At 71.1% G+C, this 55,722-nt stretch carries 53 protein-coding genes, 1 tRNA gene, 2 pseudogenes and 1 riboswitch (1 of these 57 only partly in view); of the genes and pseudogenes, 22 read left to right on the top strand and 34 right to left on the bottom strand.

Annotation, left to right across the window (positions count from 1 at the left end; translation table 11 throughout):
• Positions 1–1,481, bottom strand: partial view of a urocanate hydratase gene (hutU, locus tag AB0F56_RS29535; protein ID WP_362014905.1) — the 5' portion only. It extends 193 nt beyond the left edge of the window; only the first 1,481 of its 1,674 coding nucleotides appear in the window; it begins with the start codon at positions 1,479–1,481; its stop codon lies beyond the left edge, outside the window.
• A 104-nt stretch (positions 1,482–1,585) separates the two neighbouring features.
• Here hutU and AB0F56_RS29530 point away from each other — a divergent pair, with 104 nt between their 5' ends.
• The 7 genes and pseudogenes from AB0F56_RS29530 to AB0F56_RS29500 all read left to right on the top strand — a co-directional run bounded on the left by AB0F56_RS29530 (position 1,586) and on the right by AB0F56_RS29500 (position 5,804).
• Positions 1,586–2,923, top strand: coding sequence for a diaminopimelate decarboxylase (locus AB0F56_RS29530; RefSeq protein ID WP_362014902.1), 1,338 nt, complete (start codon positions 1,586–1,588; stop codon positions 2,921–2,923).
• 80 nt (positions 2,924–3,003) lie between these two features.
• Positions 3,004–3,468, top strand: coding sequence for an SRPBCC family protein (locus tag AB0F56_RS29525; RefSeq protein WP_362014899.1), 465 nt, complete (start codon positions 3,004–3,006; stop codon positions 3,466–3,468).
• A 177-nt stretch (positions 3,469–3,645) separates the two neighbouring features.
• A pseudogene (locus AB0F56_RS29520) lies at positions 3,646–3,834 on the top strand (hypothetical protein); the annotation flags it as partial.
• Between the two features lie 183 nt (positions 3,835–4,017).
• Positions 4,018–4,197, top strand: a pseudogene (locus AB0F56_RS29515) (hypothetical protein); the annotation flags it as partial.
• Positions 4,194–4,952: a transcriptional regulator gene (locus AB0F56_RS29510; RefSeq protein WP_362014896.1), complete on the top strand. Its 759-nt coding sequence runs from the start codon at positions 4,194–4,196 to the stop codon at positions 4,950–4,952. The pseudogene AB0F56_RS29515 and the gene AB0F56_RS29510, both read left to right, overlap by 4 nt.
• 41 nt (positions 4,953–4,993) lie before the next feature.
• Positions 4,994–5,398, top strand: a complete 405-nt coding sequence (locus tag AB0F56_RS29505; protein WP_362014893.1) for a roadblock/LC7 domain-containing protein — start codon at positions 4,994–4,996, stop codon at positions 5,396–5,398.
• 34 nt (positions 5,399–5,432) lie between these two features.
• Positions 5,433–5,804 (top strand): hypothetical protein, encoded by a 372-nt coding sequence (locus tag AB0F56_RS29500; RefSeq protein WP_362014891.1) that lies wholly within the window; start codon positions 5,433–5,435, stop codon positions 5,802–5,804.
• A 26-nt stretch (positions 5,805–5,830) separates the two neighbouring features.
• On the opposite strand, the gene AB0F56_RS29495 is transcribed toward AB0F56_RS29500, so the two are convergent.
• A complete protein-coding gene (locus AB0F56_RS29495; protein ID WP_362014888.1) occupies positions 5,831–6,673 on the bottom strand; it encodes a MurR/RpiR family transcriptional regulator in 843 nt (280 codons plus the stop codon).
• Between the two features lie 133 nt (positions 6,674–6,806).
• Between AB0F56_RS29495 and AB0F56_RS29490 the strand changes: the two genes are divergently transcribed.
• The gene (locus AB0F56_RS29490; RefSeq protein ID WP_362014885.1) at positions 6,807–7,208 is read left to right on the top strand and encodes a hypothetical protein; all 402 of its coding nucleotides are present in this window, start codon (positions 6,807–6,809) and stop codon (positions 7,206–7,208) included.
• Positions 7,209–7,482: 274 nt separating this feature from the next.
• Here AB0F56_RS29490 and AB0F56_RS29485 read toward each other — a convergent pair whose 3' ends face one another.
• Positions 7,483–8,883 (bottom strand): cystathionine beta-synthase, encoded by a 1,401-nt coding sequence (locus tag AB0F56_RS29485; RefSeq protein ID WP_362014883.1) that lies wholly within the window; start codon positions 8,881–8,883, stop codon positions 7,483–7,485.
• Between the two features lie 119 nt (positions 8,884–9,002).
• Between AB0F56_RS29485 and AB0F56_RS29480 the strand changes: the two genes are divergently transcribed.
• From AB0F56_RS29480 to AB0F56_RS29470, 3 genes are all read left to right on the top strand, one after another.
• Positions 9,003–10,004 (top strand): SGNH/GDSL hydrolase family protein, encoded by a 1,002-nt coding sequence (locus AB0F56_RS29480; protein ID WP_362015053.1) that lies wholly within the window; start codon positions 9,003–9,005, stop codon positions 10,002–10,004.
• A gap of 180 nt (positions 10,005–10,184) precedes the next feature.
• Positions 10,185–11,405, top strand: coding sequence for an acetyl-CoA C-acetyltransferase (locus tag AB0F56_RS29475; RefSeq protein ID WP_362014880.1), 1,221 nt, complete (start codon positions 10,185–10,187; stop codon positions 11,403–11,405).
• A 258-nt stretch (positions 11,406–11,663) separates the two neighbouring features.
• The gene (locus AB0F56_RS29470) at positions 11,664–12,515 is read left to right on the top strand and encodes a hypothetical protein (RefSeq protein ID WP_362015050.1); all 852 of its coding nucleotides are present in this window, start codon (positions 11,664–11,666) and stop codon (positions 12,513–12,515) included.
• 106 nt (positions 12,516–12,621) lie between these two features.
• Here AB0F56_RS29470 and AB0F56_RS29465 read toward each other — a convergent pair whose 3' ends face one another.
• Positions 12,622–12,951, bottom strand: a complete 330-nt coding sequence (locus tag AB0F56_RS29465; RefSeq protein ID WP_362014877.1) for a hypothetical protein — start codon at positions 12,949–12,951, stop codon at positions 12,622–12,624.
• A 100-nt stretch (positions 12,952–13,051) separates the two neighbouring features.
• Between AB0F56_RS29465 and AB0F56_RS29460 the strand changes: the two genes are divergently transcribed.
• Positions 13,052–13,282 carry a DUF4287 domain-containing protein gene (locus tag AB0F56_RS29460; RefSeq protein ID WP_355114563.1) on the top strand — a complete coding sequence of 77 codons (231 nt, stop codon included), beginning with the start codon at positions 13,052–13,054 and terminating at the stop codon, positions 13,280–13,282.
• 62 nt (positions 13,283–13,344) lie between these two features.
• Complete coding sequence (locus tag AB0F56_RS29455) at positions 13,345–13,920, top strand: TetR/AcrR family transcriptional regulator (protein ID WP_362014874.1); 576 nt, start codon at positions 13,345–13,347, stop codon at positions 13,918–13,920.
• 60 nt (positions 13,921–13,980) lie between these two features.
• On the opposite strand, the gene AB0F56_RS29450 is transcribed toward AB0F56_RS29455, so the two are convergent.
• Both AB0F56_RS29450 and AB0F56_RS29445 read right to left on the bottom strand, forming a co-directional pair.
• Complete coding sequence (locus AB0F56_RS29450; protein WP_362014871.1) at positions 13,981–14,844, bottom strand: Bax inhibitor-1/YccA family protein; 864 nt, start codon at positions 14,842–14,844, stop codon at positions 13,981–13,983.
• Between the two features lie 404 nt (positions 14,845–15,248).
• A tRNA-Leu gene (locus AB0F56_RS29445) sits at positions 15,249–15,333 on the bottom strand.
• 412 nt (positions 15,334–15,745) lie between these two features.
• Here AB0F56_RS29445 and AB0F56_RS29440 point away from each other — a divergent pair.
• Both AB0F56_RS29440 and AB0F56_RS29435 read left to right on the top strand, forming a co-directional pair.
• Positions 15,746–16,516: an ABC transporter ATP-binding protein gene (locus AB0F56_RS29440; protein ID WP_362014868.1), complete on the top strand. Its 771-nt coding sequence runs from the start codon at positions 15,746–15,748 to the stop codon at positions 16,514–16,516.
• A 96-nt stretch (positions 16,517–16,612) separates the two neighbouring features.
• On the top strand, positions 16,613–19,144 hold the full coding sequence (locus tag AB0F56_RS29435; RefSeq protein WP_362014865.1) for an FtsX-like permease family protein: 2,532 nt from the start codon (positions 16,613–16,615) through the stop codon (positions 19,142–19,144).
• A gap of 70 nt (positions 19,145–19,214) precedes the next feature.
• On the opposite strand, the gene AB0F56_RS29430 is transcribed toward AB0F56_RS29435, so the two are convergent.
• From AB0F56_RS29430 to AB0F56_RS29390, 9 genes are all read right to left on the bottom strand, one after another.
• Positions 19,215–20,513 (bottom strand): cyclopropane-fatty-acyl-phospholipid synthase family protein, encoded by a 1,299-nt coding sequence (locus AB0F56_RS29430; protein WP_362014863.1) that lies wholly within the window; start codon positions 20,511–20,513, stop codon positions 19,215–19,217.
• Between the two features lie 206 nt (positions 20,514–20,719).
• Positions 20,720–22,108, bottom strand: a complete 1,389-nt coding sequence (locus tag AB0F56_RS29425) for an NAD(P)/FAD-dependent oxidoreductase (RefSeq protein ID WP_362014861.1) — start codon at positions 22,106–22,108, stop codon at positions 20,720–20,722.
• 369 nt (positions 22,109–22,477) lie between these two features.
• Positions 22,478–23,392 carry a Ppx/GppA phosphatase family protein gene (locus AB0F56_RS29420; RefSeq protein ID WP_362014859.1) on the bottom strand — a complete coding sequence of 305 codons (915 nt, stop codon included), beginning with the start codon at positions 23,390–23,392 and terminating at the stop codon, positions 22,478–22,480.
• On the bottom strand, positions 23,389–23,928 hold the full coding sequence (locus AB0F56_RS29415) for a DUF501 domain-containing protein (protein ID WP_362014857.1): 540 nt from the start codon (positions 23,926–23,928) through the stop codon (positions 23,389–23,391). Before AB0F56_RS29415 ends, AB0F56_RS29420 begins: the two co-directional genes overlap by 4 nt.
• Before the next feature lie 145 nt (positions 23,929–24,073).
• On the bottom strand, positions 24,074–24,538 hold the full coding sequence (locus AB0F56_RS29410) for a septum formation initiator family protein (RefSeq protein ID WP_362014855.1): 465 nt from the start codon (positions 24,536–24,538) through the stop codon (positions 24,074–24,076).
• Between the two features lie 97 nt (positions 24,539–24,635).
• Positions 24,636–25,922, bottom strand: coding sequence for a phosphopyruvate hydratase (eno, locus tag AB0F56_RS29405; RefSeq protein ID WP_362014853.1), 1,287 nt, complete (start codon positions 25,920–25,922; stop codon positions 24,636–24,638).
• A gap of 335 nt (positions 25,923–26,257) precedes the next feature.
• The gene (locus AB0F56_RS29400) at positions 26,258–26,947 is read right to left on the bottom strand and encodes a transglycosylase family protein (RefSeq protein WP_362014851.1); all 690 of its coding nucleotides are present in this window, start codon (positions 26,945–26,947) and stop codon (positions 26,258–26,260) included.
• A gap of 3 nt (positions 26,948–26,950) precedes the next feature.
• Positions 26,951–27,127, bottom strand: a riboswitch (cyclic di-AMP (ydaO/yuaA leader).
• A gap of 265 nt (positions 27,128–27,392) precedes the next feature.
• Positions 27,393–28,334 carry a transglycosylase family protein gene (locus AB0F56_RS29395; RefSeq protein WP_362014849.1) on the bottom strand — a complete coding sequence of 314 codons (942 nt, stop codon included), beginning with the start codon at positions 28,332–28,334 and terminating at the stop codon, positions 27,393–27,395.
• A 180-nt stretch (positions 28,335–28,514) separates the two neighbouring features.
• Positions 28,515–29,780, bottom strand: a complete 1,266-nt coding sequence (locus AB0F56_RS29390; protein ID WP_362014847.1) for a cytochrome P450 — start codon at positions 29,778–29,780, stop codon at positions 28,515–28,517.
• Between the two features lie 98 nt (positions 29,781–29,878).
• Here AB0F56_RS29390 and AB0F56_RS29385 point away from each other — a divergent pair, with 98 nt between their 5' ends.
• Entirely contained in the window at positions 29,879–31,078 is a 1,200-nt protein-coding gene (locus tag AB0F56_RS29385) for a globin domain-containing protein (RefSeq protein WP_362014845.1), read from the top strand.
• Positions 31,079–31,100: 22 nt separating this feature from the next.
• Here AB0F56_RS29385 and AB0F56_RS29380 read toward each other — a convergent pair whose 3' ends face one another.
• The 3 genes from AB0F56_RS29380 to AB0F56_RS29370 form a co-directional block, all read right to left on the bottom strand.
• The gene (locus tag AB0F56_RS29380; RefSeq protein ID WP_362014843.1) at positions 31,101–32,084 is read right to left on the bottom strand and encodes a nucleoside triphosphate pyrophosphohydrolase; all 984 of its coding nucleotides are present in this window, start codon (positions 32,082–32,084) and stop codon (positions 31,101–31,103) included.
• Positions 32,085–32,104: 20 nt separating this feature from the next.
• Positions 32,105–32,749: a SurA N-terminal domain-containing protein gene (locus AB0F56_RS29375; RefSeq protein WP_362015047.1), complete on the bottom strand. Its 645-nt coding sequence runs from the start codon at positions 32,747–32,749 to the stop codon at positions 32,105–32,107.
• Between the two features lie 104 nt (positions 32,750–32,853).
• Positions 32,854–33,864 (bottom strand): glycosyltransferase family 2 protein, encoded by a 1,011-nt coding sequence (locus tag AB0F56_RS29370; RefSeq protein ID WP_362014841.1) that lies wholly within the window; start codon positions 33,862–33,864, stop codon positions 32,854–32,856.
• Positions 33,865–33,989: 125 nt separating this feature from the next.
• Between AB0F56_RS29370 and AB0F56_RS29365 the strand changes: the two genes are divergently transcribed.
• Positions 33,990–36,464, top strand: coding sequence for a YfhO family protein (locus AB0F56_RS29365; RefSeq protein WP_362014839.1), 2,475 nt, complete (start codon positions 33,990–33,992; stop codon positions 36,462–36,464).
• A 98-nt stretch (positions 36,465–36,562) separates the two neighbouring features.
• Here the strand turns inward: AB0F56_RS29365 and AB0F56_RS29360 are convergent, their stop codons facing one another.
• From AB0F56_RS29360 to AB0F56_RS29340, 5 genes are all read right to left on the bottom strand, one after another.
• Positions 36,563–37,555 (bottom strand): DMT family transporter, encoded by a 993-nt coding sequence (locus tag AB0F56_RS29360; protein WP_362014837.1) that lies wholly within the window; start codon positions 37,553–37,555, stop codon positions 36,563–36,565.
• Complete coding sequence (locus AB0F56_RS29355; protein ID WP_362014835.1) at positions 37,533–38,558, bottom strand: TauD/TfdA family dioxygenase; 1,026 nt, start codon at positions 38,556–38,558, stop codon at positions 37,533–37,535. The genes AB0F56_RS29360 and AB0F56_RS29355 overlap by 23 nt, the downstream gene beginning before the upstream one ends.
• The gene (locus AB0F56_RS29350; RefSeq protein ID WP_362014833.1) at positions 38,555–39,295 is read right to left on the bottom strand and encodes an SDR family NAD(P)-dependent oxidoreductase; all 741 of its coding nucleotides are present in this window, start codon (positions 39,293–39,295) and stop codon (positions 38,555–38,557) included. Before AB0F56_RS29350 ends, AB0F56_RS29355 begins: the two co-directional genes overlap by 4 nt.
• A 23-nt stretch (positions 39,296–39,318) precedes the next feature.
• A complete protein-coding gene (locus AB0F56_RS29345; RefSeq protein WP_362014831.1) occupies positions 39,319–40,320 on the bottom strand; it encodes a 2OG-Fe(II) oxygenase family protein in 1,002 nt (333 codons plus the stop codon).
• A 249-nt stretch (positions 40,321–40,569) separates the two neighbouring features.
• Positions 40,570–41,076 carry a GNAT family N-acetyltransferase gene (locus AB0F56_RS29340; protein ID WP_362015044.1) on the bottom strand — a complete coding sequence of 169 codons (507 nt, stop codon included), beginning with the start codon at positions 41,074–41,076 and terminating at the stop codon, positions 40,570–40,572.
• Positions 41,077–41,194: 118 nt separating this feature from the next.
• Here AB0F56_RS29340 and AB0F56_RS29335 point away from each other — a divergent pair, with 118 nt between their 5' ends.
• On the top strand, positions 41,195–42,394 hold the full coding sequence (locus AB0F56_RS29335) for an acyltransferase (protein ID WP_362014829.1): 1,200 nt from the start codon (positions 41,195–41,197) through the stop codon (positions 42,392–42,394).
• Positions 42,395–42,414: 20 nt separating this feature from the next.
• Here the strand turns inward: AB0F56_RS29335 and AB0F56_RS29330 are convergent, their stop codons facing one another.
• The gene (locus AB0F56_RS29330; protein WP_362014827.1) at positions 42,415–42,786 is read right to left on the bottom strand and encodes a hypothetical protein; all 372 of its coding nucleotides are present in this window, start codon (positions 42,784–42,786) and stop codon (positions 42,415–42,417) included.
• Positions 42,787–42,929: 143 nt separating this feature from the next.
• On the opposite strand from AB0F56_RS29330, the gene AB0F56_RS29325 reads away from it, so the two are divergent.
• A complete protein-coding gene (locus AB0F56_RS29325; protein ID WP_362014825.1) occupies positions 42,930–43,772 on the top strand; it encodes a helix-turn-helix transcriptional regulator in 843 nt (280 codons plus the stop codon).
• Complete coding sequence (locus AB0F56_RS29320) at positions 43,754–43,951, top strand: DUF397 domain-containing protein (RefSeq protein ID WP_362014823.1); 198 nt, start codon at positions 43,754–43,756, stop codon at positions 43,949–43,951. Before AB0F56_RS29325 ends, AB0F56_RS29320 begins: the two co-directional genes overlap by 19 nt.
• Here the strand turns inward: AB0F56_RS29320 and AB0F56_RS29315 are convergent.
• From AB0F56_RS29315 to AB0F56_RS29300, 4 genes are all read right to left on the bottom strand, one after another.
• The gene (locus tag AB0F56_RS29315) at positions 43,935–44,252 is read right to left on the bottom strand and encodes a PIN domain-containing protein (RefSeq protein WP_362014821.1); all 318 of its coding nucleotides are present in this window, start codon (positions 44,250–44,252) and stop codon (positions 43,935–43,937) included. The two genes, AB0F56_RS29320 and AB0F56_RS29315, sit on opposite strands and share 17 nt — an antisense overlap.
• 96 nt (positions 44,253–44,348) lie before the next feature.
• Positions 44,349–44,651: a CopG family transcriptional regulator gene (locus AB0F56_RS29310; RefSeq protein WP_362014819.1), complete on the bottom strand. Its 303-nt coding sequence runs from the start codon at positions 44,649–44,651 to the stop codon at positions 44,349–44,351.
• A complete protein-coding gene (locus tag AB0F56_RS29305) occupies positions 44,648–45,532 on the bottom strand; it encodes a helix-turn-helix domain-containing protein (protein ID WP_362014817.1) in 885 nt (294 codons plus the stop codon). The genes AB0F56_RS29310 and AB0F56_RS29305 overlap by 4 nt, the downstream gene beginning before the upstream one ends.
• Positions 45,533–45,813: 281 nt before the next feature.
• Complete coding sequence (locus AB0F56_RS29300) at positions 45,814–46,821, bottom strand: hypothetical protein (protein ID WP_362014816.1); 1,008 nt, start codon at positions 46,819–46,821, stop codon at positions 45,814–45,816.
• Positions 46,822–47,199: 378 nt separating this feature from the next.
• On the opposite strand from AB0F56_RS29300, the gene AB0F56_RS29295 reads away from it, so the two are divergent.
• A complete protein-coding gene (locus AB0F56_RS29295) occupies positions 47,200–48,078 on the top strand; it encodes an NAD(P)-binding domain-containing protein (RefSeq protein WP_362014815.1) in 879 nt (292 codons plus the stop codon).
• A gap of 51 nt (positions 48,079–48,129) precedes the next feature.
• Here the strand turns inward: AB0F56_RS29295 and AB0F56_RS29290 are convergent, their stop codons facing one another.
• From AB0F56_RS29290 to AB0F56_RS29275, 4 genes are all read right to left on the bottom strand, one after another.
• Entirely contained in the window at positions 48,130–48,537 is a 408-nt protein-coding gene (locus AB0F56_RS29290) for a hypothetical protein (protein ID WP_362014814.1), read from the bottom strand.
• Positions 48,538–48,676: 139 nt separating this feature from the next.
• Positions 48,677–50,200, bottom strand: a complete 1,524-nt coding sequence (locus AB0F56_RS29285) for a serine/threonine-protein kinase (RefSeq protein ID WP_362014813.1) — start codon at positions 50,198–50,200, stop codon at positions 48,677–48,679.
• A complete protein-coding gene (locus tag AB0F56_RS29280; RefSeq protein ID WP_362014811.1) occupies positions 50,201–50,710 on the bottom strand; it encodes a hypothetical protein in 510 nt (169 codons plus the stop codon). It lies immediately after the preceding gene.
• A 201-nt stretch (positions 50,711–50,911) separates the two neighbouring features.
• The gene (locus tag AB0F56_RS29275; RefSeq protein ID WP_362014809.1) at positions 50,912–52,990 is read right to left on the bottom strand and encodes an N-6 DNA methylase; all 2,079 of its coding nucleotides are present in this window, start codon (positions 52,988–52,990) and stop codon (positions 50,912–50,914) included.
• Positions 52,991–53,208: 218 nt separating this feature from the next.
• On the opposite strand from AB0F56_RS29275, the gene AB0F56_RS29270 reads away from it, so the two are divergent.
• Entirely contained in the window at positions 53,209–53,973 is a 765-nt protein-coding gene (locus AB0F56_RS29270; protein ID WP_362014808.1) for a hypothetical protein, read from the top strand.
• Between the two features lie 93 nt (positions 53,974–54,066).
• Here AB0F56_RS29270 and AB0F56_RS29265 read toward each other — a convergent pair whose 3' ends face one another.
• Entirely contained in the window at positions 54,067–54,813 is a 747-nt protein-coding gene (locus AB0F56_RS29265) for an N-acetyltransferase (RefSeq protein ID WP_362014806.1), read from the bottom strand.
• Positions 54,814–54,923: 110 nt separating this feature from the next.
• Complete coding sequence (locus tag AB0F56_RS29260; protein WP_362014804.1) at positions 54,924–55,610, bottom strand: HNH endonuclease family protein; 687 nt, start codon at positions 55,608–55,610, stop codon at positions 54,924–54,926.
• Positions 55,611–55,722: the final 112 nt, after the last annotated feature.

Here is a 55,722-nt window from a genome sequence, read left to right as displayed (position 1 = left end):
ATGGAGCGGCCCATGCCGACGCCGCCGCCGTGGTGGAGGGAGACCCAGGAGGCGCCGGAGGCGACGTTCACCATGGCGTTCAGGAGCGGCCAGTCCGCGATCGCGTCGGAGCCGTCGAGCATGGCCTCGGTCTCGCGGTACGGGGAGGCCACCGAGCCGCAGTCGAGGTGGTCGCGGCCGATCGCGAGGGGCGCGGCGAGGGTGCCGTTGCCGACCATGTCGTTGAACATGTCGCCCGCCTTGTCGCGCTCGCCCTGGCCGAGCCAGCAGATGCGCGCCGGGAGGCCCTGGAAGTGGACGCGCTCGCCGGCCATCTTGATCCAGCGGTGCAGGGACTCGTTCTCCGGGAAGAGGTCGAGGATCGCCTTGTCCGTCTTGTGGATGTCGCTCGCCTCGCCGGAGAGCGCGGCCCAGCGGAACGGGCCCTTGCCCTCGCAGAACAGCGGACGGATGTACGCCGGCACGAAGCCGGGGAAGGCGAACGCGCGCTCGTAGCCCGCCAGTTGGGCCTCACCGCGGATGGAGTTGCCGTAGTCGAAGACCTCGGCGCCGGCGTCCATGAAGCCGACCATGGCCTCGACGTGCTTGGCCATGGACTCGCGGGCGCGGGTGGTGAAGCCCGCCGGGTCCTTGGCCGCCGCGTCCGCCATGTCGTCGAAGGCGATGCCGATCGGCAGGTACGAGAGCGGGTCGTGGGCCGAGGTCTGGTCGGTGACGATGTCGATCGGCGCGCCCTCGGCGAGCATCTGCGGCAGCAGCTCCGCCGCGTTGCCGAGCAGGCCGATGGAGAGCGGACGGCGGGCGTCGCGCGCCTCGACGGCCAGCTGGAGCGCGTGGGCGAGGTTGTCGGCCTTCACGTCCAGGTAGCGGTGCTCGATGCGGCGCTCGATGGCGCGCGGGTCGACGTCGATACAGATCGCGACGCCGTCGTTCATCGTCACGGCGAGCGGCTGGGCGCCGCCCATGCCGCCGAGGCCGGCGGTGAGGGTGATCGTGCCGGCCAGCGTGCCGTTGAACTTCTTCGCGGCGACGGCGGCGAAGGTCTCGTACGTGCCCTGCAGGATGCCCTGGGTGCCGATGTAGATCCACGAACCGGCCGTCATCTGGCCGTACATGGTGAGACCGAGCTGCTCCAGGCGCCGGAACTCCTCCCAGTTGGCCCAGTCGCCGACCAGGTTGGAGTTGGCGATGAGGACGCGCGGCGCCCACTCGTGGGTCTGCATGACGCCCACCGGGCGGCCGGACTGGACGAGCATCGTCTCGTCCTGCTTCAGGGTCCGCAGCGTGCGCACCATCGCGTCGAAGGAGCGCCAGTCGCGGGCGGCCTTGCCGGTGCCGCCGTAGACGACGAGCTTGTCGGGGTGCTCGGCGACCTCGGGGTCGAGGTTGTTCTGCAGCATCCGGAGGGCGGCCTCCTGCTGCCATCCCAGGGCGCTCAGTTCCGTACCGCGCGGGGCCCGTACGGGTCGGGGTCCTGACATGGGGCAGCCTCCTGACGATGTGAACCAGATATTCACATCCTGGCCTGCTGAATACTTGTAGTCAACAGCTGCGGCGGGACCCGTCGCGGTGGTCCCATGGATCCATGGCTTCCCACCCCGCCGGGGCCCGCCGCGATCGGGCCGTCCGCGCCGCCGTCGAGCAGGGGCTCGTCTCGCCCGCCGACCCCGACCGCCAGATCGTCGCCCTCCTCGACACCGCAGGCATCCGCGCCTCCGCGGCCGCCCTCGTCGCCGCCTTCGCCGCCGTCACCGACGCCCCCGTGCTGCACGCCTTCGCCGTGAAGGCCTGCCCGCTCGTGCCCGTCCTGCGGCTGCTCGACGCGTGCGGGCTCGGCGTCGAGGTCGCGAGCCCCGGCGAGCTGGCCCTCGCCCGCGCGGCCGACGTCCCGCCGTCCCGTACCGTGCTCGACTCGCCCGCCAAGACCCCGGCCGACCTGCGCCAGGCCCTCGCGCTCGGGATCGCCGTCAACGCCGACAACCTCCAGGAGCTGGCCAGGCTCGACGCCCTCGTCGCCTCCGCGCCGACCGCCTCGCCCCTCGGCATCCGGGTGAACCCGCAGGTCGGAGCCGGTTCCATCGGGGCGCTCTCGACCGCCACCGCCACCTCCAAGTTCGGAGTGGCCATCCGCGACGAGGGCGCGCGGGACACGGTCGTACGGGCCTACCTCGACCGGCCCTGGCTGACCCGCCTGCACACCCACACCGGCTCCCAGGGCGTCCCGCTCGCCCTCATGGCCGAGGGCGTCGCCGCCGCCTACGAGCTCGCCGAGGAGATCAACGCCAAGGCGGGGCGGCAGCAGATCGACACCCTCGACATCGGCGGCGGGCTCCCCGTGAACTTCGCCTCCGACGAGGAGACGCCCAGCTACGCGGAGTACGCCGGGCTGCTCGCCGAGACCGTCCCCCGGCTCCTCGACGGGCGGTACGGCCTGGTCACCGAGTTCGGCCGCTCGCTGCTCGCCAAGCACGGCACGATCCTGGCCCGCGTCGAGTACACCAAGACCTCCGGGGACCGCCCGGTCGCCGTCACCCACGCGGGCGTCCAGGTGGCCACCCGTACCGTCTACGACCCGGCCTCCTGGCCGCTGCGCGTCCTCGCGTACGACTCCGAGGGCCGCCCCCGCACCGGGGAGGAGACCGTCCAGGACGTGGCGGGCCCGGCCTGCTTCGCCGGGGACCTGCTCGCCACCGCGCGCCCGCTGCCGCTGCTGCGGCCGGACGACGTCGTGGCCGTACCGGACACCGGCGCGTACTACTTCGCCCACCACTACGCGTACAACAGCCTGCCCCGGCCGGCCGTCCACGGCTTCACCGTCTCCGACGACGGGACGGTCGCCTTCTCGGCCGTACGGCGGGCGCAGAGTCTGGACGAGATCGTCGCCGAGGCGGGCGGCGACCGGGCGGACGCCCTGCTGGGGTGACGGACGCATCGCCGGGCCGGCGGACGCCCTGTTGGGCCACAACGGAGGCGCGGGCCCGGAGCCGGTGCTTCGATGGAGCCATGGCCATGAAGAGCATCGTCGTCGAGCGCCGGATCCAGGCACCCCCCGGACCGGTCTGGGAAGCGATGACGGACCTGCGGGGCATGGAGCGGATGCTCGCCGGCGTGGAGCGCGTCGAGGTCCTCACCGAGGGCGGCTTCGGCGTGGGCACCCGCTGGCGCGAGACCCGGAAGATGTTCGGCAAGGAGGCCACGGAGGAGATGACCGTGACCGAGGCCGAGCCGCCGGACCGCTATGTGACGGTCGCCGACTCGCACGGCATGCACTACGAGTCCGAGATCGCGCTGCGCCCGGACGGCGCCGGGGCGACCGTGGTGCGGATGACGTTCTCGGGAGGCCCGGCCGAGGGGAACCGTCTGGGGTTTCTCGCCAGGCTGCTGAGCGGCCTCGGCGCCAGGGCGGCGAGCCGGGCGCTCGCCAAGGACCTGGACGACGTGGCGGCCACGGTGGAACGACGCGGCTGACCGGGCGAGGCGAGGTCTGACCGCTCACGGCGGGGACCGATCGCGCGAGGGCGAATTCAAGCAAGCCTGAGGCATGTTCCGATGGAAAATGCCAGAACTCCTGCCCACGGCGGAAACGTTGAGTAGCGTCACGGTCACAGCCGTACACCCGCGCGCCGCATCGGGAGGGGAATCCGCGTGCCCGGAATCGACGAGTGCCTGCTGGAGGCCATGAGCCTGCCGGGTGCACGTGGAGCCTGGCTGGTCGACTGGACCAGCGGGCTCGCCCTCGGCGCGGCGGGCGAATCGCCGGTCGGAGACCACGAGACGACGGCCGCAGAGGCGGCCGAACTGGCCCGCGCGGCGGCGGAGTACGACTCCTTCGCCGGCGCCGCCCCACCGCCGAGACCGACCGCCCCACCGACGGCGGGCGTGCCGGGGCCGACCCAGCCCACGGCCGTCCCGCCCCTGCCCACCCGACCGCCCATGGCGCGTGCCGGCGGACCCAGCAAAGAGATAGCCCTGCGCCCCGGCACCGAAGTCGCGCTCCGCGAGCGGTCGTTGACCAAGGGGCCGCCCGTCGAGGACCTGATCGTCACGACCCGGGGCGGCTACCACGTCCTCCGCTTCGTCGAGACCTCCTTCGACAGCAGCGTCTTCCTCCACCTGTGGCTCGACCGGGACACCGGCAACCTCGCGCTCGCCCGCATGCGGCTGCGCGACCTCGCGGAGAAGCTGGTGCTCGGATGACCGTCTCCCCCATGCTCGTCCGCCTCGCCGCCGAGCGGGCCACCGGCGCCCTGCTGCGCGACCACGGCACCCTCTACCTCGTCGACGGCCGGGTCACCCACGCCGAGAGCCCCGCCGCGCCCGGGCTCGACGTCCTGCTGACCGCCGGCGGCCGACTGGCCCGCGAGCGCTGGGACGAGGCCGTCGACCGGGCGGGCGCGCGGCGCGAGGTCGGCAGGTTCCTGGTGGAGAGCGGCCGGCTGCGCGACGGCGAGCTGGAGATCTGCCACCTCGGCGCGGTCTACGACGCCGCGTTCTTCGCGCTCGCCCCCGCCGCGGGACCGACCCGCTTCCGGTACGGCGTGGCCCACTGGTTCGGCGCGGTGCGGCCGGTCTCGACCGAGGCCGTCGAGCGCGAGACCGTACGCCGCCGCGAACTGCTCGACAGCGTCTGGCCGTACGGCTCCGTCGACACCGCCCCCGTCGTGCCCCGCGCCCCCGCGCCGGGGCAGACCGTGAGCCTGCGCCAGCGGGCGCTGCTCGCCGCCGCCGACGGGGTCCGTACCCCGGCGGAGATCGCGCGGGTCCTCGGCCGCCCGGCCTTCCACACGCTCCTCGAGGTGCGCCGCCTGGCCGCCGCCGGCCTGGTGGAGACCCCGGCCGAGCCCGTGGTGGTCGCGGCGCTTCCTGTCCCCGCCTGGGTCGGCGAGATCGCGCACGACCCGGACATCGCCCTGCTGCGCCGGCTCCGTGACGCCCTGGAGGCAAGTCTGTGATGAGGCGTGCCCTGCGCCTGCGCGCCGAGAGGAGATTACTGATGTCGGCAGAAGCCGAGGTGCTCGGCGAGCTGAGACGGCTGCGGGCCAGGCTGCCCCAGCTGACCGGGGCGCTCGCCGCGAGCATCGACGGCCTGGTCCTCGCCCACGACACCGTCGACGCCGAGGCCGAGGGGGTGGCCGCGCTGACGGCCGCATCCCTCGGAGTCGCCCAGCGGATGACCGAGTCCACCGGACAGGGCGGCTTCCGCGAGCTGCTCGTCCGGGGCGAGGGCGGCTATGTCGCCACGTACGCGGCCGGCGGCTCCGCCGTGCTCACCCTGCTCGCCGAGCCCCGGATCAACGTGGGCCGGCTCCACCTGGAGGCCCGTAGGTCCAGCGCCCGGATAGGCGAGCTGGTCGACGGGGCTCTGGACCGCAAAGACCTGAACCGTCCTGTCTCGTAAGACCACTTGAAACCGAAAAGGAAGTGCGACACCCATGGCGAACACCGACACCGCTCTGAAGGAAGCCATGACCATCGAGGGCGCGATCGGCGCCGCGCTGGTCGACTACACGAGCGGCATGGCCCTCGGCACGATCGGCGGCGGCAAGGAACTCGACCTGAACATGGCGGCGGCCGGCAACACGGACGTGGTCCGCGCCAAACTCAGGACGATGGAGATGCTCGGCCTCAAGGAGGACATCGAGGACATCCTGATCACGCTCGGCACCCAGTACCACCTGATCCGGCTGTTGAAGGGCCGGGGGACGGGCGGCCTGTTCCTGTACCTGGCGCTGGACAAGGGCCGGGCGAACCTGGCGATGGCGCGCCACCAGCTGAAGAAGATCGAGGCCGAGCTGGACGTCTGACCGGCCCGCTCCCGCTGGGGGCCGCCCTACTCCACGAACAGCCCGCGAGCCGCCGCCTTGGTGTCGAACTCCTCCAACCGCGCCTGCGCGTCGGGCAGTTCGTCGGCCATCGCCTCGAGCAGGACCCGGCCGAGCAGCATCGGCGCACACGCCGTGTCGAAGGCGAGCCCGGTGCCGACGGCGGCCGGGATCAGCAGGTCGCTGTGGGCGGCCACGGGCGCGAACGCCGACTCGGCGACCGTCACCACGGTGAGCCCCGCCCCCCGCGCGTACTCCAGCGCCTCCACGACCTCGCGGGGGTGGCGGGGCAGCGCGAAGCAGAGCAGGGCCGTGGCCCCGGCCCGTACCGTCGCGTCGATCCGGTCGGTGAGCATGGAGCCGCCCTCGTCGAGGAGGCGGACGTCGGGGTGGACCTTGGCGGCGAAGTACGCGAAGCCGCGCGCCTGCGAGGAGGCGGCCCGCAGCCCGAGCACGGGCAGCGGCCGGGAGGCCGCGAGCAGCCGACCGGCACGCTCGACGGGCGCGGGGTCGGCGAGCAGCTCGGCGAGGTGGCGGAGGTTCTCGATCTCGGCGAGCACGGCCTGCTGGTACTCGTTGTGCTCGCCGGCCTCGCTCGCCGCGGCCTCCCCGGCGGGGGCGACCTCGCGGAGGTGGCGGCGCAGGGCGGGGTAGCCGTCGAAGCCGAGGGCCACGGCGAAGCGGGTGACCGAGGGCTGGCTGACGCCGGCGAGGTCGGCCAGCTCCACGCTGGACAGGAACGCCACGTCACCGGCGCGGCGCACCATGCAGTGCGCGATCCGCCGCTGTGTCGGTGTCAGCCGATGCCCTTCGAAGAGCGCCTGCAGCCGTCCGGCCGGGCTGTCGCTCACACCGTCCCCCTTCCGCTCGCCCCCGCCCACTTATTCATCCACCTCGCACTCTGCATGAAGATATGCAGCAGGGCAAGAAAAGCGGGGGCTACCCCTACCGACGCGGGCCTCGCCCGTCTCTACCGTGGTCATCATGGACGAGCTCAAGAACGAACTGGACGCCACCCTGCATGCCCGCCGGGAGCTGGGCACGGAGTACGAGGCGGCCCTCGTCGATTCCTTCCTCGGCAAGGTGGAGAAGGGCCTGGACGCGACGATCGACCGGCAGGTCAGGCGCCGGCTCGGCGAGCAGCAGGTGGCGACCGCCCGCGGCGAACGCCCCCGCACACCGGGGGCCGAGGGCTTCGGGGAGCGGTTCGGCTTCGGGATCATCTCGCTGGTCCTGGCGATCCCGCTCTCCGCGATCGCCGTCACGCAGGCCAATCTGGAGGGCCTGATCGTTGCCTGGCTCGGCATCGTGGGCGTCAACGCGGTGCACGCGTTCCGCGACCGGCTGCCGCTGCGCCGGGAGGAGCGCTCGTACGAGCGGGAGTGACGCGGCAACGAGGGAGTGGCGCGGGGACCGCCGCACCCCCGGCCAGGGCCGGGGGGCGGGACGACGGCGGTCCCCGCGGGGGACACGGGCCCGGGTCAGGGCCGGTCTCCGCGTCCGCGGCGTCGCGAGGAGTTCCGGGAGCCGCTCCGTAGTCCTTGACGCCGACAACGACCACTGTGCAGCACGCGTGTTAAGCGGGTGCTGCGCGTACGTGTCGCGCTCGTACCGATTTCGCGAACGCCCGCTCGAACACGCGGCACCCCCTCCGTAGCGACTACTTCGCGGAGCCCTTCACCCCGCCGTTCGCGAGGAAGGCGAGCAGGTCCTGGCGGCTGACGACACCCGTCGGCTTGCCCTCGACCAGCACGATCGCCGCGTCCGCGGACTCACCGAGCACGGACATCAGGTCGGCGACCGGCTCACCGGAGCCGACCTGCGGCAGCGGCGCGCTCATGTGGCGCTCCAGCGGGTCCTCCAGGGAGGCGCGCTGGGTGAAGAGGGCGTCGAGGAGCTCGCGCTCGACGACCGAGCCGACGATCTCCGCCGCCATGACGTCCGGGTGACCGGCGCCCGGCTTGACGATCGGCATCTGGGAGACGCCGTACTCGCGCAGCACCTCGATCGCCTGCCCGACCGTCTCGTCGGGGTGCATGTGGACGAGGGAGGGCAGCACGCCCTCCTTGTGCCGCAGCACGTCCGCGACGGTGGCGGAGGTGGTGTCCTCCAGGAAGCCGTAGTCGGCCATCCACTCGTCGTTGAAGATCTTCGACAGGTAGCCGCGGCCGGAGTCCGGCAGGAGCACGACCACGACGTCGTCCGGGCCCAGCTCCTTGGCGACCTCCAGCGCGGCGACGACCGCCATGCCGCAGGAGCCGCCCACCAGGAGGCCCTCCTCCTTGGCGAGGCGGCGGGTCATCTGGAAGGAGTCCTTGTCGGAGACGGCGACGATCCGGTCCGTCACGTTCCGGTCGTACGCGGTCGGCCAGAAGTCCTCGCCGACACCCTCGACCAGGTACGGCCGGCCGGAGCCGCCGGAGTAGACCGAGCCCTCGGGGTCGGCGCCGACGATGCTGACCTTGCCGCCGCTGACCTCCTTCAGGTAGTTGCCCGTGCCGGAGATGGTGCCGCCCGTGCCGACGCCCGCGACGAAGTGGGTGATCTTCCCGTCCGTCTGCTCCCAGAGCTCGGGACCGGTGGTCTCGTAGTGGGAGCGCGGGTTGTTCGGGTTGGAGTACTGGTCCGGCTTCCAGGCGCCCGGGGTCTCTCGGACGAGCCGGTCGGAGACGTTGTAGTACGAGTCGGGGTGCTCGGGGTCGACCGCGGTGGGGCAGACCACGACCTCCGCGCCGTACGCCCGCAGCACGTTGATCTTGTCCGTGGACACCTTGTCCGGGCAGACGAAGATGCACTTGTAGCCCTTCTGCTGGGCCACGATGGCGAGGCCGACGCCGGTGTTGCCCGACGTGGGCTCGACGATCGTGCCGCCGGGCTTGAGCGCGCCGCTCTCCTCCGCGGCCTCGATCATGCGCAGGGCGATGCGGTCCTTCACCGAGCCGCCGGGGTTGAAGTACTCGACCTTGGCCAGGACGGTGGCCTGGATACCTGCCGTCACATTGTTGAGCTTCACCAGCGGGGTGTTGCCGACGAGGCTGATCATCGAGTCGTGGAATTGCACCGTAATCTCCGGGGTCTCCGTAATGGTGCGTCCAGCGTATGCGTAGTCGGAGCGGGTTACGGGGCAGTTAGATCCTGAACGGCTTGAAGGAGGTGACTGCCCCCATGTCGAGGGCGAGGGTGGCACGGCGGATCGCGGCGGGCGCGGCCTACGGCGGCGGGAGCATCGGGCTGCTCGGTGTGGCGGCGGTGGGTGTGGTCCTGGCCGAGGTGCAGCTGGCGAAGCGGAACGTGGGGGGCGGGGTCGCCCCCCTGCCGCCGGGGGCGGACGGGCTGTACGGACGCTCCTTCGCGGCCTCGGAACCGGGTCCTGGCCCGCTGCGGCTGGCCCTTCTGGGTGATTCCACGGCGGCGGGCCAGGGGGTGCGCCGGGCGGGGCAGACCCCGGGGGCGCTGCTCGCCTCGGGGCTCGCGGCGGTCGCGGAGCGACCGGTGGTGCTGCGGAACGTGGCGCTGCCGGGGGCGCGCTCGGACGACCTGGAGCGCCAGGTGACGCTGCTGCTCACGGCGCCCACCGGGCCGCCCGACGTCTGCGTGATCATGATCGGCGCCAATGACGTGACGCACCGGATGCCGGCCACGGAGTCGGTGCGGCTGCTCGCGGCGGCGGTGCGGCGGCTGCGGACGGCCGGTTCGGAGGTGGTCGTGGGGACCTGCCCGGACCTGGGGACGATCGAGCCGGTGTACCAGCCGCTGCGGTGGATGGCGCGGCGGGTGTCGCGGCAGCTGGCGGCGGCGCAGACGATCGTGGTGGTCGAGCAGGGCGGGCGGACGGTGTCGCTGGGAGACCTGCTCGGCCCCGAGTTCGCGGCGAACCCCCGGGAGATGTTCGGCGCCGACAACTACCACCCGTCGGCCGAGGGGTACGCGACGGCGGCGATGGCGGTCCTGCCGACGGTGTGCGCGGTGCTCGGCGTGTGGCCGGAGACGGACCGGCTGGAGCCGGACCGCCACGAGGACATGCTGCCGGTCGCCAAGGCGGCCGCGGAGGCGGCACGGGAGGCCGGCACGGAGGTGACGGGCGCACGGGCCCCGTGGGCCCTCCTGAAGCACCGGCGGCGGAGGCGGCTGACGGCCGCGGAGGCCCCGACGCCCTCGCCGGAGGACGCGCACCGCCCGTGAGGGGGTGCGGGGACGCCCTGAGGGGATGAGGGATTGCCCTGCGAGGGCGCGGGGAATGTGGACGAATGAGCGCTCGCTTAGAAAAGAGGTCCGCATCACACCGTCAAGGCGGTGACCCGTCGCGTACGTACAGGTAACTTCCCGTTCTGTCCGCCCTCTCCGCATCCTCCTGGAGCCGTGATGCCCGAAGCCGTCATCGTCTCGACCGCCCGCTCCCCGATCGGCCGGGCCTTCAAGGGCTCCCTGAAGGACCTGCGGCCCGACGACCTCACCGCGACCATCATCCAGGCGGCACTCGCCAAGGTCCCGGAGCTAGACCCGCGCGACATCGACGACCTGATGCTGGGCTGTGGCCTCCCGGGCGGCGAGCAGGGCAACAACCTGGGCCGTATCGTCGCCGTCCAGATGGGGATGGACCACCTCCCCGGCTGTACGGTCACCCGCTACTGCTCCTCGTCGCTGCAGACCTCCCGCATGGCGCTGCACGCCATCAAGGCGGGCGAGGGCGACGTCTTCATCTCGGCCGGTGTCGAGATGGTCTCGAGCTTCGCGAAGGGCAACTCCGACTCCTGGCCCGACACGCACAACCCGCTCTTCGCCGACGCCGAGGCCCGCACGGCCGCCGTCGCCGCCTCGGAGGGCTCGAACTGGCACGACCCGCGCGAGGACGGCCTCGTCCCCGACGCGTACATCGCCATGGGCCAGACCGCCGAGAACCTGGCCCGCTGGAAGGGCATCAGCCGCCAGGAGATGGACGAGTTCGGCGTACGGTCCCAGAACCTCGCCGAGCAGGCCATCAAGAACGGCTTCTGGGAGCGCGAGATCACCCCGGTCACCACCCCCGACGGCACCGTCGTCAGCACGGACGACGGTCCGCGCGCCGGGGTCACCCTGGAGGGTGTACAGGGCCTCAAGCCGGTCTTCCGCCCCGACGGCCTGGTCACCGCCGGCAACTGCTGCCCGCTCAACGACGGCGCCGCCGCGCTCGTGATCATGTCCGACACCAAGGCCGCCGAGCTGGGCCTCACCCCGCTCGCCCGCATCGTCTCCACCGGCGTCTCGGGCCTCAGCCCCGAGATCATGGGCCTCGGCCCGGTCGAGGCCTCCAAGCAGGCCCTCAAGCGCGCCGGCCTGACCATCGGCGACATCGACCTGGCCGAGATCAACGAGGCCTTCGCCGCCCAGGTGATCCCCTCGTACCAGGACCTCGGCCTGGACCTGGACAAGGTGAACGTCAACGGTGGCGCGATCGCCGTCGGCCACCCCTTCGGCATGACCGGCGCCCGCATCACCGGCACGCTCATCAACTCCCTCCAGTTCCACGACAAGCAGTTCGGCCTGGAGACCATGTGCGTGGGCGGCGGACAGGGCATGGCGATGGTGATCGAGCGCCTCTCCTGACGGTGATCGAGCGCCTCTCCTGAGGACCCGCTCCTAACCCCGTCGCGTCCCAGCCGTGACCGAATCTCCCCCAGGATGTGACCTACGTCCTGGGGGAGAGCCATAACCGCAGGTCACCGCAGTAACGGGACTAAACACCTGGCCCAAATACCTGTCCATTTCGTGACGTAATGCACTGACAGGGGGCGCACTCCCACGGCAGGCTGATGTAGGAAGTCGGGGGATCGACTCGGAATCGGGAGTACGTCAGTGAGCGCCATGTCTCTTGCCCTGCTGGTGACCACGGCCGCCGCAACGGTTGTGGGCGCCGCCGCCCTGCGCGCTGCCCACGGTCTCCGTAAGCAGGTCGTCGCCCTGCGTGGCGAACTCGCCGCCGCGCACGGGGTGTCCGTCCCGCACGCCCGCCAGACGCCCGCCGCGGAGATACGCGCCGCGGTCGCCGAGGCGCTGGCCGAGGAGCGCGAGCGCGAGCTCGCCGAGGCGCGCGCCTTCTGGGCGGCCCAGGAGGCCCGCGACGCGGCCGACGCGCCCTCGCTGCTCGGCGGCCTGGGCGGCCCCGCAGAGGACGGCGGCCCGTTCTACGTCCCGCGCCAGGCCGACTTCGTGGGCCTGGAGGCCATGGCCCTGGAGGCGATGGAGGCCGAGGCCGCCGCGCTCGACGGCGCCGGCGCCGGTGTCGACAGCGTCCTGGAGGAGTTCCCGGAGCTGACCGAGTACGCCGAGGACTCCCCCGAGCTCGCCGCGGCCCGCCGCCGCCACCCCTCGCACCCGGACTTCGTGCCGGTCCAGACGCCCGTGGTCACCGACCACGAGCGCACGGTCTCCCGCCTTGAGGAGCTCGCCGACACGCGCACGGCGCTGACCGACGTACGCCCCGGCCCGCTCGGCACGCTCGACGTGTACGTCTTCGCCGACGGCACCACGCTCTGCATGACCCCCGGCCACCGCGAGACCGCGGAGCGCCTCGCGGACGCCCTGCGCGCGGGCCGCACGCCGGTCCTGCTCGGCGGCTCGGGCGTCTCGGGCGCATACGCCCTGACGTTCTCGTTCGGCGAGGCGGACGAGGAGAACGTGTACATCCTCGCGGACCGCGTGATCGCGTCGCACTGACGCGGGGGCGACACGGCCTTTCCGCCCCACGGGGGCGGGGGTCTAGGGCCTGTCGTTTGGATCATGCCAGGCGTCGCGGCCCCGGCCATGATCCGCCGGACAGGCCCTAGACCCCCGCCCGCGCCGCGGCCTCCCGCACCAGCCTCACGGCCTCGCCCAGTTCCCCCTCCCGGGGAACGGCCGGGGCCGTTCGTAGTGCCTCGGCCAGATCGGTTCCGGCGACCAGGAGTTGGTCGGCGACGACGAACACGCCCGCGTCCGGCATGGCCGGCCCCTCCGACTCCCCGCTCTCGATCCGGTGCGCCCGGAGCGCCAACTCCCTGGCCAGCGCGAGCCCTTCGGCGGCGGCGCCGCGCTGGAGGCGGCTCTGCGGGGCCGCCCGCAACCGGTCGGCGAACCGCTCGACGGCGGCGGTCAGTTCACTCGTATCAAGCACTCCGCGACCCTACGCGCCCGTCCGGCACTGTTGCCAACGCGCCGTCGCTCAGGCACGGTGACGGGAAGGAGCACACGGCAACACGCGTCCGGAGGCGCCGATGTCCCACGCATTCTCCGAAGAGACCCACCGCAACCTGCTCGCACGTATCCCGCACTGCACCGGTCGTGAAGTCTCCGACTGGCTTCGCACCGTCGAGGAAGGCCCCTCCCTCGTCCGCTTCGAGGAGAAGGTCAGCTGGCTCCGGGGCGAGCACGACCTCGCGTACGGCCACGCGAAGGCGATCATCCACGAGTACGACCTCCGCAGGGCGGCCCGCAGACTGCTCTGACGCACCCGCACCCGGCTAAACTGGGAGAACGCTGGTTCTCCCACGCCGGAGGTGAGCGGACGATGGACACGCGGACGGACACCGAGACCGCCGAGCTACGGCTCCTGGAAGCCGCGGAGGCGCTGTTCGACGAGCGCGGTGTCCAGGCGGTCGGCATGGACGCCATCCGCACCGCGTCCGGCGTCTCGCTCAAGCGCCTGTACCAGCTCTACCCGTCCAAGGACCACCTGGTCTGGGCGGTCCTGAACCGCCGCGACGGCGCCGTCCGGGAGGCCATCGCGGCCCACGGGGCCGCCCACGCGACGACGCCGTACGAGCGGGCTCTGGCGGTCTTCGACTACCTGGGCGAGTGGTTCGCGGACCCGGGCTTCCGGGGCTGTGCGTTCATCAACACGTTCGGGGAGATGGGCGGCATCTCCCCGGACATCACCACGATCGCGCGCGGCCACAAGCAGGCGTTGCGGGGTTACTTCGCGGAGCAGACGAGCGCGCTCGGGGCGCCGTCGGAGCTGGCCGACCAGCTGGCGCTGCTGGCCAACGGAGCGATGGCGGTGGCGGGCATCGAAGGCTCCGCGGAACCGGCGGCGAGGGCGAAGGACGCGGCGCGGGTGCTGCTGGACGCGGCGCTGAAAACCTGAGAACACGTAAGGGCCCGCCCGGCAGAAGCCGAACGGGCCCTTACGTCACTCAGCGGTGCGTCAGTCGGAGTCGCCCTGCAGGATCGACAGCAGACGCAGCATCTCCAGGTAGATCCACACCAGGGTCAGGGTGAGGCCGAAGGCCGCCAGCCAGGACTCCTCGCGCGGGGCGCCGTAGGTCACGCCGTCCTCGACCTGCTTGAAGTCCAGGGCGAGGAAGCAGGCACCGAGGATGATGCCGATGACACCGAAGAGGATGCCGAGGCCGCCGCTGCGGAAGCCCAGGCCGTCACCGGCGCCGTCGAAGAGCGAGAACAGGGCGTTGACCGCCATCAGCAGGACGAAGCCGATCGCGGCCGCGATCACGAAGCCGTAGAAGCGGCGGGTCACACGGATCCAGCGCATCTTGTACGCGATCAGCACGCCGGCGAAGACCGCCATCGTGCCGAGGACCGCCTGCGCGACCACACCGGGCGAGATGTAGGTCGAGACCGTGGCCGAGATGACGCCGAGGAAGACACCCTCGAACGCCGCGTAGGCCAGGATCAGCGCGGGCGAGGCCTTGCGCTTGAAGGACTGCACCATGGCCAGGACGAAGGCCACCAGGGCGGCGCCGATGGCGATGCCGTAGGACTTGCCGAGGTTCGCCTCGTCGACCGGCAGCAGGAACCACGCGAGGGCGGCGGTGACCACGACCGTACCGAGCGTCATGGCCGTACGGCTCACGACGTCGTCGATCGTCATCACGTCGCCGCGCGTCTGCTGCGGGGCGCCGAGCTGGGTGTCCTGCGCGTACGGGTTCGTCGCGTAGGGGTTGGTTCCGACGGCGGGGCCCCCGGCCTGCGGCTGCTGCGCGTTGAAACCGGCGTAGCCGTTGTCGCGGCTGAACCCCCGTCGCGAGAAGACCGGGTTGCTGCTCCTCATCTCACTCCTCCATGGCCGCACTGCGCGGCCTTGCGTCAAGAGTAATGCGGACGCAAAGGAATCTCTCTAGTGCTCTGGGAGGATCTTTCCGAGATCGTTAGCCGAGGCCGGGGCGCCGGCGCCGGGTCCCCGGCGTGGAGCCGCTCGACCGATCCGGTGAAGCCCGCGCGTTTCTCGCTGCGCCACACGCGCGACGTCTCGTCTCTGTACGACTCGATGCGGAGGTACGGAATCCCCGGGGTGCTCACTCAGAACCGGTCGGGCGACTGGCGCGTGGTCGATCCCGTCGACCAGCGGGACATCACTGACGCCACCCCCCGGTCGACCGCCCCGGTCGGTCGGGGCTGTCTCACGTAGGAGCCGGGAAAGCCGCCGTCCTTCGAGGAAGATCGCCTGGGAGGATGTGGTGCCCGGAACCGGACTCGAACCGGCACGGCCCGAAGGCCAGCGAGGTTTAAGCTCGCCGTGTCTGCATTCCACCATCCGGGCATGGGGCGCGGCTCCGCGTTGGCACATGAGCCTATCGGGACGCTTCGCTCGTTCAGCGGAACGATGGCCCGATGTTGTCTTATTTTATTGACGTCTGAGGGTGCGTCAGTGCAGGTGGGGCCTGTTCCGGCGAACTGTGACGCGGGTCGCGGGCGCGAAGGCCCGTACATGGGAATGACGGAAAGTCATCGCATCCGCGCCACCCGAGCGGGCAATCCCCCCGGGGGTACCCCCGCCTCGCCCCCTCTCAGGGGTGCCGTCATACCTCAGGAGGATGGGGCGGGGTCCCGGTCCGACTCCAGTCGCCCCCGGGAACGGGCATGTGGGCGGACGACCCGGGCCTCAACGCTCGACAGGATGGAGTCGTTCCCGAACAAGCACCGAACATCCCGCAGTGACAGGAGTCCGCCTCGTGACCACCACCCCCACCGTGTCCCGCGCCACCGCGGTGGCCGCCCGCGCCACGGATCTCTCGAAGGTCTACGGACAGGGCGAGACCCAGGTGGTCGCCCTGGACCGCGTCACCGTGGACTTCCGGCAGGGCGAGTTCACCGCGATCATGGGCCCCTCCGGCTCCGGCAAGTCGACCCTGATGCACTGCGTCGCCGGCCTCGACTCCTTCAGCTCCGGCTCTGTGCGCCTCGGCGACACCGAGCTCGGCACCCTGAAGGACAAGCAGCTGACCCAGCTCCGCCGGGACAAGATCGGCTTCATCTTCCAGGCCTTCAACCTGCTGCCCACGCTGACCGCCCTGGAGAACATCACGCTCCCCATGGACATCGCGGGCCGCAAGCCCGACAAGCAGTGGGTGGAGAAGGTCATCGACATGATCGGCCTCTCCGGCCGACTGAGCCACCGCCCCACCCAGCTCTCCGGCGGCCAGCAGCAGCGCGTCGCCGTGGCCCGCGCCCTCGCCTCCCGGCCCGAGATCATCTTCGGTGACGAGCCGACCGGAAACCTGGACTCGCGCTCCGGCGCCGAGGTCCTCGGCTTCCTCCGCAACTCGGTGCGCGAGCTCGGTCAGACCGTCGTCATGGTCACCCACGACCCGGTCGCCGCCTCCTACGCGGACCGCGTCATCTTCCTCGCGGACGGCCGGATCGTCGACGAGATGCTGAACCCGACGGCGGACGGCGTCCTCGACCGGATGAAGGCCTTCGACGCCAAGGGCCGCACCAGCTGACGCACCGGGGCCCGCCACGAGGCCCCGTACGTACCGCAGCCCTTAGACGTTTCCGTCCCCGGTCACCCGGGGGCGCCCACTCCAGGACACACACCCATGTTCCGTACCGCCTTGCGCAACGTGCTCGCGCACAAGGCCCGGCTGCTGATGACCGTGCTCGCCGTCATGCTCGGCGTCGCCTTCGTCTCCGGCACCCTGGTCTTCACCGACACCCTCTCCCAGGCCTTCCGCAACCAGTCCGCGAAGAGCTACGACGACGTCGCCGTCGCCGTCAACATGTACCCGCCGCCCGAAGAGGCCGCCAAGACGCCCGGTCTCTCGCAGGCCGTGCTCGACAAGGTCGGCAAGCTCGACGGCGTCGCCTCCGTCACCGGGCGCGTCGACGGCTTCGCCGGCGTGCCGGACAAGAACGGCAAGCTGATCGGCGTCGGCTGGTCCAACAAGGGCACCAACTTCGCCCCCGGCGCCGACGGCAAGGACCGGGCGTACGACTTCACCCAGGGCGCGGGCCCGCTCCAGGACAACCAGATCGCCCTGGACAAGGACACCGCGGACAAGGGCGGCTACAAGGTCGGCGACACCGTCCGCGTCGCCACCAACGGCCCGGTGAAGGAGTACACCCTCTCCGGCATCTTCACGACCGAGGACGGCGCGGTCCAGGCCGGCGGCAGCCTCGTCGTCTTCGACAACTCCGTCGCGCAGAACCTGTACGTGAAGCAGGGCTTCTACCGCGACGCCATCGTCGTCGCCAAGCCCGGCACGGACGCCGACAAGCTCCTCGACGAGGTCCTGAAGGTCGTCCCGAAGGCCGCCACCGCCCAGACCGGCCAAGCCCTCGCCGACCAGCAGGCCAAGGACATCGAGTCCGGGCTCGGCGCGCTCAAGCAGGTGCTGCTCGGCTTCGCCGGCATCGCCCTCTTCGTCGGCGTCTTCCTGATCGCCAACACCTTCACCATGCTCGTCGCCCAGCGCACCAGGGAACTCGCGCTGATGCGCGCCGTCGGTGCCTCGCGCAAGCAGATCACCCGCTCCGTCCTCGCCGAGGCCGGTCTCGTCGGTCTGGTCGCCTCCGCCGTCGGCTACGGCCTCGGCATCGCGATGGCCATCGGGCTCCGCGCCGGCATGAACGCCTTCGACCTGAAGGTGCCCGGCGGTCCGCTGGTCCTCACCGCCACCCCGCTCATCGCCGCGCTCTCCGTCGGCGTCCTGATCACCATGTTCGCCGCCTGGCTGCCCGGCCGCCGCGCCGCGAAGATCCCGCCGGTCGCCGCCATGAGCAGCGTCCACGCCGCCGCGACGACCAAGTCCCTGGTGGTCCGCAACTCCATCGGCGCCGCCATCACCGCCCTCGGCGCGGTCCTCATCGTGCTCGGCGCCGGCAAGGGCGGCGAGGACGGCCGGATGTTCATCGCGGGCGGTGCCTTCACCACCCTCATCGGTGTGATCGTCCTGATCCCGCTGCTGTCCCGCCCGGTCATCGCCCTGATCCGGCCGCTCTTCGTGGGTCTCTTCGGGGTCTCCGGCAAGCTCGCCGGTCTCAACGCGGTCCGCAACCCGCGCCGTACCGGCGCCACCGCCTCCGCCCTCGCCATCGGTCTGACCCTGGTCACCGGCCTCACCGTGCTCGGCACGACGGTCGGCGCGGCCCTGGACAAGATGACGACGGAGCAGATCCGCGCCGACTACATGATCTCCATGGCCAGCGGCCAGGGCATGAACAAGGACGCGCTCACCGCGATCGAGAAGACCCCGGGCGCCACCGCCGTCTCGCCGCAGCTGTCCGGCTGGTTCACGCTCAAGGGCAAGGACGTCTCGGCCTCCGGTGTCACCCCGGGCGACATCGAGAAGCTCATCAAGCTCAACACCGTGAAGGGCTCGCTCGGCTCCCTCCGCGAGGGCCGGATCGCGGTCGCCGAGAAGACGGCGACCAAGCAGGGCTGGAAGGTCGGGGACACGCTGCCGGTCGAGTACGGCGACAAGCAGAAGGGCAGGCTGACCGTCGGCGCGATCTTCGAGGACAGCGAGTTCGTCTCGCCGATCGTCATCGACGCGAAGATCGTCACCGCCCACGAGCAGGAGTCGTACATCCCGCAGATCTTCGTCTCGATGGACGGCGGCGCCTCCGCGGCCAACGAGAAGGCGCTCGCGAAGGCGATGGGCGACAACCCGGCCATCACCGTCATGGACCAGAAGGACATCCGTGACCTGTTCGGCGGCCAGATCAACCTGCTCCTGAACATCATGTACGGCCTGCTGGCGATGGCCCTGATCATCGCGATCCTGGGCGTCGTCAACACCCTGGCCATGTCCGTCTTCGAGCGTCAGCAGGAGATCGGCATGCTGCGGGCGATCGGTCTCGACCGGCGCCGCGTGAAGCGGATGGTCCGTCTGGAGGCCGTGGTCATCTCGCTCTTCGGCGCGGTGGTCGGCATCGGCCTCGGCTCGTTCCTCGGCTGGGCGATCGGCGAGACGTTCAAGAACAGCCTGCCGGGCTACGCCCTGGTCCTGCCCTGGGACCGGATCGGGATCTTCCTGGTCCTCGCCGGACTGGTCGGCGTCCTCGCCTCCCTCTGGCCGGCCCGCAGCGCGGCCAGGCTGAACATGCTGACCGCGATCAAGACCGAATAGCCTCGGTACGTACGGCTGAAGGGCCGGGCTCCCCCCGCGGGAGCCCGGCCCTTCGGCGTACCTACAGCTCCTACGCCTTCTCGTTCCAGACCCGCGGCCTCAGCGCCACGCCCGAGGTCCCGGAATCCGGCGTCTTCACCGCCAGGAACTGGTTCACGCCGATCCTGTTCCGCTCGAAGGAGACCGCCGACGCGGCCATGTACAGCCGCCAGATCCGCGCCCTCCCCGGTGACGTGAGCCGTACGGCGCGGTCCCAGTCGGACTCCAGGTTGGCCACCCAGCGGCGCAGCGTCAGGGCGTAGTGCTCGCGGATCGCCTCCACGTCGCGCACCTCGAAGCCGGCGTCCTCAAGGGTCGTCAGCGTGCGGCCCATCGGGGCGAGTTCGCCGTCGGGGAAGACGTACGCGTCGATGAACGGGTCCACCTCGTAGGCGGCCTCGTCCGGCTCGGGGCGGCGGGAGATCTGGTGGTTGAGCAGCCGGCCGCCGGGCTTGAGCAGGGAGTGCAGTATGTCGGCGTACTCGCGGTAGCGGACCTCGCCCACGTGCTCGGCCATGCCGATGGACGAAATCGCGTCGTACGGGCCGTCCTTGACGTCCCGGTAGTCCTGGACCCGGATCTCGATCCGGTCCGTCAGGCCCTCCTCCGCGATCCGCTTGCGGGCGAAGGCTGCCTGCTCGCGGGAGAGGGTGACGCCGACGACCTGGGCGCCGTACTCGCGGGCCGCGTGCATGGCCATGGAGCCCCAGCCGCAGCCGACGTCCAGGAGCCGGTCCCCCTCCTTCAGGCGCAGCTTGCGGGCGATCAGGTCCAGCTTGTCGCGCTGGGCGTCCTCCAGGTTCCCGCCGTCCGTCCAGTACGCGCACGAGTAGACCATCGAAGGACCGAGGACGAGCTCGTAGAAGTCGTTGCCCACGTCGTAGTGGTGGCTGATCGCCTGTTTGTCGCGGCGCTTGCTGTGCCGGGAGCCGGTGCGCCGGCGCACCTCCTCGGCGGGCGGCGCGGGCGGCGGGTAGGGCCCGGCCAGCTTGACCAGCGCGGCGGCCGCGGCGCGCAGCTTCGGGTCGCGTACGGACTCCAGGGCGCTCCTGGTCTCCTCGCCCCGGTCCCAGAAGACCCCCGCGAGCCGGTCGAGAACGGTGTAGAGGTCGCCCTCGACGTCGATCTCACCGGCCACCCACGCCCGGGCCAGGCCGAGTTCGCCGGGCTTCCACAGCAGCCGGCGCAGGGCCCGGCGGTGCCGGACGATCAGGACGGGGCCGTCCGCGGGCCCGGCTTCGGTGCCGTCCCAGGCTCGCAGCCGCACCGGGAGCGGGGCCCCCAGCAGGTCCTCCGCGAGAGTGGTCAGCCGCAAAGCGGCGTCGGCCATGGTGCACACCTCCGTGATGTCGTGCCCCAGAAATGCTCGTCACCACGTAAACACCCTCCGTAGGCGTTTTTCGTCCCGTAGGCGCGCAACGACTCGGCAAAACACCCGGGCGGAACACTCGGACGCCGCCTCGGACATGCCGAAGGGCCGTCCGCACCACGGATGGCGGACGGCCCTTACGGGACAAGCGGGTGGATCAGGTGGAACTAGGAGGCCTTGGCCTTCTCCTGGCTCGCGGCGGCGGCCGGAGCCGGGGCGGGCTTGGCGGCCTCGTAGAACTCCTCGCGCGGGGTCTCCATGGCACCGAGGGAGACGACCTCACGCTTCAGGAACATCGCGAGGGTCCAGTCGGCGAAGACGCGGATCTTGCGGTTCCAGGTCGGGACGGCCATGCCGTGGTAGCCACGGTGCATGTACCAGGCGAGCCGGCCCTTGAGCTTGATCTTCATCTTGCCCATGACGATCATCGCGACGCCCTTGTGGAGGCCGAGACCCGCCACAGCACCCTTGTTGGCGTGCGAGTAGTCCTTCTGCGGGAAGCCCCGCATGCCGGACACCACGTTGTCGCCGAGGACCTTCGCCTGACGCAGCGCGTGCTGGGCGTTCGGCGGGCACCAGGCGCGCTCGGCCGGGACGCCGGCCTTGATCGCGGCCAGGTCCGGGACCTGGGCGTTGTCGCCGGCGGCCCAGATGTAGTCGGTGCCGGTGACCTGGAGGGTCGGCTGGGCGTCCACGTGGCCGCGGGGGCCGAGCGGGAGGCCGAAGCGGGCGAGCGCCGGGTTGGGCTTGACGCCCGCGGTCCACACGATCGTGTTGGAGTCGACCTCGAGGCCGTTCTTCAGCACGACGTGACCGTCGACGCAGGAGTCCATGGAGGTCGAGAGGTAGATCTCGATGCCACGGCCCTCGAGGTGCTCCTTGCCCCAGCGGCCCAGCTCCGGGCCGACCTCGGGAAGGATCTTGTCGGCGGCGTCGACCAGGATGAAGCGCATGTCCTCGCGCTTCACGTTGGTGTAGTACTTCGCCGCGTCGCGGGCCATGTCCTCGACCTCGCCGATGGTCTCCGCGCCGGCGAAGCCGCCGCCCACGAAGACGAAGGTCAGCGCCTTGCGGCGGACCTCCTCGTTGGTCGTCGAGTCCGCCTTGTCCAGCTGCTCCAGGACGTGGTTGCGGAGGCCGATGGCCTCCTCCACGCCCTTCATGCCGATGCCCTGCTCGGCGAGGCCGGGGATCGGGAAGGTGCGGGAGACCGCGCCCATCGCGACGACCAGGTAGTCGAACGGCAGGTCGTACGCCTCGCCGACGAGCGGCGCGATCGTGGCGACCTTGCGGTCCTGGTCGATGGTGGTGACGCGACCGGTGAGCACCTCGGCTCCGCGCACGACGCGTCGCAGCGGGACGACGACGTGGCGCGGGGAGATGCTGCCTGCGGCGGCTTCGGGGAGGAAGGGCTGGTACGTCATGTACGAGCGCGGGTCGACGACCGTGACGGTCGCTTCCGCATAACGCATCTTCTTGAGGATGCGTCGTGCTGCGTACAGGCCTACGTACCCACCGCCTACTACGAGGATCCTGGGACGCTCCGTGGTGCTCATGCATCCGAGTATCCACCCCTCCCAGGGGGGTCGCTCGTGCGCCCCTTCACAAGGTTGTGGACCACCTCTGCTACACTCCGCCGCCCACGTGACCCAGGTCATGGTCGTGCAAAGGAACCACAGTGCGGGGGTGAACGTTGTTCACCCCTACTGAACTGGCCCGGAGAGGGTCCGGTAACCCCGAACCACGGGGTGCGTTCACACGATGGAAACAACGAGCGAACACGGCCCTCGACCTACGAAAGAGCCCCGACAGGGGTGTTGGAGGCCCAGTTGGCCCTCCTCGACCCCCGCCAGGGCCCTTTTCCTTGTGAAGAACTTCACGAACTTTCCCGACGCCCTGTCGCGGAAGGCGTCGGGGCGTGTCCGTTATGCCACCGAGAGTGCGATTCCGTCGAGGATGTCGTGCTCGCTGACGACGACCTCGCGGGCCCCGGTCCGCTCCATGATCTCCCGCAGGACGAGCGCCCCGGCGACGATGACGTCGACGCGTCCGGGGTGCATCACGGGGATCGCGGCGCGCTCGTCGTGGGTGGACGCGAGCAGCGTGTCGACGATCTCGGCGACCTTCTCGTACGGGATACGGGAGTGGTGGATCTTCTCGGAGTCGTACTCCTTGAGACCGAGCGCGATCGCGGCGACCGTGGTGACCGAGCCCGCGAGCCCGACCAGCGTCCCGGCCTCGCGGATCGGCACGGTCTCCTCGGCGAGGTCCAGGGCGGCCCGGATGTCGGCGCGGATCGCGGCGACCTCGTCGGCGGCCGGCGGGTCGCTGCGGACGTGGCGCTCGGTGAGGCGGACGCAGCCGATGTCGACGGAGCGGGCGGCCTCGACGTGGCTGTTGCCGACGACGAACTCGGTGGAGCCGCCGCCGATGTCCACGACGAGGTACTTCTCCGTGCCGTGCAGTTCGCCGGTGGCGCCGGTGAAGGAGAACTCGGCCTCCTGGTCGCCGGTGATCACCTCGGGCTCGACGCCCAGGATGTCCAGGACGCCGCTCACGAACTCCGCGCGGTTCTCGGCGTCGCGGGAGGCGGAGGTGGCCACGAACCGCAGCCGCTCGGCGCCCAGTTCCTTGATGACGGCCGCGTAGTCGCGGCAGGCCGCGAAGGTCCGCTCGAGCGCCTCGGGGGCGAGCCGGCCGGTCTTGTCGACGCCCTGGCCGAGGCGGACGATGGTCATCCGCCGGTCCAGCTCGATCAGCTCACCGGTCTCGGGGTCGAGGTCGGCGACGAGCAGGCGGATGGAGTTCGTACCGCAGTCGATGCCCGCGACCCGGGTCATTCGGCGGACTCCTTCTCGTCGGCGCACGGGGTGACGCACGGGCCCTTGGCCCACCACTCCGGCAGCATCGCGAGCGCCTCGTCGCCGAACGGGTTCACACCGGGCCCGGCGACCAGCGAGTGGCCGACGAGGACGTGCAGGCACTTGACCCGGTCCGGCATGCCGCCGGCGCTCGGGAAGCCCTCCAGGACCTCGATGGCGTCACGGCGGGCGATGTAGTCCTCGTGCGCGGCCCGGTAGGCGGCGGCGAGCTCCGGGTCGGTACCGAGCCGGGCCTGCATCTCCTTCATGACCCCGTTGGCCTCGAGCGTGCCGATCGCGGAGGCCGCGCGGGGGCAGGTCAGGTAGTACGTGGTGGGGAACGGGGTGCCGTCCGGGAGCCGCGGTGCGGTCTCGACGACGTCCGGGTTGCCGCAGGGGCAGCGGTGCGCGATGGCGCGCAGCCCCCGGGGCGGGCGACCGAGCTGGGCCTCGAACGCGGCGACGTCCGCCTCGGTCGGCTCGGTGCGGGCGGTCTGCGGAGGGGGCGTTTCCATGCTGCGTCTTGTCTTCTCGTCGTCGGGGGCGGTCGGGTGCGGTCGGTGGTCCATCATCTCGCGTCGTGGGAGATCGCGCCGCCGGGTCTCCCGACGCCGGAGCTCGCGCGGCCGGAGCGCGGGCCGCCGGGGTCGCGGCGCCGGGTCAGCGGCCCGCGTCGGCGCGGTCGACGCCGTCCCAGAGGTCGGAGTACCAGGGGCGCTCGGCCTCGCCCTGCTCGGTGCGGCGGGCGCGCTCGGCCTCGGGGTCGTTCACGGTGAAGCCGGTCTCGCCGGGCATCACGTAGTGCAGGTGCTCGCGGGCGAGCCGGCGCACGTACGCGGGGTCCTGGAGCCGGGCCTTCTCGTCCCGCAGCTCCTCCACGCGCGCGGCGGCCTCGGCGGCCTGGCGCTCCTGCTCGGCGATCTCGCCGCGCTGGGAGACGTACTGCCGCATCGGGTACGCGAGGGCGACGACCAGCGAGCAGACGACCAGGGCGAGGAAGGCCGCCCGGCCGGTGAGCCGGGAGCGGCGGGCCTGGCGGCGGGTCTGGGAGCGGTACACGCGGGCGGCGGTCTGCTCGCCGAGCAGCCGGATCCTGGTCGCGGTCGAGAACCGGTCCCGGGCCATTGCGCGCCTCCCCTATTACGAACGGACGTCCCCGCACACGGTACGGGACCGGGTGCGGGGACGTACGTAACCGAGAGGCCCTCCGGGGCCTTCGGGATCAGCCCTTGAAGCGCGGGAACGCGCTGCGGCCGGCGTAGACGGCCGCGTCGTCGAGGATCTCCTCGATGCGCAGGAGCTGGTTGTACTTGGCGACGCGCTCGGAGCGGGCCGGGGCGCCGGTCTTGATCTGGCCGCAGTTGGTGGCGACGGCGAGGTCGGCGATGGTGACGTCCTCGGTCTCGCCGGAGCGGTGCGACATCATGCACTTGAAGCCGTTGCGCTGGGCCAGCTCGACGGCGTCCAGGGTCTCGGTCAGCGAACCGATCTGGTTGACCTTGACGAGCAGCGCGTTGGCGGCGCCGTCCTCGATGCCGCGGGCCAGGCGCTCCGGGTTGGTGACGAACAGGTCGTCGCCGACGATCTGGACCTTGGCGCCCAGCTTGTCGGTGAGGACCTTCCAGCCGGCCCAGTCGTCCTCGAACAGCGGGTCCTCGATGGAGACCAGCGGGTACGCGGCGACGAGCTCCTCGTAGTACTCGGTCATCTCGGCGGCCGAGCGGGTCTTGCCCTCGAACGCGTACGAGCCGTCCTTGTAGAACTCGGACGCGGCGACGTCGAGCGCGAGCGCGATGTCCTTGCCCGGGACGTAGCCGGCCTGCTTGATGGCCTCCAGGATGAGGTCGAGCGCCTCGCGGTTGGAGTCCAGGTTCGGGGCGAAGCCGCCCTCGTCGCCGAGGCCGGTGGAGAGGCCCTTGGTCTTCAGGACGGACTTGAGGGTGTGGTAGACCTCCGTGCCCCAGCGCAGGGCCTCGGAGAAGGACTCCGCGCCGATCGGCGCGATCATGAACTCCTGGATGTCCACGTTGGAGTCGGCGTGCGAGCCGCCGTTCAGGATGTTCATCATCGGAACGGGCAGCAGGTGCGCGTTCGGGCCGCCGAGGTAGCGGAAGAGCGGGAGGTCGGAGGCCTCGGACGCGGCGTGCGCGACGGCGAGGGAGACGCCGAGGATGGCGTTGGCGCCGAGGGAGGCCTTGTTGTCCGTGGCGTCCAGGTCGAACATGGCCTGGTCGATGAGGCGCTGCTCGGTGGCGTCGTAGCCGACGAGCTCCGGGCCGATCTGCTCGATCACGGCGAGGACGGCCTTCTCGACGCCCTTGCCCTGGTAGCGGTTCTTGTCTCCGTCACGGAGCTCAATGGCCTCGAACGCACCGGTGGAGGCACCGGACGGAACGGCAGCACGGCCGGTGCTGCCGTCGTCGAGGCCGACCTCGACCTCGACCGTGGGGTTGCCTCGGGAGTCCAGGATTTCCCGGGCTACGACGACGTCGATGGACGGCACGAGCATCTCCTTCTGGGATGTGACGCTAGATGTGACGCTTGCGGTGCAGGGTCGCTTTGGCCTTGCGACAAGAGCCTAACCGGCTCCAGGGCTCCAGCCAGCCGGGCGCCCGCCCCCTGGGACGAAAAAGGACCCAAGGGCATGCATCTCGGGCCAAAGGGCCCCAGAACTACTCGGCGGTAACCGGCTCGGTACCGGTCGGGCGAGACGCCAACCGGTCCCGGACAGCGCGGAACCCCGGCCCGGAGCGCACGGGGGAAGAAACGCTCCGGACCGGGGTGGTCACCGCGGGAGGGTCGTAGGACCCGCGCGAGCCGCCGGACTCACACGAGCCGTCGGGCTCACTTCAGGTGAAGCTGCTGGCCCGGGTAGATCAGGTCGGCGTCCTCGACGACGTCCTTGTTGAGCTCGAAGAGCTTCGCCCAGCCGCCCTTGACGTCGTGGGCGGCGGCGATGGTGCTCAGGGTGTCGCCGGAGACGACCTTGTACTCGCCGTCGCCCTTCTTGACCTTCTTGCCGGTCGGGGTGGTGACGGTCTTCTTCGACTCGGCCTTGGGCGCGGCCTTCGGGGCGGTCCGCTGCTCGCTGCGGGTCGTCGGCTGCTCGGCCTTGCGCTCCGGCTTCGGCGCGCTCTCCTCGACGGGAGCGGCGCCGGGGGAGGCGGCCGACAGGCCCACGCCACAGCTCGGCCAGGCGCCCTTGCCCTGACCGGCGAGGACCTTCTCGGCGATGGCGATCTGCTGCGACTTGGAGGCCTGGTCGGCGCTCGCGGCGTACGCGGTGCCACCGAAGGCGGCCCAGGTGGAGCTGGAGAACTGCAGGCCGCCGTAGTAGCCGTTGCCGGTGTTGATCGACCAGTTGCCGCCGGACTCGCACTGGGCGACCTTGTCCCACTCGGAGACGGTGGCGGCCGAGGCGGTGCCGGCGCCCATCAGGGGGGCGGCGACGGCGACGCCGGCGACGCCGGCGAGGGCGACGGCGCGGGTGGCCTTGGAGGGACGACGGTGTTTGCCCTTGGCGGAAAACAGCATGGAGATTCTCCTCACCGACGCCTACGAGGTGAGCTGTCGGGTTCGGGCCGATGTGAGTTGCCCGGCCGCGCGACCTAGCGCGCGGCTTCACCCCAAGCCGTTCCTTCGGCCGTCTGTCTCAACGGCCGGGGACGGCACTTACCTTGGGTCCCCCGCTCCTGCCTACGGCGCTTGACGCGACGACTGTTCCCATCGGCCGACGGCAGGATTCGGCGTTTCGGTCGACGGGGCCCGCGGTGGCGAGCGGTCACGACCGTAGACACAGACCCGGGGGAAGTTCAAAGACGCCCATGAGGGACAAAACGCCCCTACTTGCCTCGGGATGAAAGGTGTTTACGCAGGTGAGAGGTGACGGAAGCGGAGTTCGCGGACGAGACATGCCAGTTGAGGCGAAGAGACCCATGTCTCACTTGCGCAGAACCGGACATTCAGCCCCGAACCGCCCCTACTTCGCGTCCGTTTCCGCCGTCTTGTCCGCGGTCTTGTCCGCAGGGGTCCCGAGCGTCAGATCGAGGCTCTGGCCAGGGAGGATGAGGTCCGGGTCGGCGCCCACGGTCGAGCGGTTGGCGTCGTAGAGGGCGCCCCAGCCGCCGGGGAGTTCGTTGCGCTGGGCGATCTCGGTGAGGTTGTCGCCGGGCTTGACGGTGTATGCGCCGATAGCGTCGGCAATGCCCTGGGAGGGCGTTTTGTCCGTGTCGCCCCCACTGCCCCGGTTCGCGCGCTCCTCGACGGAGCCGTCCACTGTCGGCGCGTCAGACGGCGAGGCGTGACGCCCTGTTTCGCGATCCTTGTCCGTATTACCCGTCTCCTCCGGTGCCGCGTCGCCCCGGTGCTTGCCGGTGCCCGGCGCGGACGGGGAGGTCGACGACTCGGGCGTCGTCGGCGTGGTGGAGGTCTCAGGCGTGGTGGAGGTCTCAGGGGTCGCCGTGGACGGCGTGGAGACCTCGGCGGAGGGGGTGGAGGGGCCCTGGGTCTTCGACGAGCCGTCCGGGAGGCCGGAGGTGCGGTTGGACTCGGGGCGCGGGCCGGTCGGCTCGGACGGCTTGACGGACGGGCCGGGGTCGACGTCGGGCTTGGCGCCGTCGTTGGTCAGGCCGGCGATCGGCGCGCAGGTGGCCCACTGGGTGTCACCCGCGGCAAGGGCCTTTTCGGCCACCGCGATCTGCTGGGCTCGGCTGGCGAGGTCCGCGCTCGTCGCGTACGCCAGTCCGCCGTGGCGCTCCCAGCTCTCCTGGGTGAACTGCAGTCCGCCGTAGAGCCCGTTGCCGAAGTGGGCGCTCCACTGGCCGCCCGAGGAGCACTCGGCGACCCGGTCCCAGGTGGCGGAGTCCGCGGCGGAGGCGGAGCCTGCCGCCAAGAGCGGCAACGCGAGGGCCGATCCCGTCACGCCTGCGGCGACAACGATGGCGGGGGCCTGGCGGGGTCTGCGGTGTCGTCCGTTCCCGGAGCGCATGCGGAGCTGCCTTTCGCGTGACTGCTGAGGTGACGGTGAACGTAGCGGCATTCGAACGCTAGTCACAAGTCGATGCAGCGGAGATCACGTAAAAGTCACAGTCTTGACGGACCGTCAGCTCCTCACCGGGGCAAACTCCACCGGAAGGGTGCGCAAGCCGCGCATGATGAGCCCGCCGCGCCACCGCAATTCATCGGGATCGACGCCAAGTCGCAGGTCTGGAAGGCGAGTCAGGAGTGTCGCGAGGGCGATCTGCCCTTCGAGCCGGGCGAGTGGCGCGCCGATGCAGTAGTGGATGCCGTGCCCGTAGCCGAGGTGCTGGTTGTCGCGCCGGGACAGATCGAGCGTGTCGGGCGTGTCGAAGCGCGCCGGGTCGCGGTCGGCGGCGGCGAGCACGACGAGGACCGGGTCGCCCGCCGGGATCTCCTGGCCGCCGATCGTCAGCGGCTCCATGGCGTACCGCCAGGTCGCGAGCTCCACCGGACCGTCGTAGCGCAGCAGCTCCTCGACGCCGGTTTCCAGGAGCTCCCGCTCCCCCGCGGCGAGCGAGGCCTGGAGCAGCTCACGCTGCCCAGGGTTACGAAGCAGGGCATAAACCCCATTGCCGACCAGATTCACGGTCGTCTCGAAGCCGGCGAAGAGAAGGATGAAGGCCATGGCGGCGGCCTCGTTCTCGGTGAGGTGCTCGCCGTGGTCGGAGGCCTTGATGAGCCCCGAGATCAGGTCGTCGCCGGGGTCGATCCGCTTGCGGTGGATCAGCTCCGCGAGATAGCCGCGCATCTTCTTGACCGACCGCGCCACCCCGCCGCGCGGCCCTCCGCCGTGCCGGATCATCATCCCGGCCCAGTCCCGGAAGTCGTCCTGGTCCTCCTCGGGCACCCCGAGCAGGTCGCAGATCGCGTAGATGGGGAGCGGGAAGGCGAACTCGTGGATGAGGTCGGCCGAGCCGTTCGCCGCGAAGTTGTCGATGAGCCGGTCCGTCAGCTCCTGCACCCGGGGCGCGAACTCGGCGACCCGGCGCGGGGTGAACGCCTTGGAGACGAGCCGGCGCAGCCGGGTGTGGTCGGGCGGGTCGATGTTGAGCAGATGCGTCATCAGCTCGGCCTTGCGCTCGCCGGGGATCCCCGTCTTCCCCTTGGCGTGCGCGGGCTCGTCGTGGTGCGCCGGGTTCTTCGAGAGCCGCTGGTCGGCAAGCGCTTGCCGGGCGTCCGCGTACCGCGTCACCAGCCAGGCCTCGACCCCGCTGGGCAGCTTGGCCCGGTGCACGGGCGCGTGCTCGCGCAGCCAGGCGTAGGCGGGGTACGGGTCGGTCGCGAACTCCCAGGTGAAGAGCTCGGGGGCGGGGTTCTCGGCGGGGTTCTCGGCGGGGGGCGTGCTCACCCTGAGACGGTACCCGGGCCTTGACCGTACGGGCTGTCGGGCGCCCGGCCCCCGAGATGTGATCGTCCTGTGAAGGGAGGTGGCCTAGATTCTCCCGCGTGGATGCCCAGTTGCTCAGAAGCACGTTCGCCGTCGTCGAGAGACGGGCCGAGCATGCCGTCGCGTTCTTCTACTCCCATCTGTTCTGGCACAACCCGGGCGTCCGTGAGCTCTTCCCCGAGGACCTGCGGGCCCAGCGCGACCGGCTCTTCGCCGCGCTCACCCATGTCGTGACCCGCCTGGAGGACCCCGGACTGCCGGAGTACCTCGCCCATCTGGGCCGCGACCACCGCAAGTTCCTGGCCTCCCCCGCGCTCTACGCCGCCGTCGGCTCCAGCCTGACCGCCGCGTTCGCGCACGCCGCCGGGGCGGCCTGGAGCATCGAGGCGGAGAAGGCGTGGACGGAGGCGTACGGGCACGTGGCCGAGCTCATGATGCGGGGCGCCGAGCAGGCCGAGGCGGAGGGCGAGCCGGCCTGGTGGGACGCCGTGGTCGTCCGGCACGAGCGGCTCGACGAGGACCTGGCGGTGCTGACCCTGAAGCCGCGCAGGCCGTTCGCGTACCGGCCGGGGCAGTACGTCGGGGTGAGCTCGCTCCGGGTCCCCCGGGTGTGGCGGACGTACTCCCTCGCGAACGCGGCGCGGGCGGACGGGACGGTGGATCTGCACGTGAGCCGGATCCCGGGCGGGGCGATGAGCACGGCGCTCGTGGAGGCGGTACGGGAGGGGGAGCCGCTCCGGCTGAGCGCGCCGGGCGGCGCGCTGACGGCCCGGACGGCGCCGGACGTCCCGCGCACGTACATCGCGGCCGGGACGGGATGGGCGCCGGTGAAGGCGCTCCTGGAGGAGGTGGCGGCGGGCCCGGAGGGGGTCGAGGGCCGGCTCTTCCTGGTGGCGCGGGCGAAGGGCTACCTGTACGGGAAGGGGGACGCGGAGCGCCTGCGGGAACGGATACCCGGCCTGAAGGTCACGTACATAGCCCCGGCGCCGGAACGCCCCCGGGAGCAGGCGACGGAGCGGCTGCTGCGGGCGCTGTACGCGTGCGGCAACTGGGGGGCGCACGACGTGTACGTGGCGGGCCCACCGGAGTTACTGGAGGAGACCCTCCCGGCCCTGACCGACCTGGGCGCCCCTCGACTCCACCACGACCGCCTCCCGCCCCCGGGCGAGTCCCGCCCCCTGGGCACAGCGGAATGGTTCCTCTCCCGCCCTGAGCCTCAATGGCACAACCCCGCAGCCAGGTCGCCGCAGGCACCGTGATCCTCGGGGTGCGGGAGAGGGCTTACTGCCCCTCCGTCGCCAGGATCGTGTCCCTGTACGTGCGGGCCGCTGCGCGGAGGGCGGCCTCCGGGTCGACGCCCGTGGCCTCCGCTTCCGCTGCCAGGGCGAGGAGTTCGTAACCGATGCCCTCGCCCTTCGGAAGGGGGACGTCAAGGCCCGCCGTGCGGACGCGGCCCGCCAGCTTCGCGGCGAGGGCCAGGCCGGGCTGGCTGAGGGGGATGCCTTCGGTGACGGAGTCGCGCTGCTTCTCGATCGCCTTCGTCCGCAGCCAGTGCGCCTTGACCTCCTCCGGCGTCTCGGCCTTCGCGTCGCCGAAGACGTGCGGGTGCCGGTGGATCAGCTTCTCCACGATCCCGCCCGCGACGTCGTCCACGGAGAACGGCGCCTCCTCGTCCTCCTCCGCGATCCGCGCGTGGAAGACGACCTGGAGCAGCACGTCGCCGAGCTCCTCGCGCAGCTCGTCCCGGTCGCCGTCCTCGATCGCCTCGACGAGTTCGTACGCCTCCTCGATGCCGTACTTCGCGAGCCCCTTGTGCGACTGGCGCGAGGACCACGGGCACTCGCGCCTGATCCGGTCCATGACCTGCACCAGGTCCAGGAGGCGGGCGCCGGGCAGGTCGTACGAGCCGGGCAGCAGCTCCAGGTCGGGCATCGTGACGCGGCCCGAGCCGGCGAGGCGGGCGAGGCCGTCCGTCAGCGCCTGGTCGCCCTCGCCGCCGGGCAGGACCACCACGGTCCGCCCCCCGGCGCACGCGTCGACCAACTCCCGTGCCTCCGGGCGGGCGTGCTCGACGGCGACACCGGCCTCGCGGAGGTACGGCAGCTGCGGGTGGTGCTCGTCGGCGCACAGCACCCGGTCGGCGCCGTGCAGCGCCTGCCAGGCGGGCCAGGACAGCAGTCCGGGGGCCACGCGGTGGCTCGCGGTGAGGAGGATGACCCGGCCGGCGTCGGACGAGGCGGGTGTCGAGGGCGATTCGGCGTTCACCCTTCCGACCCTACGTCGCGCTACGCGCCCGTCTCCACGGCCGCCGGGTCCTGGCTGATCTGCCGCAGCCACGGCGCCGTGAACGTGCCCAGCTGGATCTTCGTGTCGTCCCACGCCCCGAAGCGCGGGTTCACGTCGATGTCGAGCTCCTTGGACGCGGCCGTGAAGATCCCGAGGAGCTTCTTCTGGCCCTCAGGCGTGTTCGCGATGCCCAGCTTCTCCGCGATCTTGTTCATCAGGACCGTGCGGCGCACGACCGAGTCGATCTGGTCGGGGGCCACGCCCTGCTGCTGGAGCAGCGTCGCGGCGAGCTGCTCCTCGCCGCCGCTCTGCTTCGCGAAGTCGTTCCGCGTCTGCTGGATCTCGCCGCGGGTCGCCGTGATCCCGTTGTCCTCGGCGACCTTGTCCACCACCCGGTCGAAGATCATCACGTTGAGCTTCTCGCGGCTGAGGTCGCCGGTGGCCTGGATCAGCTGCGCGGCCTGCGGGGACGCCTCCTGCGCGGTCCGTACGTCCCGTACCTCCGCCTGGAGGCTGGACACCTCGATCCGCTCACCACCGACGACGGCCGCCGCCCCTGGGTGGGGCTCACCGCCGCAGGCGGCGAGCAGCGGGGCCGCGGCGAGGAGCGCGGCGGAGACGGAGAGCGCGGTGCGGCGGTGCAAAGGAGCCTCCCGGCGTGGGTCGTGCGTCACGTGAACGACCTTGCGGTGATCGATGGTAGGCAGTCGCCGTGGCCGGGGCCACTACTTCGACGCGACTGTCTCGATCAACGACTCAACGGCTCAGGCGTTCGGGTGGCGGCGAGCCCTCCCGTGGCCCCGGCGCCCCCGGTGCTCCCCGCGGCCCTCGGGTGCGGCACGTCCGCGTTGGTCGCCTTCACCAGGAAGTGCGGCCGCCGCTTCACCTCGTAGTAGATCCGGCCGACGTACTCGCCCACGAGCCCCAGCATCACCATCTGGACGCCGGCGAGCGCGGTGACGATCACGAGGAGGGTGACGTAGCCGGGCGTGTCGACGCCGTTGAGGAGCGCGTCACCGACGATCCAGGCCGCGTACGCGAGCGCCACCGAGACCAGGACCAGGCCCAGATAGACGGCGGCCCGCAGCGGCTTGTTGTTGAAGGAGAGGAGACCGTCGAGCCCGTAGTTGAGGAGCTTTCCGAAGGTCCATTTCGAACGGCCCTCCTCGCGCACTGCATTCTCGTACTCGAATGTGGTGGTGCGGAATCCGACCCAGGCGAAAAGGCCCTTGGAGAAGCGGTTGTACTCGGTGAGTTCGAGGATCGCGTCGACGGTACGGCGCGACAGCAGCCGGAAATCGCCGACACCGTCCACCAGCTCGACGTCGACGAGCCGGTTGATCGCCCAGTAGTAGGCGCGGGCGGTCAGCGTGCGGGTCACCCGGTCGCCCTTGCGAGTGCGCTTGGCGATGACCTGGTCGTACCCCTCGGAATGGAGGGCCAGCATGCGGTGCACGAGCTCCGGCGGGTGCTGGAGGTCGGCGTCCATGATGACGACGGCGTCGCCCTCGGCGTGCTGGAGACCGGCCAGCATGGCGGCCTCCTTGCCGAAGTTGCGGCTGAAGGAGACGTAGCGGGCGCGCGGGTCGGACTCGGCGATCTCCTCCAGGAGGGGGAGGGTCCTGTCATGACTTCCGTCGTCGACGTAGACCAGCTCGAATTCCCCGTCGATGCGAGAGAGTTCCGAGGTCACATGGTCGTGAAAACGACCGATGATGTCCTCTTCGTTGAAACACGGGACCACGATCGAGAGCAGCACGAAGACCACCACAGCCCATGCGGATGACTCGTGCCGATTCGAAACATGACGGACAGGCGACCATTGAGTGAACTGGCCCCGCTGGATCGGTTTTTCGTGATCCGTACTGGCATATTCGCACCATCATGCCTGATCAGACGACACCGGCCCTGATAAGCCGCACGACGGGCCTCGCCACCACACTCGCCACCGGCCGCGGCACCGGCCTCGCCGCCTCGCTCGCCGCCCTCCTCACCGTGCTCGCGGTCTGTGTCGGGGACGCGGTCGCCCGCACCTTCCCCTTCGGGCCGGAGCGCAGGAGCGTCAACGACCTGGCCAACCAGTTCGTCCCGTACCACGCCCACCTCTGGGACCTGCTGCACGGGCGCGCGGACGGCGGGCTGCTGCTCAACTGGCAGTCCGGCTGGGGCAGCAGCTTCCTGCCCGACCTCGGCACGTACCTGGGCAGCCCCTTCGCGCTGCTCGTCGCGCTCTTCCCGCGCGACGACATCGAGTACGCGGTCTATGCCGTCACGCTCCTGAAGATGGCCGCCGCCTCGGCCGCCATGACTCTGGCGCTGCTGCGGATGCGGAGCGGCGTGTGGTGGGCGGCGGGGGTGCTCGGCGCGTCGTACGCGCTGTGCGGCTGGTCGGTCATCGAGGCCACGTACAACCCGATGTGGCTCGACGGTCTGATCGCCTTCCCGCTGCTGTGTCTGGTCGGCGAGTGGGTGCGGCAGGGCCGCAGGCCGCTGCTCGGCCCGCTGGTCGTCGCGCTGTGCTGGGTCGGCAACTTCTACACCGCGTACATGGCGACGATCGGCGCCGCGCTCGTGCTCCTGGTCCGGCTCGCGGTCGTCCACGAGCTGCGGATCCGGGTGGTCCTGCGGGCGGTCGCGACGGTGCTGCTCGGCATCGGACTCGCCGCGCCGATCCTCGTACCGGTGTTCCTCGGCTCCACGCGCGCGTACCCGGGCTGGACGAACCAGTTCCAGCCCGCCGGCTGGACGGACTTCCTCGCCCGGCTGCTGCCCGCGACGTACAGCTTCACCACCCCCGCGGCCTTCGTCGGCACGGGGACGCTGCTGCTCGCCGGCGGTCTGCTCTTCCACCGGAAGGTGCCGCGCCGAGAGCGCTTGCTGTGGGCCGGGTTCGCGGTCGCGGTCGCGCTGTCGATGCAGTGGGGGCCCACACACCTGGTGTGGCACGTCTTCTCCACGCCCAACGGCAGCCCGTACCGGCAGACGTTCGTCCTCTCCGGCGTCGTCGTCATCGCCGCGTGGACGGTCCTCTCCTACGGCTGGCCCGGGCGGCGCGCGCTGCTCGGCGGCGTCGGCGTGGTGGCGGTCGCCGGCGCGGCCGCGGTCCCCAGCGACCTGATCACGGGCTGGTCGTACCCGCTGTTCGCGCTCGGTGTCGCGGGCGCCTGCGGCGGTCTGTGGCTGGCCCGGCGCGGGAAGCTCCCGGTCGTGGCGGCCGCGCTGCTCGCGGGCGCGCTCGTCGGGCAGGCGGCCGCGACGACGGCGTACGCGGACCGGGAGCGGCTCGGCAGGCTCGACGACTACCCGGCGTGGGGAGCCGAGCAGGACCGGCGCACGGCCGCGCTCGGCGAGGCCGACGGCTGGCCCGCGTACCGCACCGACTCCGGCCGCGAGCAGATCACCGGCAACGAGCCGATGCTCTTCGGCGGCCAGGGCGCCGCGTACTACAGCAGCCACACGCCGTCGGTGCTCACGACGACGCTCGCCTCGCTCGGCGGCGGCTGGACCTCGCGCGGGCGGAACCTGCAGAGCCTGGACAACCCGGTGACGGACGCGCTGTTCGGTGTCGGCGCGCGCTGGCGGGGCGACCGGGTCGTACGGACGGACGCGGACGCGCTGCTGCCGCTGGTGACGGTCCGTCCGGAGGGGGCGCCGAAGCCCCGGTACGGGGCCTCTCCGTTCCGCAACCAGGAGCAGCTGCTCGGCTCGTCGGTGTACACGCTCCCGGCGAAGGGGGCGGCCTGCCCGGTCGGCAGCGAGGTCTTCCTCTGGGCGCCCGACCTCCGGGGCAAGGCCCGGATCGGCGCGGACGGCAAGGTCGTGAAGATGACCGGCGAGCTGCCGAAGCGGCGGGCCGCGCTGACCTCCCTGGGCGTCCAGCAGAAGGCGGGCGCGCTCGTCTCCCTGAAGGGCCAGCGCGCCAAGAAGTACGAGGTCGGCTGCCTGGACCGGGACCGCCTCGCGGCGGCCGTCGCGGGCCTGAAGGCCTCGGCCCCGGAATCGGTCGAGGTCACCGACAGCGGCATCCGCGCGCGGCTGCGGCCGGGCACGAAGGGCACGGTCGTGATCGCCGCCCCGAGGATCGCCGGCTGGACCTGCGAGGGGCGGCCCGCCGAGGCGTACGGCGGCCTGGTGGCGGTGCGGGCGGACGGCTCGCGCGCGACGGTGAGCTGCGACTTCCGCACGCCGGGCCTGCGGGCCGGGCTCGGTGCGGGCGCGGTCGCGTTCGTCCTGCTGTGGGGCCGGCTGCTGTGGCTGGGCCGGCGGGGCCACCGCCGCCCGTCCCCGGAGTCCCCGGAGCCCCCGGCGCCGCTCGCGGAGAGCGGGATCGGACGGGACGCGCTCGCGCGGACGAGCTGACGGGGTACGCACAGGGGTACGTGCAAGGGGTACGGACATGGGTCGGGCCGGGCTGTGGAGACAGCCCGGCCCGACCCACGTAGAGGACGCCGTACGCGCTACGGAACCTGGTCCGGCGCGGACTGAGCCGGAATGCGACCCCCGTCGCCGTCCTTCTTCGACCGCGCCTTCGTCCACATGTCCCGCAGGCTCTCCAGCATCGACGCGAGGAAGATGACCGCGCCGCCGAAGATCTGCGACAGGCTCAGCGACTCGCGGTTGACGAGCCCGAAGAGGCTCGCGAACACGAGGTCGAGGTTGAAGATGACCGACGTGCGCGCGCTGCCGACGCGCCGCTGGAAGCGGGTCTGGAGGTAGATCGCCAGGGCGGTCGACATGACGCCCATGAAGACGATCGCGATCCACACCTTGGTCTCGGTGAGCGGCGCGAGGTCCCGCTGGAACGGGAAGTACAGCAGGGCGAGCGTGCCGAACAGGACCTGGAAGAAGCCCAGGGCCAGCCGGTCGACCTGCCCGGACTCGGGCTCGGACGTCAGCTTCCCGATGATCGAGATGGTCATCGCGATGGCGAAGGCGGCGAGCCCGCCCCACAGATACCCGACGGAGATGTCGTCGAGGTCGGGCCCGAGCACGATGAAGGCGCCCACCACACCGACGACCACCGAGGCGAGGTCCACCTTCGAGGGCCACCCCTGGCCGAGCGCGGCCGAGACGAAGGGGATGAAGACGATGCACATCGTCACGCAGAACGCCGTGCTGGCCGACGACAGATAGTGCAGCGCGTAGCTCTGGCTGACGATGTTGAGCGCGCTGAACAGGCCGAGCACGAGCCCACCGAGGACCGCCTTGCGGCTGGCGCGCAGCGCGACCGGGAGGGCGAACGGCAGCAGCGCCAGCGTCGCGACGAGCGAGCGGGCGAACGCGTACAGACCGGGGTCGACCACCGCCACGGCGTTGTGCGTCAGCGGAAAGCCGATGCCCCAGATCAGCGGGATCGCGAAGATCGCCAGCAGTGCGACGCGGTCGCGCCCCTTCTCGGCCTTGCTGTCGTCCAGAGGAGCGGCACGCTCATCGGTAGTCGACGTATCCATAGAACTTCCCCGGCTCGTAGTTCCACGTCACGGTCCGCTGCGTGTCGCCGAGCAGCATCTCGGCACGACGCAGGTCACGCGAGACCAACAGGCGCTGCAGCCAGCGGTCGGTCCCGTCGTAGCGTGCCTTGAACGCCGTTCTGCCGTGGACGGTTTTGAGATTGTCGAGCAGCAGGGTCTCCCCGGGCCCGAGGTCGACCGCGTACATGTTCTCGTGCAGGATCACGCGCAACCGGTCGAGGGCCGCCTGGGCGGTGGGGTTCGTACCGGCGATGTACTCGTCGTCGTACGCGATCATCGGCGAGGCCGGGTCGCCGAACAGGACGCGGATCGCGGGGCCGTTGCCGCGCTCGGCGTCGCTGTTGCCGAAGTTGTAGTCGACGCTCGTACGGAACTGGAACTCGGAGAGCGTGGCGATGTCCTCCGCGCTCAGCAGCGGCAGGATCTCGTCCGCCCCGATGACGAGGGTCTTGGCGACCCCGGCCGGGTCGCGGCGGAGCCCGCTCAGCATCAGGTAGTCGGGCTGGACCGGGTGGTAGATGTTCTCGTTGTGCAGGTCGAGGATGACGGCCGAGCTGTCCGAGGAGATGTTGGACTCGTTGTGCTTGGCCGGGCGCACGTTGTGGATGATCGCGCCGTTGCGCTCCTGGCTGTAGCTGAAGGGCTCGCCGAGCAGCTTGCCGAGCATGATCAGCGTGAACTCGCTGTAGTACGTGCCCTTCCCGTTCTCGATGTCGTCCGTGGACTCCGTGGTGGCCATCAGGTCCGGGTCGATCGCGCCGTTGCGTATGAGCAGGCGTCCGCCGGGGCCGCCCTTGCGCTTGAAGTCGAGCAGCGCGCGGACGTCGTCGTGCTCCAGGGTGGCGAGCGCCTCCTCGGCGTGCGCTGCCGTGCGCTCGAACTCCCGGTAGGGGTTGGCGCGGGCGGCGTGGTGCCGGATCGCATCCGACCAGGAGGAGATGTCGACGGTCGGCATGGGGATGTGGGTGGTGGTACGGGTCACAGGGCTGCCCTCGCAGTCTCGCCGCCGTCGACGATGTAGTGCTGACCGGTCATGAAACGTGCCTCGTCGGAGGCGAGGTAGACGAGGAAGCCGCCGATCTCGGAGGGGTCGGCGTGCCGGCCGAGCGGGATGTTGGCGTTGACCTCGTCGAGCATCGCGTCGGTGTACTCGGCCCGCTGCATGGGCGTGAGGACGGCTCCGGGCGCGAGCGCAAGGACCCGGATCTTCGGCGCGAGTTCGACGGCCATCGTGCGCGAGAGGGCGAGGATGCCGGCCTTGGAGGCGTTGTAGTCCGCGTAGTGCGGGAACGCGGCGAGGCCGTTGATCGAGGACATGTTGACGATCACGCCCTCGTCCATGCGCCGGACGGCCTCGCTCGCGACGTAGAACACCCCGTTGAGGTTGGTGTCGATCACGGCGCGCCACTGCGCGGGCGTGATGGAGCGGAAGCTCTCGTGGCGGACGCTGACCCCGGCGTTGTTGATCAGCACGTCGAGGCGCGGGAAGGTCTTCTCCAGTTCCTGGAACGCCTCCGCCACGGCGACGTCGTCGGAGACGTCCACGGTGATCGCCACGGCGATCTCCGGAATGGCCGCCACCGTTTCGTCGATCGCTCGCTTGTCACGGTCGAAGATCGCGACGCGTGCGCCCTCTTCGACGAACCGCCTGACGGTGGCCTGGCCGATTCCGCTCGCCCCGCCGGTGACCAGCACTCTTTTGCCGCTGATGCCCTGCATGAAGAAACTCCCCTGAGTGCCGGTCACAGCTGCTCGAAGACGTTGCGGTCCGGAATCTCGAAATCCACGGGCCATTTTCCGGAGTCGACGCGCTCCTTGATGTACGGGAAGTCGCGGTAGAGCTGGCCGAGGAGGTGGTGGCCCACGACGATCCGCTCGTCGCTCTCCCCGAATTGCGGCAGAACGCTCAGTTCGGTCTCGAAGTCGAGATTCATGAAGAAGGGGAAGCTGTAGCGCTCTTCGCCGGTCGTGACGACCCGGTGCAGGAGCGACTTCACTTTCCCGCCGGTGATGAACTGGAGCATGTCGCCGCCCATGACGAGCAGCATGTTCTTGAAGACGGGCATGCTGCGCCAGGTGTCGGTGGCGCGGTCGTACGCCAGCAGGCCGGGCGAGGTCTGGTGGATGAGCGTGAAGAGCTCGTAGTCCGTGTGCGCGCCCATGGACGTGTCGCCGCTGTTCACGAGCACGTCGTTGGCGACGTAGTGGATCAGGCGCAGCTGCGAGGCGGGCCGGGTGATCCAGGGGTCGAAGTGGTCCGCGCCCTGCCCGACGCCCTGGGCGATGAGCCGCAGGATCTGGCGGGAGATGGCGAAGTTGGCCGCGTAGTACGCCTCGGCGGTCTCGGCCATGCCGACGATGTGCGAGGGGTACCGGTTCGGTCCGACGAGTTCGAAGCCGAGACTGCTGCTCGGCGGCAGCGGCTCGGCGTCGTAGCCGATGTCGAAGGCCTCGTAGGTCCGGATGGATTCGTCGCCGTAGGTGCCCTGTTCGGTGACCGGGACATAGCCGCGGTGATGATCGGAATCGCCGATGTAGAACTCCAGCTTCGACTCCGTCGAGGAGTCGAAGAAGCTCTTCGAGACGTCTTGCAGCGACTTGAAGAGAAGCGGAGAGATGACCTGGTCGAGGTCGGAGAGATAGAAGTAGCCGGTGTCAGCGAGTGCTTCGAGGACGTGCGCGGGTGTCACGTCCCCGGAAAGGATTTCGTCATAGCTGATGACCGGAATGGAGTGAATAGCCATGTATGGGCTCCCCCGAGCTCCATGCTTTCGGACAGATCTTGCCGACCGAGAGTTTGGTGAGCCCGGAATGGAACGTCAATCTTCCACTTGTGGTCGTACACGACGCAATATTTGAGCGCCGAACAAAGAGGCCCGCTTTGTTGGCCTTTTGACCGCTGTCGACCTTGCGGAATTGGCCAGTCTGGCCGTAACCCACCCCTCTGAATGTGACTGCCATCACATGCCGAAGTCCGTTTGGTTACCGCGGGGTTACTCCGGCACGAGCCGCCAGCGGACCTCGCCATCGAGCCACACATCGGTGGGCGCGAGCCCGACGGCGGCCGCGACGGCGGCGGACGCGGTGTGGTCGGGGTGGATGTGCGCGAGGACCGTCCCCACGCGCGCGTGCCCCGTCAGCCACTCCACAAGCCCCCGCACGGCCTCGCGCGCGATCCCCCGCCCCTGCCACGGCACCCCGACGACCCAGGCGACCTCGGCCGCCGCCTCCGCGTCCTGGACGGTGGCCTGCACGGTCCCGACGAGACTCCCGGAGGCCCGCTCCCCGACGACCCAGTTGCACCAGGAGACCCCGGGCTCGGGCGACCCGGCGGTCTGCCGCTCGTACCGCGCCCGGAGCGCCGGCAGGGTGGGCGGCTCGCCTCCGATGAACGAGTACAGGTCAGGGTCGCCGAGCACCCCGGCCATCTCCTCGGCGTGCGCGACGGCGAGGGGGTGGAGGGTGAGGCGGGCCGTCTCGATGGCCTCGGTCCGAATCATGGTCACGGGGCCAAGCATGCCGGGTCACGTGACCAAGGACACCCGTTCTTTGCTTGTGGGAATCCTGTGGGGCGCCTGTACGGTCCCTGAGTCGCATCGTTCGAGGGAAGGCTCCGTCATGCCCGCCATCAGGCGAGCCAGCAGCAAAGAGCCGGGCGCACGCCTCTTCGCGCTGGACGGAATACGGATCACAGCGGCGCTGGTCGTCGTGCTCTACCACTACATAGGGCTCAGCTCGGCGTGGGAGACGAACACGTCCGAGCTGTTCCCCGCGCTCCGGCCCTTCGCGCTCTTCGGCTGGCTCGGCGTCGAGATCTTCTTCATCGTCAGCGGATTCGTCATCTGCATGAGCGTCTGGGGCCGCACGGTCGGCGACTTCGCCGTCTCCCGGGTGTCCCGGCTGTTCCCCGCGTACTGGGCCGGCATCGTGCTCACTGCGCTCGTCCTGTGGTTCCTGCCCGAGGTGGAGGAGCTACGACAGATGGAGCAGTGGAGCGACATCCTGGTCAATCTGACCATGATGCAGGGCGGCCTGGGCGTCGGGCACGTGGACCACTCGTACTGGACGCTGTTCGTGGAGCTCAAGTTCTACGCGCTCTTCGCGATCGTCGTGCTCTGCGGTGTCACATATCGCAATTGCATACTGTTCTGCGGAGTCTGGACGCTGGCCGCGGTCGCCGCGCCGACCACCGGCTTCCGGCTCCTCCAGTTCCTCGCGATGCCGCAGTACGCGCCGTACTTCATCGCCGGCATCGCCTTCTACCTGATGCACCGCTACCGGCCCACGATGCTCCTGTGGGCCATCGTCGGCGTCCAGTTCCTCCTCGCCCAGCACTACGTCCGCGGGCGCATGAACGTGAACCTCGGCCGACACCTCTCCGAGCAGCTGCCGACCTGGCCCGCACGGCTTGTCATCACGGCCGGCTTCCTCGCGATCGCCGCCGTGGCACTCGGGTACCTGAACCGGATCCAGTGGCGCTGGCTGAAGACCGCCGGAGCGATCACGTACCCGCTCTACATCATCCACATGGCCATCGGCATCACCCTGATCCACCACTTCCGCGACCGCGTCGCGCCGGTTCCGCTCGTCGTGTCCGTGACGGCCGCGATGCTGGTCCTGGCCTGGCTGATCCACCTCTGCGTGGAACGCCCGCTGTCGAAGCGCCTGCGGGTGGGGATGCGGCGCGGCATCGAGGAGATCCGCCGCAACACACCGGCCCCGGTGTCCGACTCCGGTTCCGTCGCGGCCCCGGTCGCGGCCGGGCCCCTGGGCGAGCGTCACGTGCGCGAGCCGGTCCTGTCGTCGCTCAAGCCCTGACGTGACTCAAGCCGTGCCCCTCAAGCCGTGACGTGGTCCTGCCACAGGTGACGGCGGAGGAGGACGTTCGCGTCCGTCTCGGCGCTCCCGTCGAAGCGGGCGCGGGCCTGGCTCCGCTGGAGAGCCAGGGCAGCGCAGTCCTCGCAGTCGGGGACGGGCGTGGGCGGCCGGTCCGGGTCGACGGTACGGGTACGGGTGTACGTCCGGGCATTGACCGCCCGCACGCCCGCGCTCAGCCGCTCCTCCGGGGTCGCCGGCCGGAGGAGCGCCGGATCGGCCTGCCATTCCCGGCCGCCGCCGACGGGCCGGAGCATGGCGTACGGGCCGACGCTGCCGCGGAACTCCCCTACCACACAAGCCACTTTGTCGTACATGAAAGCGCCGCACTCCATGGATTCCCGCCCTCCTCGTGAATTACCCTCTGTGATCCGGGCACTACGAGAATGGACCCCGGACCGAGGAACGATGAGCGCTGCAGGGCCGTACTTCCCCACGTCGCGCGGGTAGTTCCACATCTTCCACAAGGGAGCGCGTGATGCCGGCGAGACGGGTGGTGACTGGCCGCAGCCAAGAACCGCGCAAGCGGTTCGCGGAGGAGCTGCGCAAGCTTCGCATCGAGCGCGGCGACAGCCTGCGGCGGCTGGGCGAGGTGGTCGGCTGGGACTGGTCCCTCTTCTCCAAGATGGAGAAGGGCGAGACGCTGGGCGGCCCGGAGGTGGTCCAGGCGTTGGACACGTATTACGGGACGTCGGGGATGCTGTTGGTGCTGTGGGAGCTGGCGGTGGGGGATCCGACGCAGTTCCGGGAGAAGTACCGCCGGTACTTCGACTTGGAGTCAGAGGCGGTCAGCCTCTGGCACTACGCGCCCAGCCTGCTGCCGGGCCTGCTCCAGACAGGGGCCTACGCACGCACGCTCATGGAGACAGGCATTCACGAGGGCGCCGAACTGACACGCCACGTCGAGGCACGCCTAGGGCGACAAGAGCTACTGACGGGGCCCAACGCCCTTGGCTTCCGTACGATCTTGTCGGAGTCGGTGCTGCGCACGCCGCTGCCGAATCGGGACCGCTGGCAGGAGCAGTTGGCGCATCTCCTCGCGGTCAGCGAGCGTCGTAACGTCACCATCCAGGTGGTCCCGCACTCCGTCGGGCTGTACGCGCTGAACGGCACCGACGTGACCTTCCTGAGGCTCGCCGACGGCCGCGTGGTGGCCTGGGTGGAGACCAGCTATTCCGGAAGCCTGATCGAACGAACGTCCGATGTGGACCTCATGCAGCTCCGCTACGATCGGGCTCGCGATCTGGCCCTTTCCCCGGCGGATTCACGGAAATTCATCATGCGGACGTTGGAGGAAGCACAGTGCGAGCCATCGACCTGAGCACCGTCACCTGGCGCAAGAGCTCGTACAGCAACGCGGAAGCCGGCAACTGCCTGGAGGTCGCCGACGCCCTCCCCCTCGTCCCCGTCCGTGACAGCAAGAACCCCACCGGCCCCACCCTCCTCTTCGAGGCCGGGGCCTGGGCCGCCTTCGTGGCGGGCCTCAGGGCAGCAGGGTGAACGCTTCCGTGTGAGCGGGGCGTACGGCGCCGAAGTGACGGCGGTCCACCGTGGCGACTTCGCGTACGCCGAGACGTGCGGCGCAGGCGATGACGGAGGCGTCGACCAGCCTGAGCAGGAAGCCGGCGTAGCGGGCGGTCAGCTCCGCGATCCTCATCGGGTCGCCGTGATGCACCGACTCGACCGTGAAGAGGCCTTCCGCGAAGTCCTGCGCCAGCAGAAGCTCCGCCCGGGTGCCGATCCCGCGTCCCAGCAGGTGGGCGACTTCGGCGATGACCAGGGCCTGGTCGATGCGCGGCACTGGGCGGGTCTGGAACAGCCGCTGGGAAGCCGTGTGCCACGCATCCGTGTCGCCGACCACGGCGTAGAGCGGTGTCCGCGTCGACGATGAGGGCGCTCACGCGCCCCGGCGGACGTTCTCTGCTTCCCGCGCCTCCTCCTCGGCGATGATGTCGCGCCCTTCCGCCAGCCCGGCCAGCAGTTCCTCCATGCGCTCGGAGATGTCGCTGCGGCCGCTCGACCCCGAGCCTGTGGAGTGGAACCTTCGCGGAACAGGGGCATGCCCCTGCTCTGCGCCAGGCAGATGGGCGGCGATGGCCTCCCGAGTCCACTCCGAAACGGTCATGCCGCGCCGGGCGGCTTCGTGGCGCATCCGGGCGTCCAGCGACTCGTCGATCCTGATCGTCGTCCGCTTGGTCATGCGACACGCTCCTGAATGAATGAGTGGCAATCGCGGCAGCGGCCCGGCTGCGGGGAGCGGAAGGCCCGGTCGCAGTCCTCGCACGTCTGCAGGGGGTCCGGGGCCGGGGGTTTCGGGGGCAGCGGGGGTGGGAGCAGGGCGGTCAGGCGGTGGGACAGGAGGCCTGCGGGGTGTTTCAGGTCGTCCGGGAGGGCCGCCGTGAGTGTTCGGCGGACCGCGTCCGGGCGGGCGCCCCGGGCGAACCAGGCGTCGACCCCGGGGGCCAGGCGCTGGACGTCCCGTACCGACAGCAGCAGGCGGGGGTCGTGGGCCCGCAGGCCGAGGAGGAGGTCCGCCGCCGGGCCCTCGGGCAGGCGGGCCGACGGGAACGGCGGCCGGGCGGGTGCGGGCTTCCGGCGCGCCGCCGAGGGGCGTGCCGGCTGGGGCGCGGGGCTCTCGGAGACCGGGGCGGACTCCGGGGCCGGGGCCCGGTCCGGGACCGGAGCGGACTCCGGGGGCGGGTCAGGGGCCCGCTCGGGGTCCGGGTCCGGGTCCGGGTCCCTGTCCGGGTCCGGGGGCTTGTTCTGCGCCCCCGGGCGGTTGTACGAAACCGTGCGCGTCGCCATGCGGCCGCCCGGCAGGCGTTCGAGGGTCCTGGTCAGGTAGCCGTACGCCTCCAGCTCGCGCAGAGCCGCCGCGATGCGGATCTCGCCCTCCGGGAAGCGCTCGGCGAGCGACCGGATCGAGACGCAGGCGCCGTCGGGCAGCGACTGGATGTGGACGGCGAGGCCGATCGCGAGCAGCGAGAGCTTCTCGTGCTGGGCGAGGTGGTTGCCGACCACCGTGAAGTGGCTGGCGTGGTGCGCCGTGACGTGGATGACGCCCCCGCGAGGAGCGGGCACGCTAGGGTGCTGGGTATCCATCGGGAAGGTCTTGCTTCCTCGTTGGTCAGGCCCTCGATCGGGATTGCGAGTCCCGGCCGGGGGCCGAACTGTTTTCAGTTGGTCGCCGTGAGCATATGCCAGGCAACCAGTCCCCAATCCAGCCCAGTTGGCACAGTTCGCTCGTCCGAGTGACGGACGCGTTCCGGGGAGGTGGGAGGGGTGGGGAGGTTCTTTCCCCCAGTTCTTTGGTCTTTGATCTCGCGCCCCACCGGCTTGCGACCCGCCACGATCCGGCGGGGTCAGTGAGCCGGTACGCGGGTGGCGGCACCGGCACAGATGGGGAGGGTCCGGGCGGAGTAGGAACGGGCGGCCGCGATGAGACCGAAGCCCAGGCCGGCGAAGGCCAGACCGCCGAAGGCGACCATCCAGGTGATCCCGGAACTGGTGGTGAACGCCCCCGACGGTTTCAGCTTCGGCACTACTCCGGTGGCGCTGAGCGGGGCGTAGATCAGCAGGAAGACTCCGTACACCGACAGGCCAACGGAGCTCAACCACGCTGGTAGCAAGGGCAGTAGGCGTGGGACTCGCCGCCCGGAGAGGATCAGGGTCCATCGGGGGAACGCTTGTCCCCACGGGTACAGCAGTCCCAGCAGCAGGAAGATCGCAGCCATCGCGGCCAGCACGGTGACATCGATTCCCACCGATGCAAGAGCCCTTGCGAGTTCCGACTCGCCTGCGTTCATCTCCCGCCACCCGTGGGCCGTGACTCCGATCGCCTCGCCACCCAGCGTCCAGATGGTCTTGACCCCCGCCCACGGCAGGAGCCCGCACATGAGCAGGTAGACCGTGACTCGGGTTCGCTTCGAGGCGAGGGAGGGGACAGGGTGCGCGAGCGGGCCGTCAAAACCGCCTGAGTGGTCCTGTCCGCACCGAGGGCACCTGCCTCTCAGCCGTCGGCGGTACGAGATGGCGACGACGATGAGAAGAGCGGCGCCCACCGCGCTCAACAGGTCATGCGCCAGGCCGGTGACACTGTCCACCCCGGAGAACGACGCCAGCGTCACGAAATACGCCGGCAGACTGGCCATTCCCATCACGAACACGGGGACCGTCAGGATCAGCGCCGCCGCCATCGTCACTCGGCCAGGCCTGGCAAGCGTTCGGGTAGTGGCCAGGCAGGCCGCGGCAGCCAGGACGGCGAGGGCAGCCAGGAGGAGCTGGACCGTCGGCGCGTACGCGACATGCGGCGACCAGGGCACGGTCGCGCCTGATGCGGCCCATGTGACCTGGACCAGGGCGAACAACACGCCCCATACAGCGGCGGCGTGCGGTACCCACATGGGCCAGCGCCGCGACCACACCGCCCACCCCGCGTACTCCAACGGCGGGCTGGAGCCGGTACGCATATGCGCTTTCGTAGGAACAGCCACCGTGACCTCCGGTTCCGCATCTACTGACACTCAAGAATCCCCAGCCCCCATACCGGTCACATCCGCCGCGCGGACCATCCGCCTCCCTCGCGTGGGTGAGAAGAGATCCGGCACTCCAGCTTTAGATCGTGACTGTCACGTCGCGAGCGGGCCGGACGGGAAAGGCCCACTGACAAAAAAGTAAGGTCTTGTCCGCTCCTGGGCCGCCGCGCAGCATGGTTGGCGCAGCCACCCACCACGGACAGGAGCTTCCTCATGCCCACGCACTCTCGAACTCCCGTGACCGTCCTCGGACTCGGGTCCATGGGGCGCGCGCTCGCCGAGGCGTTCCTGAACGCCGGGCACCCGACCACCGTCTGGAACCGGACGCCCGGCAAGGCGGCGCCCCTTGTCACCCAAGGGGCCGTGCACCTGGCCGACATCGCGGACGCCGTGGCGGCCAGTCCGTTGGTCGTCGTCTGCCTGACGACGTACGAGGACACCCTCGCCGCCCTGGAGCCCGCAGGGCATGTGCTCGACGGGCGGGCGGTCGTGACGCTCAACAGCGGGTCGCCCGCCGGGGCGCGGCGGATGAACGCCTGGGCCGTGGAGCACGGCGCGCGTCACCTCGACGGGGCCGTGAAGGACGTGCCGTCCGCCGTGGGGCGTGAGACCACGCTGCTGTACTACGGCGGCGACCGGGGCGTCTTCGACGAGTTCGGGGCCGCGCTGCGCGTGCTCGGCGGGGACACGGTCTTCCTGGGGGACGAACCCGACCTCGCCGCCCTCTACGAGACGGCCGTCGGCGGCACGCTGCTGCCCGCGCTCGTCGGGTTCTTCCAGGGCGCGGCGGCGCTGCGGGCGCGCGGGCTCGACGCCGCGTCGATGGTGCCGTTCGGCGTGAAGTGGTTCGAGATGATCGGGTCGGTGCTGCCCGTCTTCGCCGAGGAGATCGACCGGGGTGCGTACGACGAGCCCGGCTCGTCGGTGAACCTGTTCCTCGCGGGGGCCGCCGGGGACGAGGAGTTCGCCAGGGAGGCCGGTCTCGACGTGGCCTGGCACAAGCCGTTCCAGGAGCTTCTGGAGCGCGCGGTGGCGGCCGGGCACGGCGAGCACAGCGTTTCCGCGCTGGTCGAGGTCCTCAGGAAGCGGTGAGGGCCGGACCCCGCCGGGTCCGGCCCTCGTGTGCGCGTCAGGGCGCGTCGGTCACTTGACCGGGTTCAGGCAGAGCACGAACTTGTACGACTCCAGCTGCTGCGCCAGGGCGACCTCGCTCACGTCGCCGCACTTGTTGACGTCGAAGGTGTCGTCGATGACCTTCACGACCTTGTAGAGGTCGGGGCCCTTCTCGCCGCAGGGCTTGGTCTCGACCTCGGGGTCGTTCTCCGCGCCGGTCACCTTCACGCACTCGCCGACCTTGGCGGCCACGGGCGCGTCACCCGTGAGGTAGGGAAGGCCGAGCTTCCAGAACAGGATGGCCGCGATGGCCACGACGATGCTGAGGATCGTCTTGCCTATGCTGCGCTTCTTCTTCGCCGGCTCGGCGGGAACGGGCGCGGGCACGGACTCGGGCGCGGTGGGCTGCTCGGGGGAGGCGGGCGGCTGCGTCGTCATGAAGGATTCCTTGGGGACGTGTGCATGATCAGACGCGCAGATTACATCTCGCGGAACGGGCAAATCGGGCCCGGAAGATCCAATTCCCCAACCAGTTGTGGACTCGTGATTCTGGCGCCCCGTCAGCCGAGGTGAACGGTCAGCCGAAGCGGCCCATCTGCTGCTGGCGGGCCAGCGCGCGCCGCAGGTCCGTCGGGAGCGCGTGGTACGGGCCGTACGCCCGCTCGGTGTCGTACAGCAGCGCCTGGAGCTGCTGGTGGGCCGCCGTGTGGTCGCCCATCGACAGGAGCAGGTTGCCGATCCGGCGGCGGATGTCGAAGAACCTGGCCTGGTCCGCGCCGTGCTCCAGGAACGGCAGCAGGGCCCGGTACTCCGTGAGCGCGGAGGCCGTCTCCCCCAGCTGCTCCAGGCACTGCGCGGCCTCGTAGCGGAACTGCAGGGTCTGCGGGTCCGCCGGGCCCGCCTCCTTCGCGCGGTCCTCGGCGAGGCGGCGCAGCTCCGGCAGGGCGCGGCGGTACTGGCCGTCGTCCATCAGGGTCGTCGCGTACTGCTTGCGCAGGATGCGGACGACCGGCGAGTGCTCGCCGTGCTCGGCGGCGGCCGCGGGCAGGATCGAACCGAGCAGGTCCACGGCGCGGGTCAGCGAGCCCTCCCCGAGGAGCCGCTTGACCTCGTCCACCGTGGCGGCCACGTCCGGGCGGGAGACCGGCGGCGGGACCGGCGGGGCCGCCGGCCGAGGGGGCGGGGCGGAGGCGCGGTCCGGCCAGGGGGCGTGCGGGCGCAGGAAGGGGCGGGTCGGGTCGAGCGGCCCTGCCGGGGCCCCGCGCGCGGGGAGCATCGGCAGCAGGGCTTCGTACACCTCGTGCGCCCCGGAGGGGCGGTGCTGCGGGTCCTTGGAGAGCAGCCGCAGCACGAGCGCCTCCAGCGCCTCCGGCACCTCGGGCCGCAGCTGGCGGACCGGCAGCGGTGGCTCGTACAGGTGCCGGTGCAGCACGCCGAGCGCGGTGGAGCCGGCGAACGGGACGTTCCCGCTGAGGAGTTCGTGGAGCAGGACCCCGAGCGCGTACAGGTCGGTGAACGGGCCGACCGCGCCGCCCATGGCCTGCTCGGGCGCCATGTACGCGGGGCTGCCGATCGGCGAACCGGTGTGGGTGAGGCGGGTGGTGTCGGTGTCCAGGACGGAGGCGACACCGAGGTCGAGCACGGTGAGGCTGCCGTCCGAGCGGACCATCACGTTCCGCGGCTTCAGGTCGCGGTGGACGATCGGCACCGCGTGCACGGCGGCGAGCACCGCGCACAGCTGCGCGGCGACGGAGACCGCCCACTCCCAGGGGTACGGGTCGTGCTCGGCGAGATGGTCGGCGAGGTCCGCGCCGTCGACGTACTGCATCACCAGGTACAGGTCGTCGCCGTCGCTGCCGGCGTCGTGGACGGTGACCAGGCCCGGGTGGTCGACCTGCGCCGTGACCCGGCACTCGCGCACGAAGCGGCGCCGCAGCTCCTCGGCGGCGGTCGCGGGTCCGGTCATGGTGGCGGGGCGGAGCAGCTTGACGGCGACCCGGCGGTCGAGCCGCCCGTCGTACGCCGTCCAGACCTGGCCCATGCCGCCCTGGCCGATGACGGTGGAGAGTTCGTACCGGCCGCCGATGACGCGTCCGTTCACTTACTTCCCCTCGTCCTTACGGAGGAGGTCGCTGAGCTCGTCCAGCTCGGCCCGGACCTGGTCGATCCGGGGGTTGGACGCCGTGGGCTGGGCCGTCGGCTGCGGCGGGATCCCGCGCTGGGGGTGCGGCTGGGGCTGCGGCTGCGGCTGGGACTGCGCCGGGGGGACGTAACCGGCCTGGTGGCGCGGGACCGTCGCCGCGTACGGGTTGAACGGGCCGGCCTGGTGCGCCGACGGCACGAGACCGAGGCGGACCTTGTCGTGCCGGAGGTCGGCGACCAGGAAGTACACGGTGAACGCCAGCGCGTTGAGGAGGATCAGACCCATCGCGACGTCCGCCTGCGTCGTCTCCACGTCGTCCGGCAGGATGATCATGCCGGTGATCATCACGGCCGCGGAGACCCCGCACAGCACCCAGTCGAGCGCGCGCCGGGTCACGGCCGCGAGCCGGATCATGGTCGCCCAGGTCAGGAAGCCGATGCTGAGCAGCGGCAGGATCGCGAAGAGCACGCGGAGCACGATCACCGACGCCGGAATGGCACGCTGGGGTTGCGGAGGCGGTGGCGCGTAGCCGTGGCCGTACATTCCTGCTCCTGAGCACTCGGTTCGGTTGCGGAGTCGAGCGTATACACCGACGCGGACAACGTCCCCAGGGTTGCACCGAACCGTTGTCGTACTGATCCGTCACCCGGTCGGGTCACGGCGTCCGGGTCAGGGCGCCACCGTGCCGTCCGCGAGGCCGTCGAAGAGCCCCTGGACCAGTTGCTCGCCGATCCGGCCCGCGAGGCGCAGGGCGTCCTCGAACTCGGCGAGGGCGCGGAAGCGTTCGCCGTACCGCTGCTGTTCGGTGAGCGGCAGGCGCGGGAGCTGGAGGCGGCGGACGTCGAGGCGGGTGGCGGTGGAGGCGTAGCTGCTGGCCTGGCGGGTGTTGGTGGTGCCGCGCAGGAAGCCGGCCAGGAACCACGGGTCGAGGGCGGCCGGGTCGGGGCGCAGGAGCTGGAGGTTGCGGCCGAGCGCGGCCCCGGCGGTCGCGGTGTCGACGACCCGGGCGAGGGAGCCGCCGCCGAGGACGGGGACGACGACGTCGCCGGGGGCGAGGAGGACGGGCTCCTCGGGGGCGCCGTCGGGGAGGGTCCCGGAGGGCGGCTGGGCGGCGAAGACGTCGTTCTCCGTGAGGACCCGGGTCGGGGCGCCGGTGAAGGAGGTCGTTCCGGCGCCGCCCGCGCGCAGTTCGAGCGCGCCCGTCCGGGCCAGTTCGCCGACCGTGACTCCGGTGGGCCGGGCGGCCGCCGCCGTCGGGTCGCCCGCGGCGCGGGTCGCGGCGTCGGCGGGCAGGGCGGGGGGCGGGGTGAGCGCGACCGTACGGCCGAGGGTCTCGGCCAACCGGTCCCGTACCGCGAGAAGTTCGGCCGCTCCGCCACCTGCGGCGGGGGGCGGCAGGTGGCGGGCGGGCGCCAGGTCGACGTCGTCGTCGAGGAGTTCGATGACGGGCACGGAGCGGCTCGCGCCCGGGGTCTCGGTGACCGTGCCGTGCTTGTCGAAGGGCAGCCAGGCGTCGAGGACGGCGGTGTGGACGGCCTGCCAGTCGAGCTTGTCGCGGCCCACATGGTCGGCCGTGGTGTCGACGAGCAGCAGCTCGGGGGAGACGGTGACGCCGGCGGCCGGCTTGCGGAGGACCCAGAGGTGGAGCGGGATGCCGTAGGGCGGGGCGGCCCCGGCGGGCAGGGCGACGACGGCCCTGAGGGCGCCCCTGCGCAGGAGGTCGGCGCGGATGCGGCGGCCCGAGCGGCGGGAGGCGGCGGCGGGCGGCATGAGGAGGACGGCGGTGCCGCCGGGGCGGAGCCGGGCCAGGGCGTGCTGGACCCAGGCCAGTTCGGACTCCGTGCGGGCCGGGAAGCCGTACTCCCAGCGCGGGTCGTAGGCCAGTTCGTCGTGGCCCCAGTTGCGCTCGTTGAACGGCGGGTGGCAGAGCACGGTGTCCGCCGTGAGGTGCGGGAAGGCGTCGGCACGGAGGCTGTCGCCGGTCCGTACGCGGATGTCGGCGTCGGAGGCGAGGGCGAGCCGCAGGGCGGTGAGCGCGGCCAGGTCCGGGTCGGTGTCCTGACCGTGCAGGGCGCCGGGGTGCTCGACGGCGCGGAGCAGGGTGCCGGTGCCCGAGGCGGGGTCGAGGACGGTGGGGCGGGGGCCCTCGGTGGGGGCGGCGAGGGCGGCCATGAGGGCGGCGGGGCCCGGCGGGGTCAGCGTGTACTGGCGCGGGTTGGCGTCGAGGTGCCGGCCGAGCAGGAACTCGAAGGCCTGGCGGGCGCCGATCTCGGCGGCGAGCTCGGCGGCCCCGCGCAACAGGGGCACGGAGGGCCCCAGTTCGGCCGGGCTCGGGGTGAGCACGGAACGCTCGACGCCGAGGCGTTCGGTGAGGACCTCCTCCAGGGCGACCGGCAGGGTCTCCGCGAGCCGTTCGTCCGAGACGGCGGCGAGCTTGGGCCAGGCGCTGGAACGGTCCCGTACGAGCAGCAGGACGCAGCCCGCGTGGGCGAGCGCGGTGACGGCGCCCGCCGGGTGGCCGGCCACCTGCTGCCAGACGCGCTCCCGCAGCGGGACCTCGTCGAGCTTGCCCTGGGCGCGCAGCCAGCCTTCGACGTCGGCGAGCGCGAAGGAGGGGCTGGTCTCCGTGCCGCCCACGGGGCGGGGGAAGTCGGCGTGCCGGCGCCGCCAGTTGCTCACGGCGGCCCGGCCGACCCCGGCGAGCCGGGCGATCCCGGCGGCGGTCACCTCTGCTGTGCGCTCCGGCACCTGGCGCCTCCTGTGCGTTTCCCGCTCGTGTCCCTGTGTACCCCTGCTGTGAGCCCCGATCTTACCGACGGACGCAAGGCCCCCCACTTCACAGTGTGAGTCGACGTGAATCCTGTGAACCGTGTTGACTCGGTTCACAGGCTCTGGTCTTATTGAGTCATCGCTCCACGGGATTCCGGTGGGGCCGCCCCCGCCCACCCGACCCCGGAGAACCCACCATGTCTGCCGCCCGTCACCCCCGCACCCGCCGCACGGCCGTCCTCGTCTCCGCGCTCTGCGCCGCCGTCGCGCTCGGGGCCACCGCCTGCGGGCCCCTCTCCGGCGAAGCGAAGGCCTCCGGGCCGTTCGGGGACCTGACCGGACCCCAGATCGCCAACAAGGCGATCGCCGCGACGAAGAAGGCCGACTCCCTGACCCTCGACCTCGCCGCGAAGACGACCGACGGGCCGATGAAGGCCTACCTGTCGCTGGACACCACCGGAAAGTGCGCCGGCACCCTGACCGTCGGCGCCACGGGCACGGCCGAACTGGTCAAGGCCGACGACAAGGACGTCTACCTCCGCTTCGACGAGGCGTTCCTGCGGGCACAGGCGGAGGGCGAGCCGGCCGAGGTCCAGGAGGCGGTCCTCAAGGAGCTCAAGGGCCGCTGGGTGAAGACCCCGGTGACCGACCCGGACGCCAAGGACAACCTCGAACTCTGCGACCTGAAGGCGCTCCTCGGCGACTTCGAGGAGGGGATCAACTTCGCGGTCAAGGGCAAGGAGACCACCGTCGGGGGCAAGAAGGCGCTGACGCTCACCGAGAAGCGCGGCGGCGAGACGACGACCGTCTACGTGGCGACGGAGGGCGAGCCGCTCATCCTGAAGGTCGTCGCGGCGGGCGGCGAGGAGCCGGGGACGATGACGTTCACCGACTACGGCAAGCCCGTCGTGGCGAAGGTGCCGGCGGCCAAGGACGTCATCGACGAGAAGAAGCTCGGCTGACGAGCGAGGGCCACAGAGAAGGGGAAGGGTGTGAGGGCCGCCTACGGGGGGGCGGCCCTCACACCCTTCTCGTATCTCGCACGAAAGCCGTGTTCACACGCGGTGGCGGACCCATATGTTCGGCTCGACGTAGACCGCGTAGCCGCGCGAGACCTCGCAGTGCACCGGTACGAGCGCGCCCGCGACCTCCACCGGGCCGTCCGTGTCGAAGGGCAGCCCGGTCCAGGCGCGCCACTGCTCCACGGAGGCCGCGACGGTCATCGAGGCCGGGCAGACCGCCTCCACCGTGCCGCCCGCCCGGACATGGACGCGCAGCCACGGGTCCTCGGGCAGGCCGTCGGACTCCCGGGTGCGGAAGGCGTACTCGTGGATGGAGGACGCGGCCTCCAGGTGCTTGCCGTTCGGGCGGACCGGGGCGACGAGCTCGGAGAAGCCGAGGCGGCGGGCGTTCTCCCGCATCGCGCCCAGCATCCGCGCCGAGAGCCCCTGCCCGAGCGCGCTCGTGTCGACCGTGACCTCGATCGCGCTCACGGTGTCGGGCACGCGCCCGTGCCGCAGGTCGGAGAACGCCCACATCAGGACCTGGTCCCAGCCGGTGGCCGGCAGCTCGCCGCGGCCCTGGGCCCGGAGCTGGAAGGGGACGCTGAGCGCGCGGGCGACGACCGTACCCTCGGGGTCGGTGGCGACGAGGACGTACTCCGGGAGTTCGGCGACGATCCGGCCGTAGTGGGACCAGCCCACCGGATCGTTGACCGTGAACTCCGGCCAGAGGTCCTTCATCGCCCACATCGCGCCCTGGAGTTCGGGGCGCTCGGCGAGGGTGGTGATCGTCAGTTCCATGGAAGCGGAGGCTAACGGCCGTTCGCGCAGGTGAGGAAACGATTTACCGCGGCTGCGGACCAGGGCGGCTGCGGGACCACCGCGGCTGCCGGACCACCGCGGCCTCCGGACTACGGCAGCTTCTGGTCCGGGCAGCGGCCGAGGACCTTCTTCATCGCCTCCTGCTCGCCCCGGGTGACCCAGACCCCGTACTTCTTCTTCACCGCGACCTGCGCGGCGACGTACGTACAGCGGTACTCCTTGTTCGGCGGCAGCCAGGTCGCCGCGTCGCCGTCGGACTTGCGGCGGTTGGCGGACGCGTCGACGGCGAGCAGGTTGAGCGGGTCGTTGGCGAAGCGGCGCCGCTTCTCCGCGTCCCATTTCTGCGCGCCCTTCTGCCAGGCGTCGGAGAGCGCGACGACATGGTCGATGTCGACCTTGCTGCGGCCCCGGACGAAGTCGACCCGGTCCCCGGTGTACGGGTCGTGGGCGAGGACCCCGGAGGCGACCTTGCAGCGGTCGTCCTTGAAGCGGACGTCCGCGAGGTCGCGCTTGAGGATGTCGTCGCGGGTCCCGCAGCCGTTGCCGTCGACGTCGGCCCAGGCGCGGCCGAACTTCTCCCGGTCGTAGCCGGTCTTCGGCGCCCGGCCCTTCACCGTGAGCGTGTCCACGGCGACGAGCGCGGGGCCGCCCGCGCCGGGGGCTCCGGAGGCGCCGTCGGCCGGGGAGCCGTCGGGGCTCTCGGTGCAGCCGGTGGTTATGAGGACGGCGGCCGCGAGGGCGGCGGCGAGGGCGGAGGTCCTGCGATAGCTGGGCACGCGGGGATCCTAGCCAGACCGTTCCTAATCAGTGAGCAGGAGTGAGTCTTGGACCCAAGCCTGTGCACTGCGGACATCCCGAACGGTTTTGGATGTCCTGGTCTCCCGCTTT

This window comes from Streptomyces sp. NPDC026092, from assembly GCF_040638605.1.
Taxonomy (GTDB): Bacteria; Actinomycetota; Actinomycetes; order Streptomycetales; family Streptomycetaceae; genus Streptomyces.
The sequence above is the reverse complement of the archived record's forward strand: the minus strand, read 5'-3'. Positions and strand labels throughout refer to the sequence as shown.

Excerpts from the sequence above, each read along its gene's own strand:
- AB0F56_RS29530 (WP_362014902.1), top strand. The coding sequence starts at position 1,586 with ATGGCTTCCCACCCCGCCGGGGCCCGCCGCGATCGGGCCGTCCGCGCC.
- AB0F56_RS29525 (WP_362014899.1), top strand. The coding sequence starts at position 3,004 with ATGGCCATGAAGAGCATCGTCGTCGAGCGCCGGATCCAGGCACCCCCC.
- AB0F56_RS29510 (WP_362014896.1), top strand. The coding sequence starts at position 4,194 with ATGACCGTCTCCCCCATGCTCGTCCGCCTCGCCGCCGAGCGGGCCACC.
- AB0F56_RS29505 (WP_362014893.1), top strand. The coding sequence starts at position 4,994 with ATGTCGGCAGAAGCCGAGGTGCTCGGCGAGCTGAGACGGCTGCGGGCC.
- AB0F56_RS29500 (WP_362014891.1), top strand. The coding sequence starts at position 5,433 with ATGGCGAACACCGACACCGCTCTGAAGGAAGCCATGACCATCGAGGGC.
- AB0F56_RS29490 (WP_362014885.1), top strand. The coding sequence starts at position 6,807 with ATGGACGAGCTCAAGAACGAACTGGACGCCACCCTGCATGCCCGCCGG.
- AB0F56_RS29475 (WP_362014880.1), top strand. The coding sequence starts at position 10,185 with ATGCCCGAAGCCGTCATCGTCTCGACCGCCCGCTCCCCGATCGGCCGG.
- AB0F56_RS29470 (WP_362015050.1), top strand. The coding sequence starts at position 11,664 with ATGTCTCTTGCCCTGCTGGTGACCACGGCCGCCGCAACGGTTGTGGGC.
- AB0F56_RS29460 (WP_355114563.1), top strand. The coding sequence starts at position 13,052 with ATGTCCCACGCATTCTCCGAAGAGACCCACCGCAACCTGCTCGCACGT.
- AB0F56_RS29455 (WP_362014874.1), top strand. The coding sequence starts at position 13,345 with ATGGACACGCGGACGGACACCGAGACCGCCGAGCTACGGCTCCTGGAA.
- AB0F56_RS29450 (WP_362014871.1), bottom strand. The coding sequence starts at position 14,844 with ATGAGGAGCAGCAACCCGGTCTTCTCGCGACGGGGGTTCAGCCGCGAC.
- AB0F56_RS29435 (WP_362014865.1), top strand. The coding sequence starts at position 16,613 with ATGTTCCGTACCGCCTTGCGCAACGTGCTCGCGCACAAGGCCCGGCTG.
- AB0F56_RS29430 (WP_362014863.1), bottom strand. The coding sequence starts at position 20,513 with ATGGCCGACGCCGCTTTGCGGCTGACCACTCTCGCGGAGGACCTGCTG.
- AB0F56_RS29425 (WP_362014861.1), bottom strand. The coding sequence starts at position 22,108 with ATGAGCACCACGGAGCGTCCCAGGATCCTCGTAGTAGGCGGTGGGTAC.
- AB0F56_RS29420 (WP_362014859.1), bottom strand. The coding sequence starts at position 23,392 with ATGACCCGGGTCGCGGGCATCGACTGCGGTACGAACTCCATCCGCCTG.
- AB0F56_RS29415 (WP_362014857.1), bottom strand. The coding sequence starts at position 23,928 with ATGGAAACGCCCCCTCCGCAGACCGCCCGCACCGAGCCGACCGAGGCG.
- AB0F56_RS29410 (WP_362014855.1), bottom strand. The coding sequence starts at position 24,538 with ATGGCCCGGGACCGGTTCTCGACCGCGACCAGGATCCGGCTGCTCGGC.
- eno (WP_362014853.1), bottom strand. The coding sequence starts at position 25,922 with ATGCTCGTGCCGTCCATCGACGTCGTCGTAGCCCGGGAAATCCTGGAC.
- AB0F56_RS29400 (WP_362014851.1), bottom strand. The coding sequence starts at position 26,947 with ATGCTGTTTTCCGCCAAGGGCAAACACCGTCGTCCCTCCAAGGCCACC.
- AB0F56_RS29365 (WP_362014839.1), top strand. The coding sequence starts at position 33,990 with ATGCCTGATCAGACGACACCGGCCCTGATAAGCCGCACGACGGGCCTC.
- AB0F56_RS29360 (WP_362014837.1), bottom strand. The coding sequence starts at position 37,555 with ATGGATACGTCGACTACCGATGAGCGTGCCGCTCCTCTGGACGACAGC.
- AB0F56_RS29350 (WP_362014833.1), bottom strand. The coding sequence starts at position 39,295 with ATGCAGGGCATCAGCGGCAAAAGAGTGCTGGTCACCGGCGGGGCGAGC.
- AB0F56_RS29345 (WP_362014831.1), bottom strand. The coding sequence starts at position 40,320 with ATGGCTATTCACTCCATTCCGGTCATCAGCTATGACGAAATCCTTTCC.
- AB0F56_RS29340 (WP_362015044.1), bottom strand. The coding sequence starts at position 41,076 with ATGATTCGGACCGAGGCCATCGAGACGGCCCGCCTCACCCTCCACCCC.
- AB0F56_RS29335 (WP_362014829.1), top strand. The coding sequence starts at position 41,195 with ATGCCCGCCATCAGGCGAGCCAGCAGCAAAGAGCCGGGCGCACGCCTC.
- AB0F56_RS29330 (WP_362014827.1), bottom strand. The coding sequence starts at position 42,786 with ATGGAGTGCGGCGCTTTCATGTACGACAAAGTGGCTTGTGTGGTAGGG.
- AB0F56_RS29325 (WP_362014825.1), top strand. The coding sequence starts at position 42,930 with ATGCCGGCGAGACGGGTGGTGACTGGCCGCAGCCAAGAACCGCGCAAG.
- AB0F56_RS29310 (WP_362014819.1), bottom strand. The coding sequence starts at position 44,651 with ATGACCAAGCGGACGACGATCAGGATCGACGAGTCGCTGGACGCCCGG.
- AB0F56_RS29295 (WP_362014815.1), top strand. The coding sequence starts at position 47,200 with ATGCCCACGCACTCTCGAACTCCCGTGACCGTCCTCGGACTCGGGTCC.
- AB0F56_RS29290 (WP_362014814.1), bottom strand. The coding sequence starts at position 48,537 with ATGACGACGCAGCCGCCCGCCTCCCCCGAGCAGCCCACCGCGCCCGAG.
- AB0F56_RS29270 (WP_362014808.1), top strand. The coding sequence starts at position 53,209 with ATGTCTGCCGCCCGTCACCCCCGCACCCGCCGCACGGCCGTCCTCGTC.
- AB0F56_RS29265 (WP_362014806.1), bottom strand. The coding sequence starts at position 54,813 with ATGGAACTGACGATCACCACCCTCGCCGAGCGCCCCGAACTCCAGGGC.